Here is a 52,004-nt window from a genome sequence, read left to right on the forward strand (position 1 = left end):
ACCTCGGTGTTGGCGGCGCCGAAGATGTTGTGCCCGTCCAGGATGCGCTCGGCGGCCGCACGCACCTCGGCCCCGTCCCGGCAGATGAAGACGCTGTCCGAACCGGCCGAGCTGAGCGGCTTGACCACCGCCGGGAAGCCGCCCTCCCGCTCTGCCCAGTCGACGAGGGCGGCGGGGTCCGCGCTCTTGAACTGGCGGGCGCAGCGCACCCCCGCGCGGCGGAGGGTCTCGATCATCTCGTACTTGTCGCGCCGGGCCGGGGAGAGGCGGGTGCCGTTGCTCTTGACGCCGAGGGCCTCGCTGAGCGCGTCGGCGAGCCGTACCGCGGACTCCTGCCCCGGCACCACGCAGACCGGGTCGAGCGGGGCGAGGCGCGCGGCGAGGGAGTCCACGTCGCCGTCGACGATGTTCTCGGCGTACGCGGTGAGGTCGGGGGCCAGCATGCTCGGGATCAGCTCGGGGGTGCTCTGGACGTGGATCACCCGCGCACCGGCCGCGGCGAAGGCCGCGGGGTAGAAGTTCCCGGCGGAGTACCCGTCGACCACGACCGCGGTCGGTTTGTCACTGGTGCCACTCATACTCGTCCCTTTGAGAGTCCGCTTGTGTGCTGAGAGTCCGCCCCGGGTGTCCGCGGGCCGCCGGGGGCCGGTCAGTCGCGGGGGGTGTCCGCGATGAAGCGCGCGAGGCGGGCGATGCCCTCGCGGATGGCCTCGGGGGCCAGGTTGCTGAAGCCGAGCCTGATCTCGCGGTAGCCGCCGCCCTCGATGTGGAACATGCTCATCGGCGCCCAGCTGACCCCGTAGTCCCGCGCGGAGCGCTCCATCTTGGCGAGGTCCGCGGTGAAGGGGACCCGCAGGGTGAGGAAGAAGCCGCCGCGCGGTTCGTTCCAGCTGACCCCGTGCTCCTCGTGCCGCTCGGCGGGGAAGTGCCCGGCGAGCGCGTCGAGCACGGTGTCCAGGCGCTCCAGGTAGACGGCGGCCAGCTCGCGGGTGGCCGGGCGCAGGGTGTAGTCGTTCTCGACCAGGATGCCGCCGATGACCGCCTGCGAGAGCGAGGAGGAGCCGACGCTGTACATGGCCTTGGCCTTGGACAGCTCCTGGGCGAGCAGCCGGGTGGTGCCCTCCGCGTCGGTGACCGGCTGGTCGGCGACCAGATAGCCGAGGCGGGCGCCGGGGAAGGCGGACTTGGCGAAGGAGCCCAGGTAGATCACATTGCGCGTGGTGTCCAGGGACTTGAGGGTGGGCAGCGTCTCGCCGTCCCGCGCGAAGAGTCCGTACGGGTTGTCCTCCAGGAGGATCAGCTCCTCCTCGGCGGCGACCTGGAGCAGGCGGCGCCGGGCCTCCAGCGGGATCACCGTGCCGGAGGGGTTGGAGAAGTCGGGGACCAGGTAGAGGGCGACGGCGCGCTTGCCCTCGGCGCGCAGGGCCCGCGCGCTCTCGCGCACCGTCTCGGGGTCGAGCCCGTCGGGGCCGCTCTCCAGGATTCCGCGCACCGGGATGTCGAGCATGCGGGCGGCGCCGCGGATGCCGACGTAGGCGGGCGAGACGGTGAGCAGGACCTCGTCGGGCGAGGAGAACAGGCCGCGCAGGGCGACCAGCGCGGCCTCCTGGTAGCCGTGGGTGATCATGATGGAGCCGGGCGGGGCATCGATGTCCTCGTCCCGCTTCAGCATCAGGGCGACCTCGTCCTGGATGAAGCCGTTGACCGGGCCGTACTGGAAGAGCGTCCTGGTGATGCGCTCCTCGGGCAGGCCCTTCTCCCGCAGGTGCTTCACATAGCGCTCGAGGTGGAAGCTGAGGGCGGCCAGGTCGTGGTTGCCGTCGTAGGGGGCACCGGAGGAGAAGGAGAGCGCCTCGGGGAAGCGCATCGCGGTCTCGCTGAGCAGGCGCATCGAGTCCATCTCGGGGTCGACGATGGCCGGGTGCAGCCACTCCTGCCGCAGCGAGACGAGTCCGTCCTCGCCGGTGATCCGCGCCGTGCGGGCCTCGGTGCCCTGAACTGCCGGTGTATTCATGTCCCTTTGCTTCCTCTTGCTTCGAACGGCCGGGCGGTGGCTTCTCAGACGGCGGAGCGGGCCGGCCCCGCGGCCAGGGTCCCCTTGCCGGGGGCCCACTGCAGGACGCGGGTGCCGGCGACCACGCCGCCCTTGATGTAGGGCTCCTCGTCGAGGATCCGCTGCAGCTCCGCCCGGTCGGCGGCCTCGTACATGAGCAGTCCCGCGTTCTCCCCCTCGACCGGGCCGGCGAGCAGCAGGATGCCCTGGTCGGTGAGTTGGTGCAGGTAGGCGGCGTGCGCCGGGTGGAATTCCTGGCGTCCGGCGCGGTCGACGTTGTAGCTGAACTCGACGACGAACTTCGGCATGGCTTGGCCTTTCCTGGGGGGTGCCGCGGTCACATGTACAGGCCGCCGTTGATGTCGATGACGGCGCCGGTGGAGTAGCCGGCACTCTCCGAGGCCAGGTGGAGCACGCTGCCGACGGCCTCCTCGACGGTGCCCATGCGCTTCATCGGCAGCTTGGAGAGCACGGCCTCCTTGGAGGCCGGGTCGCGCTTCTCCCAGGCGCCGGCGACCCGTTCGGTGGCGATCGGGCCGTGCGCGACCACGTTGGCGACCACGCCGGTGGCGGCCAGCTCGTAGGCGATCTGCTTGGTCATGCCGATGACGGCGGCCTTGGCGCCGACGTAGGCGGCGTTGTTGAAGTGGCTGTACGTACGGCCGCCGGCGGAGGCGAAGTTGACGATGCGTCCGTAGCCGTCGCGGACCATGTACGGGGCGCAGACCTTGATCGCGATCCAGGTGCTGGTGACGTTCTCCAGATGGGTCTGCTCGAAGTGCTCGGTGGTCAGGTCCTCGTAGCCGATGACCCGGGTGTCGCCGCCGACGCCGTTGATCAGGATCGAGGGGGCGTGCTGCTCGGCGATCTCGGCCAACTGCCGCTCGGCGGCGGGGATGTCGGTGATGTCGCCGACCACGGTCTCGACCTTGGTCCGGCCGGACAGCTCGGCGGCGAGGGCGTTCACCGCCTCCTCGTTCCGGTCGAAGAGGACGAGCGAGTGGCCCTGGTCGGCGAGCGCGCGGGAGACCTCGCGCAGAATTCCACCGGCGGCACCGATGAGGAGGGCAGTTCGTACGGTCATTAGCTCTTCACCTGGCTTGTCTGATTGCGGCAAGCCCTGCCTGAGGCGCAGGGCCGAGTGAACTCCGGGCTCCGGATATCCGGATGCGGGGGCTGCTGAATACCGGCGGGGGAATGAGAGAAATACGGGCCCGAGGGCTCCGGCCATTCGGGCGGCGGCATCCCCACCCGGAAAACACGCAGCGGCGGTCCACCGCTCTTCCCCCCTGTGATTCCCAGCCCGGACGAGGCACGCGCTCTTGGTTTCGAATCTGACAATCACCCAACTACGCGCAGCTGTCAACGAGTTCACGCACTGATCACAATGTGACGCAAGTCACAGAGCAATGTGAAGGTGTGACGCACGTCACGACCGCCGGGGAAAGGGCGAACCCTTCGGATCACACCTTCACCAGGGAAGTCGCTGTCAAGACGGAATTCGCGACGTCGAGAATCGGACAGGGTTCAACTGCGGAAGAACTTTCCCTCGACGACCCCCGTATACATTGCAAACGTGTTGCAACCTGGTCCAATATTTCCTCCGCCACGCTAGGTTGTACGTCGAAGCAGTCGGTGACGACAGCACACGGGGGATCCATGGTTCAGTCAGCGCCGAGGTGCGTCACGCCTGTGGACAGGCACCCGGTGACCACCGCACCCGGTCCCGGGACCCACGACCTCGCCGCCTCCCGCCGGAGGCCCGCACCGCTGCGCCACTCCAGAGCGACCATCGGCTGAGCTGAACGGATCATGCAGACCAACTCCCCATGGCGGATACCCGACTTCCGCACGCTGTTCACCGCGACCACCCTCAGCCAGCTCGCCACCAACATCGGCTATGTCGCGGTACCGCTGATCGCGGTCACCGAACTCGACGCCAGCCCCGGTGAGGTGGGCGCGCTCGCCACCCTCAGCACCGTCGCCTTCCTGCTCATCGGGCTGCCCGCGGGCGCCTGGGTGGACCGGATGCGGCACCGCAGGGTGCTGATCGCGGCCGACCTGACCAGGGCGGCCCTGTTCGCCTCGCTGCCGATCGCCTGGTGGCTGGACTCGCTCACCCTCGGACAGCTCTACGCCGTGGTGCTCTTCAACGGCTGCGCCACCGTCTTCTTCGACGTCGGCTCGCAGAGCGTGCTGCCCCAACTGGTCGGCAAGGAAGGCCTGGTGCAGGCCAACGCCGCCGTCATGACGCTCATCGCGGCGGGCAACGTCGCGGGCCGCGGCGCGGGCGGCGGCTTCGTCCAGCTGCTCACCGCGCCGGTCGCGGTGGCCTTCACCGCGGGCAGCTACCTCGCCTCCGGGCTGCGGCTGACCGGCATCCGCCACACTCCCCCGCCGCCTCCCCCGCCGTCCGGCGCGGCCGTCACGCTACGCGCGCAGATCGCCGAGGGCGTACGGCACGTCTTCCGCAACGCGGAGCTGCGGGCGCTGGCGCTGACCGCCTCCTTCACCAACCTCGGCTCGCAGATCATCAACACCATGCTGCCGGTGCTCTTCGTCCGCGAACTCGACCTGCCCGCAGGCGCCTTGGGCCTGTTCTGGGCGGCGGGCGGCGCCGGGCTCCTCGCCGGAGCGCGCTGTGCGCGGCCCATCGCGGGACGGCTCGGCTACGGCCGCACGCTCGGTCTCGCCGGGCTCTGCATGGCCCCCGCCGGGCTGCTCATCCCGCTGGTCGACCGCGGAGGATGGCTGTATCTCGCCGGTGCGGGCTACCTGCTCGCGATGTTCAAGACCGGAATGGACAACGTTCTCGGAGTCAGCCTGCGCCAGCGCATGACGGCGGGTTCCCTGCTCGGGCGGATGAACGCCACCTTCCGCTTCATGCTGACCGGCGCCCTCGCGGTCGGCTCGGCCGTGGCCGGCGCCATCGGTGAACTCACCAGCGTGCACACCACCTTGTGGGTGGGCGGCGTGATCCTCTCGCTCGCCTTCCTGCCGGTCTTCCTGTCCCCCGTGCGAAGGCGCCGCGAGCTTCCCGAACAACAGGAGGAGGTCGTGCGCAAATCCGCACCCGCCGATTCCTGATTCCACAGAACAGGATTTACCGCGAAGCCGTTCCGCACCTGTGCGGAACGGCACATACGCGTGCCAGGAAAAGTCCGGTGAACTTTGCCGGATCACTGCACGGAGGTGTCGTCTGCTGCACTTCCGTTAAATGCAGGAAGTTGCAGCAAAATAACGGTTGACGGCTTACCGGTCCGCTGAAAAGATAATTCGCGTGCCTCCCTCAGGGCGGCCCTGCTGCTATGCGCACGGTGTTCCACCCGATCCTTGCGATCGAATTCGAGAACCCGCTCGTTCAAGACTCCACAGGAGCGCGATGGCCGCCATCGAAAGCGACCCGAGAACCGATGACTTCGCGGAAGATCTCTTAGACCCCCGTGAATCAATGCGTCCGCTACCCAGGTTCACGCAGTACCCGTTGACCCTGCTCACCGGTAAGCCGCTCGCCGGGCAGAAACCTCTTTCCTGGTGGTCACCGACTTTTCATCTGGTCTCTGCCGTGTTCTCCATGGCGGTCGGCATCGCACTCAGCTGCACCGGCCTTTCCCTTTCCGGGGCCTGGCTGCTGCTGTTCCTCCCGGGCTGGGCCGCCACCCTGCACGGGATGCGCAACCTGCGGATGATGATCTTCCACCAGTGCGCGCACAGCAACATGTACCGGCGCCGCCGGCCGGACGGGATCATCGGGCGCGCGATCTCCAGCACGCTGATCATCCAGAACTTCGCCCGCTACAGCCGCGAGCACGTCAGCGACCACCACGCCGCGCACCACATGACGATGCGCGACCCCACGGTGCAGGCCTTCCTGGTGAGCCTCGACGTGCACCCCGGCATGACGCGGCGCCAGATGTGGCGCCGGCTCCTCGGGAAGCTGTTCTCCCCGAGGTTCCACTTCGCCTTCGCGGTGGCCCGCAGCCGGTCCTTCTGGAACGCCTCGGCCCCCAGCGAGAAGGCGGGCGCCCTCGGCCTCTACGTGGGACTCGGCGCCGTCACGGTGGCGACCGGCACCTGGGAGTACCTGGTCCTCGCCTGGCTGGTGCCGCTGGTTCCGCTCTTCCAGGTGAGCAACACCCTGCGGCTGTGCGTGAAGCACACCTTCCCGGCGCCGGGCACCGAGGTGAAGCGCGGCAAGGAGTACTTCGGCTCGCTCACCAACGCGATCTTCCTCGGGGACGCCGCGCCTGACCGCTCGCTGCCCCCGGTCCGCCGCGCGGCCGGCTGGCTCCGGTGGGGCTCGCGGATGGCCTTCGTCCACGCGCCGACCCGCTACCTGGTGCTCACCGGCGACACGGTGGTGCACGACTTCCACCACCGCTACCCCGCCACCCGCCAGTGGGCCGACTACCTCTTCGCCCGCCAGCAGGACGCCGACCGGGGCAGCCCCGGCTGGCCCCCGTACAAGGAGGCCTGGGGCCTTGTGGCCGCCATCAACCTGGTCTTCGACTCCCTGTCGGTCGCCGATCCCGAGGAGTTCGACGTGAATCGGCTGGGCGAGGTCAGCAAGCGCGAACTCTTCGCCGCATTCGACGACTGAGCAACAAGACGACCGAGCGACAAAGGGCCGGGCCCGTTCCACCGGGCCCGGGCCGCCGGACCTGAAAAGCACACCGGGCACCGGACGTTCATCGCGGCCGGACAATTCACCGCGCACTCATCCGCACACTCTCCGTACCGGAAACGAGCCAGAGAGAAGCTGAAGGCAGTGGACCGACCTGACTGGCAAGAACACTGGAAAGCGCGTCGCACCCCGTTCGCCGAGGAATGCCGACAGGCCCGTGCCGAGCTGCTGGCCGACCTCAAGGACCCCCAGACGGCCCAGCGCCGGGTCCTGGAGGACGTCATCGCTCTCTGCGCCGACTCCCTGTACTGGAAGGAGAACGGCTACGACCGCATCGCCGCCGACCCCGGCACCTTCCGCGACATCCTGCCCCTGACCCGCTACGGCGACTTCGAGCGGCAGATCGACCGGGAGACCCGGACCAAGGGCGGCGTGCTCTCCTGCAGCCCGGTGCTGCGCTGGCTGAAGACGAGCGGCACCACCGGCGTCCCCAAGCGGGTCCCGTACACCCTGCACTGGCTGCTGACGTACCGGATCCCCGCGATGGCCGCCATGTGGGGCACCTATCTGGAGCACCACCCCGAGCTGCTCGACCACCCGCACGCCACGCTGGACACCCAGACCGTGCGCGAGGCGGTCACCGACCAGCTGTACGGGGTGCAGTACCAGGCGATCAGCAACCGCTACCCGCAGCTCAACAGCCGCGACTGGAACCCGCCCTGGGGCGAGGCACCCTGGTTCGGCACCCGCGCGCCCGCCTCGCACGAGGGCCGGATGTACCACCGGATCCGCCAACTCCTCGGTGAGGACCTGCACTTCATCTCGGCGATCAACCCGAGCACGCTGATCTCGCTGCGCGACCTGGTGGCCGCGCACGGGCCCGCCCTCGTCCGCGACCTGCGCGAGGGCACCCTGGAGGGCGAGCCCTTCGGCGCGCCCGACCCGGAAGGCGCCGAGCGCCTCGCCGCCGTGCTCGCCCGGGAGGAGTTCAGCCTCAAGGACATCTGGCCCTCGCTGAGCCTGTACAGCTGCTGGCTCTCCTCCTCCGCCGGGCTCTACCAGGCCAAGCTGGACGAGGTGCTGCCCGGCGTCGCCAAGATGCCGTTCATGAGCTGCGGCACCGAGGGGGTCACCACCATCCCGGTGGACGACTCGCTGGACAGCCAGCCGCTCGCGGTGGGGCAGGCCTTCTTCGAGTTCGTCCCGGCGGAGGTGCCGCTCGGCTCCCTCATCGAGGCCGGGGAGAAGGTGGACACCCTGCTCTTCGACGAGGTGGAGCCGGGCCGCGACTACCACCTGATCATGACCCAGGGCAACGGCCTGTTCCGGCTGTGGAGCGGCGACATCTACCGGGTGGACCGGATCGTCGACGGCACCCCCTGGATCCACTTCGTCCACCGCGACGGCGTCTTCCACTCCTTCACCGGGGAGAAGATCACCGAGGCGCAGGTCACCCAGGCCATCAGGGAGGGCACCGCCGCGCACGGCATCGACACCAGCCTGTACATGTGCGGGCCGAACTGGGCCGAGCCGCCGCACTACGTGGTGGTGAGCGAGGTCCCGCTCCCCGACCCGGAGCTGGACCACACCCTCTCCTCGGCCGTCGACCGGCAGCTGATGGAGATCAACCTGGAGTACGCCTCCAAGCGCACCAGCGGCCGGCTCGGGGCCCTGGAGTTCTACACCGTGCCCAAGGACGCGATCAACGCGTACAACGAGGCCCGCAGACACCCGGCCAATCCGACCCAGCACAAGTACAAGCCGTTCCAGAAGGACGTCGGATTCCTCGCCGACATCGTCGGCCGCTGAGGGGACACACAGACCGTGATCGAGACCAAGAGGCCGCCGCAGAACGTGCGCAAGGAGATCATCCCCCTGGTGTCCGGCGGCACCGAACTCGCCCTGCACCGCTGGCAGCCCGAGAAGCCGGCCAAGGGAGCCGTCTTCTACTTCCACGGGCTGCAGAGCCACGCCGGGTGGCTGTGGGAGGTCGGGCCCCGCTTCGCCGACAACGATGTTGCGCTCTACGTACTGGACCGGCGCGGCAGCGGGGTCAGCCAGGGCGAGCGCCACGAGATCCCGGACGTGGAGACCGTCGTCGCCGACTATGTGCACGCCCTCACCGAGGTGCGGCGCAGGATCGGCGAGACGGTCCCGCTCACCCTCTTCGGGCACTGCCTGGGCGGCTCCTTCCTGGCGGCCCTTCTGCACCACGAGTCCTTCCGGGTGCCCTACCAGGCGGTGGTCTACTGCTCCACCTGGCTGGGGCGGCTGCACGCCCTGCTCGGCGAGGAGGAGCGCGCCGCCCTCGCCGCGGAGGACAGCGCGGAGCTGTGGGACGCCGGGCTCAAGTCCGAGGACTTCACCGACGATCCGCTCTACCGGCGCTTCATCGACGAGGACGACCTGGCACTGCGCCGGATCACCCGCCGCTCCCGCGCCACCCTGCTGGGCCTGGAGGAGCTGTACCTCGCTCCGCGGCGGACGCTGCCCGAGGTGCCCTCGGCCTTCGTCTCCGGGCTGACCGACCCGATCGTCGACCTGGACGCCACCCACCGGGTCTTCGGGGAACTGACCGCCGACCGCGGGATGATCCTCAAGTTCCCGACCCCGAAGCACTACCTCTTCTACACGGACGTCCGTGACGACCTGGTCGACTGGACCAGCACGCACACCTTGCTGCAGGGCGTGGACCGCGATGGCTGAGGCCCTGCTGCACCGGGTGGCGCTGCCCATGCGGATCAGTTTCGACCACCCGGCGGCCAAGCGCTCCACCAGCGACAGCCTGGTCCTTCGGCTGCGTCTGGACGGCGCCCAGGGCCTCGGCGAGTGCGCGCCCCGGCGCTATGTCACCGGGGAGACCACCGGCAGCGTGACGGAGGCCCTGCGGCGGGTGCCGCTGGACAAGCTCTTCGCCGTGCTGCGCGGCAGCTCCCCGGCGGACCTGCTCGCCAGGCTGCGCGAGGAGGACTTCGGCGCGGTCTTCGGCATCGACGGCGGCAGCAATCTCCTCTGCCTCCTGGAGACCGCGGTACTCGACCTGCTCGGACATCAACTGGGCCTCTCCACCTACGAGTTGCTGCCGGACGAGGGCCAAGGCCCGGCGCCCGCACGGCTGCCGGTCTCGCAGGTCCTCGATCTCAGCCTGGACGTGGAGGAGTTCCTCGACACCCGGGGCCCCTTCCATTTCGTGAAGGTCAAGGCCAGCGACGACCTCGCGCGGGACCTGCGGACCGTACGCGCGATCCGCGGGCGGCTGGGCGAGGCGGTGCCGATCCTGGTCGACGCCAATATGAGCTGGACGGCCGAGGACGCGGTGGACTGGGGCAGGCGGCTGCACGAGGCCGGTGCCGCCTATGTGGAGGAGCCGCTGCCCCCGCGCTCCTGGGAGCAACTGCGGGCGCTGCGGCGGGAGTCGGGGCTCAAGGTCATGCTGGACGAGTCGCTGTGCACCGCCGAGGACGCCCGGCGGGCGGTCGCCGAGGAGGCCTGCGACGTCTTCAACATCCGGCTCGCGAAGAACGGCGGACTGCTGCGCTCGGCCCGGCTCGCCGCCCACGCCCGGCAGCAGGGCCTCGGCTTCCAGTTCGGGGTGCAGGTCGCCGAGGTCGGGCCGCTGATCAACGCGGGCCGCGCGCTGGCCTTCCGCAACCCGGACGCGCTGACCGTGGAGGGCGGCCAGTCGGACCGCTTCTTCCCGGAGATGATCGTCTCGCCCGCCCCGGTGGTCGACCGCACGGCCAACACCCTCTCCCCCGCCCCCGGTCCGGGGCTCGGACTGCGGCTCAACCCCTCGGCCCGGGAGTGGGCCGCCCTCCGCTACGACGAGGCCTCCGGCCACTGGCGCGCGCTCTCGTGACCGGATCCCTCCGGCCGGGGGGGGGGGGGGGCCCGCCCCCGGCCGGGGCCCCCCCCCCCCCCCCCCCCCCCCGAAAACCCCCCCCCGCCCAGGGGCGCGCGCTCTCGTGCCGGTTACCCACGGCGCGGGCGGGGAGCCGGACCGCACCGGTCCGGCTCCCCGCCCGCGCCGGAACCCGCAAGAACTCCCGTACGAACTCCCGCAAGGAGACGGCAAGATGACGGTGCTCTTCGAATGCGTCCACCAGGGCGAGCGGTACTTCGGCTTCGGCATTCCTGCCGAGGGCGAACCGCTGCGGCTGCACCGGCTGGACGGACTCGACCTGTCCGCCGCCCTGCTCGACGCCGCGGCCTCCGGTGCGGACCCCCGGGCGGCGCTGACCGCCGGGCGGCCCGCCGTGGAGGTGCCCTGGACGGAGTCCGCCGGGGTGGAGTTCCGGCCGCCGCTGCTGCCGGACTCGGTGGGGGACGCCCTGATCGGCGGCTTCATGCAGACGCACAACGTCAAGGTGGACGCCGCCACCCAGTCCCAGCCCAACTGGTTCTTCAAGAGCCTCGGCGAGGGCCTGCGCGTCTCCGGCAGCGAACTGGCCGTCCCCGCCTCCTCGCTGGCGATCTGCGAGGAGGCCGAGGTCGTCCTCGTCTACGCGGTCGACGCCTCGGGCGAGCCCCGCTACCTGGGCCACGGCTTCGGCAACGACCTCACCGACATCGGCCGCTTCAAGCGGCACGCCGGCCACCTCTCGTACGCCAAGCTCTGCGAGGCCGGGATCTCCCCCTTCCTCTTCCTCGGCGAGCCGCCGGAGTCGGTCACCGGCACGGTCACCATCGAGCGGGGTGGACAGGCCGCCTACCAGGGCGAGTTCACCACCGGGACCAAGGCCCTGCACTACGGCCTCGCCGACATCATGACGGAGCTGTTCTCCTACCGGGCGCTGCACCACCCCGGCCGGATCCACTACGTCTACCTGGGCGCCGACCGCAGCAGCTTCCACGGCGGCCACCAGATGGCCGACGGCGACCGGATCACCCTGGACTTCGCCAGCCACGGGGTGGTGCTGAGCAACACGGTGCGCTGGAGCTGACCCCGGCTCCACCACGGCGAAGGCCGCACCCCCTGCCCAGCGGGGGTGCGGCCTTCGCCGGTCGGCTGCCCGGGCCCGTCAGGGGAAGGGGTGCGGCACCATCCGGATCTCCGCCTCGGCCAGGTCCGTGGTCCGCAGCCCCGCCCGGCGGGCCGCGGTGCGCAGCCGGGGCAGGTACGGGGCGCGCTGCCGGGTCCAGCCGAAGTCGATCGGCAGCAGTCCCGGCACCACGGCGCAGACCGTGTGCAGGCCCATCCGCTGCTGCTCCGGGGTGGTCTGGTCGACCATCAGCACATCGTGCCCGGCGGCCGTCAGCTCGGCGCTGAGGTGCCCGAGGTCGTCCCGGAGGTCGCCGGTGCGGGGGCGGCCGCGCTCCTGCCAGTCGCCGTAGAGCTCCGCCACGGAGTGCCTGCGGGCGCGCAGATACGGGGCGACGTGCTCGGTCATCCGCGGCAGCCCGTACAGCTGGGCGTGGTCCTTGAGGTGCTTGACGAGGCGGAAGTCCTCGGCCATGGCGTCGAGTTCGGCCCGCCGTCCGGCCACCTGGCCGGGCAGGTGCGGGATGTAGGTGAGCACCTCCGAGAGGGCGGCCTCTAGGGCGCCGACCGGGTCGAGGGCGGCGCCCGCGCCGAAGGAGTACGTACCGGGGCCGCCGTCCCTGCGGACCGCGAGGCCGGTGACGACCGGGACGTCGAGGTCGATCCGGTTGTCGAAGGCGTGCACCTCGTAGCCCTGGAGGGCGGCCCGGTCGGTCATGGTGCGCACCGCGGGCGAGTCCACGGTGGCGAGGTCGATCTCCGGCAGGGTGAGCCCGCTGTACCAGGCGAGCAGGAAGGCGTCCCGCTCGATGAGTTCGAGCAGGGCACCGAGCATGGCCTCCTCGCGGCAGCTGCCGATGGCGCAGCCGTTGGAGCACTCGAAGACGAAGTTGTCGGCGGCGAGACCCGCGCTGTAGTGCACGAGCCGGGCGGGCACCAGGACCGGCCGGTCGTCGCGCAGCGAGTGCCCGTACACCCAGGGGATCGGGCGGGAGGGGTCGAAGGGCGAGACCAGCGGGTCGGTGCGGTAGGTCTCGGGGGCGTAGAAGCCGCAGGCGGCCGGGTCGAGGGCGCGGTCGCCGAGTTCCTCGTAGGAGGCGGTGAGCAGGGTGTTGCCGGTGCGGCGGTGGGTGCCCGCGTAGCGCTCCAGGCCTTCCAGGAAGGCCAGGTCGCGGCTGTGCGTGAAGCTGTTGGCCTGGCCGCTCCAGGTGACGTCGGTCAGTCCGGCGTAGCCGCGCATGAAGACGCTGCCCGCGACGGGGGCGGTGGTGGGCGAGGTGACGTTGATCCAGGTGCCGCCGCCGAGCAGCCCGGTGACCGGGTTGGCGAGGGCGTCGGAGGGCAGCGGGAAGTCGGCCGCGCGGCGCAGCCGGGCCGCGTCCGGGGCGGGTTTGGGCCGGGGGGCCGGGGTGAAGCGGGCCGCCTCGGCGCTGTCGGTGCCGCGCGGTCCGCAGTGCGGGCACAGCGGGTCGGCGAGCAGCGGGTAGCTGCGGACCTGGAGGGTGGCGAGGTCGAGCCGGGTGACCTGGGGCAGCGCCCGGTCGGCCGCGGTCGGGCCGGGGGCGAGCGGGGTCCGGCCGCCGCCGGAGACGGCCTCGTACAGGGCGAGGGCGGTGTCGAGGAGGTAGCCGGGCAGCCGGGGCCAGTCGGGGGCGACGGTGGTGGCCTTGGTGGCGGGGCGGGAGCCGGTCTCCAGGGCGTCGCGTTCGCTGCGGGAGCGCAGCCGCTGCCAGCGCATGGCCAGGCACTGCCCGCAGGCGGGCGCGGTGCCGTCGCCGCCCCAGGGCCCGATGAGCAGGGCGCCCGCGGTGAGGTGCACCCGGGCGCCGGGGCGGACGGCGGCGAAGGGGTCCGCCGCGCGGGGGCCGAGCGCGTCGTGCACGCCGACGGTGACCACGGTGGGCAGGCCCGCCGGCGCGCCCGGGAGCGAGGCGGCGAAGGCGTGCCACAGCTCCCGGCGGGCCGACTCCAGGGCGGTCGCGTCCGGGGCGCGGACGTCGCCGGGCGGGGCCGCGGGGGCGGCCGGGGCCCGGTCGGTGACGGTGGTGCCGGGGGCGGCGGTCGTGCTCGGGTGCCGGATGACCTCTGTCATGTGCGGTTGCTCCATCTGAAGACCTTGAGCCCGATCACACCGAAGACCACGGCGAAGGCGGCCATCGCGGCGCAGTCGACGCCGATGTCGGCGAGTCCGCCGTCGCCGGTCAGGGTGGCGGAGGCGGCGTCGTTGAAGTAGTAGAGCGGCAGGACCTTGGCGACCGTCTGGAGCCAGGACGGCATCATGTCGATCGGCAGGAAGGAGCCGGAGAGGAAGGCCATCGGCACCATCAGGCAGTTGGCCATGGCCGCGACCGACTCGGGAGAGTCGGCCCGGGAGCCGATGATCACGCCGATCGCGAGGAACGCGGTGATGCCGGCGAGCAGGACGGGCAGCGTCAGCGGCCACTGGGCGTCGAGGCTGAGGCCGAAGAGCGGCAGCAGCGACACCGCGACGAAGAAGACCGCCTGGACCAGACCGATGGCGAGCGCGAGCACATAGCGCGAGGCCAGGACCGAGGTGACCGGGGTCGGGGTGAGCCGGATGAGGCGCAGCAGGTCGTCGCGGCGCCACTGCATGAGCGTGAAGGCGATGGCGAAGACGGCCGCGTTGGCCACGCCCCAGGACATGACGCCGGGCGCGATGTAGGAGATGTACGGGCGGCCGGTCTCGCTGACGTCCTGGTCGCTGTAGATCAGGCCGAAGACGACGAGGAAGATCAGCGGGAAGGCGAAGGTGAAGAAGAGGGTCACCTTGTCGCGGACCGCGGCGCGGTATCCGGCGGCGGTCAGTGTCGTGTATGCGCTCATGCCTTCTGCTCCGTCGGGTGGTGGTGCGCGCTCGTACCGTCGGGCGCGGGGGCGCCGGTGAGTTCGAGGTAGACGTCTTCGAGGGTGGCCGTGCGGGTCATCACGCCGTCCAGGCCGGTGAGGGCGTCGAGTGCCTGGAGGACCTTTCCGGTGGCGGCGGTCTCCAGGACGAGGGATCCGCCCTGGACCGAGGCCCGGTCGACGCCGGGTATCTCGGCGGCCTTCTGAGGACTGAGGCGCCCGGCGGGCAGCATCAGCCGGGAGGGGGCACCGGTGGCGCTGACCAGTTCGTGCGGCGAGTCCAGGGCGCGGACCCGGCCCGCCATCAGGATCGCGACCCGGTCGCACAGGGCCTCGGCCTCGTCGAGGTGGTGGGTGGTGTAGACGATGGTGCGGCCCTCGCCCTTGAGCGTGCGCAGCACCTCCCACAGGTCGCGGCGGGCCTGCGGGTCGAGGGCGGCGGTCGGCTCGTCGAGGAAGATGAGTTCGGGGCCGTGGACCAGCGCGGAGGCGATGGCGAGGCGCTGGCGCTGGCCGCCGGAGAGGTTCTCGACGAGGGTGTCGCGCTGCGGTCCGAGGCCCACGGTCTCCAGGCTCCGGTCGGCGGCCGCGGCACCGGCCCGGTACAGGGCGGCGACGGTGACCAGGTGTTCACGGGCGGTCTGCCGGACGAAGAAGGCCGAGGACTGCGTCTGCACGCCCATCCGCGGCAGCAGTGCCGTGTTGCGGGGCCAGGGCGACTGGCCGAGCACGGTGACCTCGCCCGAGTCCGCCTCGCGCAGGCCCTCCATGATCTCGACGAGGGTGGTCTTGCCGGCACCGTTGGGGCCGAGGAGCCCGAAGAACTCCCCGTGCCGGACGTCCAGGGACACACCGTCGACGGCCCGGTGGGCCCCGTAGCTCTTGCGTACCTCGCGGACGTGGATCGCCGCGTCGCCCTCGGCCGGGGGTACGGGCTGGTGGTGGACGGCTGCTGTCATGGTGGGCGTGCCCCTCGGTGTGGTTCGGGTGGTGGCGGGTGTCGGGGTCGGGGGTCGGTCAGCGGGTGGCGGCGAAGGACCAGACGGCGAGGACCGCCGTGGCGAGCAGGCAGCCGACGAGGACCGCGGAACCGGCGCCGTAGACGGTGTACACCGTGCGGGCGCGGGGCGGATAGGCCTCGGCCCGGGTACGGTCGCGCAGCCACAGCCGCATGTACTCGCTGCTGCCCGGGGCGAGCCGGGTGACCCGCAGGGCGTGCCCGAGCATCGTGTATCCGTCCAGCGGCGGCAGCGGCACCAGGTTGACCAGCGCCTGCAGACTGCCGGCGAGCAGCACCACGGACAGCACCCTGCGGGTCGGGTCGCCCTCGTCGAGCAGCGTCCACCAGAGCCAGAACGGCAGCAGGAACAGCAGGTTGGCGAAGGCGCCCGCCGCCGCGACGGCGAGCTGGTCCCTGCGCCGCCGCAGATAGCGGTAGTTGTCGACGGTGCAGTACATGATGGCCACCGGCAGCCGCCAGCGCAGTCCGATCTCGCTGACGGTGCCCCCGACATGGCGGGCCGCGACCCCGTGGGCGAGTTCGTGCAGGGCGGTGCTCAGCCACATCAGGGCGGCGACGGCGGACAGCGCGACCGGCCGGTGCAGCAGCCACCAGGTGTCGTCGGCGAGCACCGGCACCTCGGTGGCGAGCAGGACCTCCATGCAGAGGCACAGCAGCAGGAGCGGCAGCAGGACAAAACGGCTGAGCAGGGGGCGCAGCCCGCGGTGCAGCCGGGCCGTGGTGGCGTCCGCGTCGGCGACCATGCGCAGGGTGCCCTTGAGGAGCGTGCCGCTGAACGGCTTCGCGGACCGCTGGGGCGCGGCCTCCGGTGGGGCGCCCGCGAGGAGGCGGCGGCTGCCGAGGAGGGCAAGCAGCTGCTGCCAGTTGGCCTCGCCGAGCCGTCGGCCGAAGGCCGTGCCGTACTCGGTGCCGATCTCCTCCAGGGTGCGGCGGCCGTCGAGGCGGGACAGGAGGAAGAACTCCTTCGGTCCGACCTCGAAGGCCGAGCCGCTCACCGGGTCCTTGACCAGGTGGACGGTGGCCGCCCCGTTGAGCAGGGGCGGCGAGAGCAGGATCCCGTCCCTGAGCGCGGGCTTGAGGGCGGTGAGTGCTCCCCGTTCGACGGGCGTCACGGTGCCACCGCCGTGGCCGAGGGCTCCTGCTCCCGCAGGACCCGGCCGAGGAGCTGGGACAGGTAGGCCTCGTCGCGGACGGTCACATGCAGCCGGTTGTTGGTCATGTGCATGTACGGGAAGAGCAGCAGCGGGAGCGCGGCGGCGGGGTCCTCGAAGACCTGGTCCTGCGGGGTGTTCGGGAAGCGGAAGACCAGCTTCTTCTGCCGCGCCAGCTCCGCGGCCCGGGTGCGCAGTTCGATGCAGTGCTCGGCCCAGCCGCGCAGGAAGGCGGGGAGCTTGCCGAGTTCGCCGGAGGCCATGGTCTCGCGCACGGCGGCGAAGCGCTTGGCGACGCCGGGCGCGGCGGCGGCGTACTGGCGGTCGTACTCCTCGGAGCCGATGAAGTTGGTGCCGGGGAAGGCCCGGTTCCAGAACTCGTAGTAGCGGTCGAAGAAGTCGGCCAGGCTCTCGCGGTCGGGCAGGAAGGCGGCGGCCATCACCATCATGAGCTGGGCGGAGGAGCCGAGCAGGACGGTGCGCAGGTGCAGGTTCATGGAGCGCAGCCCCTCCATGACGAGGTCGCTGGAGTGCGCGAAGTGCCACTCGGCGAGCTCGATCCCGGCGGGGCCGCCGTACTTGCCGTACTCCGGCTCGTACGCCTCCCAGGTGTAGGAGTTGTTGGGGCGCAGGTTCATCCGGCCGTCGGGGCCCATGAAGGCGCTGCGGTCGCCCTCGGGGAACTCGATCTCGAAGAGGGCGTTGTAGAACTCGTTCAGGAAGCCGGAGTCGACCTGGTAGAGGGCGGGCCGGGTCCGCAGGAAGGCGCTCACGGCCTCCTCGGCGCGGCGGCGCACCTCCTCGGTGAGCGCGGGCCGCGCGGGGCGCAGCCGCAGCCGTACGTGCGGGCCCTCCAGCCAGTAGTTGATGAAGAAGTGCCCGTCGATCAGGCCCTCCTCGGTGAGGGCGGTGATCAGCGGCCGGACGCAGGTCACCAGGAGGGGCTGCGGGTTGGCGGCGTAGAAGATGTGCATCGCCTGCCAGGGGCCCGGTTCGACGCCCTCGGCGGCAAGGGGGGTGGGCTCAGGCATGGGGGTCGCCCTTCGGGTGTCGGCGGGTGGTGAAGGTTTCCACGGCGAGTTCGGCGACGTGGGTGCCCGCGGCGGAGCGCACGTGCAGTCCGCCGCGGCCGGGCAGCATCTCGCGGAAGACGACCCGGTGCTCCGGCTCGCGCAGCAGCGTCTCGAAGGCGCTGAGCGACAAGGGGCTGGCGAAGTCCACGTACTGCGGTTTGACTCCGAGCGGTCCCGGTCCCGCCGAGACGGTGGCGAAGACCTCGTCGGGCAGTCCGTGGGCGTGCCGCCAGCGCTGCCAGTCGAGGAAGTGGTCCGCCTCGCCGGTGCCGGCGGCCGGGGCGGGGAGCCGCCCGGCCGTGGTGGTCCAGCTCCGGCGGCTGAGCACGATGTCCTCGTGCACGACCCGGGGCCGGGTGGTGACGCCGTCCCGCTCGGCGCCCTCGGGGACCCCGGCCCACACGTCGAGCGGGGACATCGAGGACGGGGAGAGCAGCAGCAGGGTGCGCGAGATGGCGGGCAGCGCGAGCGGGACGAGGTAGCCGAGGTAGACGGGGACCACCTCGGTGCCGAGCCGCTTGGAGCGCAGCAGGACGCGGTCCTCGCCGGGGTCGTGCACGGCGTAGAGGTCGTCCAGGTGGAGCTGGCGGTCCTCGGGGACGCTGGCGGTCTCGCCGGGGCAGACGATCTGGTAGTCCGTCAGGCGGCCGTGCAGATTGAGGTTGGTGGTGACGGGGCCGCCCGTGACCTCGGCCAGGACGGCTCCGGGCGGGGTGACGCGGCCCGCGGTCGCCCGCAGTTCGTCGGAGAAGGCGGTGCCCTCGCCGTCGAAGGCCTGGGTGAAGCGGCTGAAGGGGAAGGAGAGGCCGCCGTAGGAGCGGTTGAGCACCGTCAGCTCGGCGCCGGTCTCCGGGTCCCGGACGAGTTGGAGGTGGTGGCACCGGGGGGCGAAGCCCGAGGTGAGGGGGGTGATCTCGGCGGCGACCCCGGCGAGGTCGGCGGAGTCCAGGCGGAGTTCGCCCCGCCGCGGATCGTGGCCGGACCAGGCGGCGCGCATCCGGTCGATGAAGGCCCGGCGGGCGCTGTCGACGGCCTTGATGCCGGGCAGGCCGAGCCAGTTCTCCTCCGGTACGTACTCGCCGTCGGGGCCGATCGCGCTGCGCCCGGAGGTGAAGGACAGGTACTGGTCGAAGAAGTCCTCGTGGAAGTCGTGCACCAGGCCGAGCAGGTCCTCGCAGCGGCCGCCGGAACCGTAGCGCGCGGTGAAGAAGCCCTCGAAGGTGATGCGCTGGGGCAGGGTCACGTCGAAGGCGGGCAGGACGCCCTCGACCCGCCGCAGGCTGCCGCCGTCCCCGTGCGCCCAGGCGGGCGGCGGGCAGGGCAGGTCGGCGCCCGCGGTGACATCCTCGTAGAGCAGGGTCTGCGGGAGCGGGGTGTCCTCGGCGGCGCCGAGTTCCCGCTGGACGCGGCCGAGGGCGGCGCGCAGTGTCCGCAGCAGGGCCGCCCGCTCGGTGTGGTCGGCCTTCGGGTAGCGGGCCATCGCCTCGGCGGGCTCGTCGAGCAGCCCGGCGAGGCGCAGGGACCAGTCGGTGCCGAGGCCGGTGAGCGCCTCCTGGAAGGTGCGCAGCGGTTCGCCGCTGTGCACATCGGTGTCGAGCAGCGGCACCCGCACCATGCCGAGCTGGAGCAGGGCCGCGACATAGGCCTCGCAGCCCTCGGCGTCGGCGCCGTGCTCCTCGGCGAGCCAGTCGGCGAGTTCGTGGTGGCGTACCTCGGTGCGCTCGCCGAAGAGGCCGAGCAGCCGGTCGAGGGTGCCGCTGCGGCGCAGGAAGAAGAGCCGGTCCTTGACGGCGTCGAAGGTCATCGCGGCCGAGTCGTCCCCCGCGGTGACCCAGCGCCGCACGTAGCGGACCCGGTCGTCGTCGCGGCCCCAGCCGGAGGCGAGCCGCAGCGGCAGGTCGCGCCGGTACTCGGGCCGGGCGAGCAGGAGTTCGGCGAGCCGGGCCAGGACCACGACGTTGAGGCGGACGTGGCTGGTCCACTCCTCCTCGATGCGCATCTCGGCCGTGCCCGCGCCGTCCGGCGCCGCCGGTTCCTCGGCGAAGAGGCCGGTGGCGACCCCGGTGAGCGTGCTGAAGGGGCTGGTCTTCAGGGCGGTGCGGTACAGGTACTGGAGCACCGAGCGCTCCATCTTGCGCATCCGCCCGTTGGGCGCCCGCTCCCCGGCCCGCAGATAGCCGTCGAGCTGCCCCTCCAGTACGGGCGAGGCGAGCAGCAGGCCGCGCCGCAGCCGGGGGTCGGTGAGCAGCTCGCGCAGGACGGCCCGGGCGGCGGCGAGTTCGGTGCCGAGCAGGGGGGCGCCCTCGGCGTGCAGGCGGTCCAGCTTCCGGCGTCCCTCGATCCAGGCGCGGACGGGCGCGGTGGCGGCGGGGTGCACGACAGAGAGGAGGTGGACGGCGCGGGCCGGGTCGGCGGGCAGCCGGTTGTTGTGGATCCGGCGGCGCAGCGCGAGCAGTTCACGGCGCTGGGCGGCGCCCTCCTCCGAGTCGGTGTCGGTCGCGCCGACCGCTTGGTGCAGCAGGTCGCTCAGCGGCTCGGCACCGGCGGCGAGGGCTTCCTCGGCGGCGAGGACATCCTCGGCCCAGCGGTGGGCGTCCGCGCAGCGCAGGCCGTCGGCGGCGGCCGCCGGGAGTCCGGCGACGCGCAGCATGAAGCGGCGGCCCAGGTGCCAGTCGGCGTCGCCGGGCGCGCTCTCGGCGGGCCGGGGCGTCGCGGAGGTCGGGGAACTCATCTTTCGTTCCTCTCAGGCGATTTCGTGGCGGAATTCGGCGGGCCGGGGCCGTTCGTTGCCGAGCAGCATGATCAGCAGCGGGGCCTCGTCCCCGTCCTGGAGCCCGAGTTCCTCGACGTAGGAGATGTTGTCGAAGCCGAGGGCGACGCCCGCACCGAGGCCGAGCGCGGAGGCCGCGGTGTAGAAGGTCTGCGAGACGGCACCGACGGTGCCGGCGACCAGCCGGTATCCCCGGTCGCCGACCGCGTCGAGGACGGCGGTGGTGCGGACCGTGGGCACCAGGACGGCGCCCGCCTGTTCCAGGTTGTAGTTGGAGAGGAAGTAGTTGCGCTGGAGGAAGGCGCCCGAGGAGCCGGGGGTCACCAGCCTGAGCGCGTGGGCCTCGGGATCGTAGGCGTAGGCGCCGGGCTTCAGGCCCTCGACGTGGTTGACGAAGGCGTAGAGCCGGGTCAGGGCGGTGCCGCCGGGTTCCTCGGCGTCGCTGCCGAGCGAGGTGGCGGCGCAGGCGGCGAGGGTGGAGGCGAGCTGGACCGCCGTCAGGGGGCGGCGGGCGTCGAAGCGGCCGAAGCTGCTGCGCCGTCTGCGCAGCACCTCGGAGACCGAGGCCTTCGGCAACTCGGGCGCGGGCAGCGCGAGTTGTCCCTCGCCCCGGACGGGCAGGGCCCCGGCGGCCGACGCCAGGGTGCCCGGGGCCGGGCGCTCGGTGGCGTGCTCGGCGGTGGCCCGGTGGACCTTCTGCAGGGTGTCGAAGGAGAGCAGGGTGCGGGAGGCCGTGACGTCCCGGTGCCGCACGACCGGGGCCGGGCTCGGCGCGGGGCCGGGCGGCCGGGAGCCCTCCCAGGACAGCGGCACGACCGCGAAGATGCCCTCCTCGGCCTCGTCCGCCGGGTTCTCGGGGCGGTCCACCCCGAGCAGCCGGGACAGGCGCTCCTCGTCGAACCAGAGCGCGGGCGCGATGCGCAGGCCCAGCGGCCGTGCCCACATCCGCCAGGTCTGCACCACGGTGCCGAGGTCCATGCTGACCACGTGGAAGGAGAAGTTGTTGTACTTGAAGGCGTTCTGCCAGTACTTGATGCCGAGGATGAGGAACTGGTCGGTGTCGGCGCCCTCGGCGCCCTCCCCGAGGGCGGCCCTGACCTCGCCGGTCACCTCGCCGGTGAGGAGCCTGTTCACCGCGTGCTGGGACGGGGAGTAGTGGTACAGGCCGGGCGTCAGCGGCCCGCTGGGGCCCGCGGCCCAGTAGACGCTGACCGGGTAGAGGCCGCCGCCGGAGGCCGTGCCCCGGGAGAAGTTGGCGTGGGTCGCGTGCGGCAGCCCGGCGAGGTCCGTGTTGGCCTGCACGCCGAGCCGGCGGTCGACGAGCCCGTAGGAGTCCTGGAGCATGCCCGCGAGCAGCGGCAGGGTGAAGGCGGCGCCGTCCGCGGCTTGCCCGGGCCCGGGCAGGCAGCCGGCGGCGATGTCCGCCTGCGCCGCCTCGGCCGGGCTCTGGGGCAGCGGGAAGGTCTCGGTCCCGGGATAGAACTTGTTCTTGCGGGGGCGGTCCGCCCAGTTCGGCACGAAGTCGACGGGCTCCATCGGGACCCGGCTGCGCCACATGATGTCCTTGGCGTACTCATGGGCAACACCCATGGGGTCCTCCTCTCTGCGGCTCTCTGGGGCTCTGCGGGGCACGACCGGCGGGCGGTCAGGGGAAGGGGTGCGGTGCGGGGTTGAGGTCCTCGGGCAGCAGCTCCCGGTCCCGCAGGCCCGCCTCGTGCAGGGCGGTACGCATCCGGGGCATGGTGCGGGCCCGCTGCCGGGACCAGCCGAAGTCGATCGGGAGCAGCCCCGGTACGAGCACCGAGACGGTGTGCAGGCCGAGCCGCCGCTGTTCGGGCAGGCTCTGGTCGACGACCACCACGTCGAAGCCCCGCTCGGCCACCGCGCCGACGCAGCGGGCCAGGTCCTCGCCCAGGTCCGGTGCGGCCTCGCGGCCCTGCGCGTCCGGCCAGGCGAGGTCGGCGAGCGGGCGCGGGTCCGGTGCGGCGCCGGGGGCGCGGAGCAGGAAGTCGGCGTACCGGCCCATCTCCGGGACGCCGTAGACGAGCGGGTGGTCGTGCAGGGCGGTGACCTGGTCGAAGTCGGCGGCCATGGCGCGCAGCCGGTCCTCGTCGCGCACCGTGCGGTCCTGGAGGTTCACCGCGTCGGTGGCGATCTCGCAGAGCGCGGAGTCGAGGGCGGACTCGGGGTCGAGCCCGGCTCCGGCGCCGAAGCACATCCGGCCCGGGCCGCCGTCGAAGCGTTCGGCGACGGCGGTCACCACCGGCACCGGGAAGGAGATCCGGGTGTCGAAGAAGCGGGCCCGGTAGCCGTACATGGCGAGCCGGTCGACCATGGCGCGGGTGGCGGGCCTGGTGCTGCTCGCCGGGTCGATCTCCGGCAGCGGCTGCTGCCCGTACCAGGTGAGCAGGAAGGCGTCCCGCTCCACGACCTCCATCAGGCCGAAGTAGGCGGCCTCGGCCCAACTGCCGCCGGAGGCGCAGCCGTTGGAGCTCTCCTGCACGAACCGGTTCTCCAGGCCCGGCGCGTGATAGTACGTCAGGATCTCGGGCACCAGGCGGGGTTCATTGTCGCGCAGCGACCAGCCCCACACCCAGGGGATCTCCCGGTCCGGGTCGAAGGGGCGCACCCGCGGGTTGTCCCGGTAGAACTCCGGGGCGTACAGGCCGACTTGGCGCGGGTCCACGGCCTGCGCGCGGTGCTCGTTCAGGCTGCCGCGGACGGTGAGGGCGCGCCCACGCGCGCGCATCCCCGCGTAGCGTTCCAGCCCTTCGAGGACGCCGACGCGGGCGCTGCGGGTGAAGGAGTTGGTGTGCCCGCCCCAGAAGGTCTCCCGCAGGTACTCGCCGGAGCGCATCGAGAAGCAGCCGATGGTGGCCGAGGTGGAGGTGGAGGAGACGTCCTGCACCAGGGAGGGCCCGAGCGCCCCGCAGACCGGGTTGGCGAAGGCCGCCACCGGCAGTCGGTACGACTCCAGGGCACGGGTGCGGAAGGTGCCGGTCCGGTGCTTGGGCGAGGGCTCGCCCGGGGGCCGGGCCGCCTCGGCGGTGTCCTGCTCCCGGACGCCGCAGCGCGGGCACTCGGGGTCGGGCACCAACGGATAGCGGCGCACCGCGAGCGAGGCCAGGTCGAGCAGCCGGATCTCCGCGAACGGGCCCTCGGGCGGCGGGACTTGGGCGACCGCGCAGGCGAGGGCCGCGAGGGTGTCGGCGACCAGCGCCGTGGCGAAGGGCCAGGACCCCGCGGTACGGGTGCCGCCGCCCAGTTCCAGGGCGTCGCGCAGGGCGACCGAGCGCACCGCCTGCCACCGGCGTTCCAGGCAGCGGGCGCAGCCGGGCGCGCCCTCGGCGGTGACCGGGCCGAGCACCGCGTGGCGCCCGTAGAGCCAGACCGGCAGCGGCGCCGATCCGGTGACCGGGCCGCCGAGGAGGAGCGCGTCCCCGGTGCGGGCGGCGCCTTCGCGGTCCGCACCGGAGGCGTCCGGGCGGGCGGCTCCGGAGCCGCCCGTGGCAGCGTTCCCGGAGTCCCCCTCCGCGTCCTCCTGGAAGGCGTCGGTGAAGCCGAGCGCGGCGAGGCGGACCGCCGGGCCGCCGAAGTCCCGTAGCGCGCGGTCGAGTCGGGCGGTGAAGTCGCCCAGCTCGCCCAGCCGGGCCGGGCCCGGCGGGGCGCTCCTGAGGGTGGGCGCGCTCACCGGGCGGCTTCCGCGCCGAGCAGCACCCGTACGGTGTGGATGCCCGCCGCGCGCAGGTCGGCGGAGCCGGTGGCGGCGGCGTAGGCGTCCCGGCCCGCGGCGCGCAGCCGGTCCAGGACCTCGGTCCAGGCGAGGGGGGTGCCCCGGTCCGCCTCGGGGGCGGTGCCCGAGACGGTGAGGGTGCGGGCGTCGAAGTCGCGCAGCAGCGGGTCGCCGGTGTCGACCGGACCGCCCGCCTCGTCGGCCGCGTACTGGACGGCGCCGAGCAGCTCGCGCAGGGCGGCGACGGCCGCGGTGCGCCGGTCGCTTTCGCTGCCGAGGGCCCAGTGCTCGCCGTGCCGGGCGAGCAGCACGCTCACTCCGCTGCGGTCCTCCTCGCCGAGGTCGAGCAGTTCGGCCTCGATGCCGAGCCGGGCGGCGGAGCGGACCAGGAAGAGCAGTTCGGCGTCCCGGCCGTCCGGTTCGTCGACGGCGTCCGGCGCGGGCAGCGGGACCCGGGAGGCGGCGGCGCCCCGGACGGCGCGCAGCAGGGCGTCGTGGCCGAGCGCGGAGAGCAGCCCGCGCACGGCGGCCTCGGCCGGGTCCTGGCCCGCGCCGGTGCCCGCGGAGCTGCGCTCGAAGCGGCGGTCCTCGTTGTCGGGGCCGAAGGGGCGCACCGCGCCCGCGGGGACCAGCGCGGGCTCCTTGGTGACCAGCGAGACCGCGGGCAGGTGGCGCACCGGGCCGCCGGTGGTGAGTCCGCTGGCCAGCACCAGGGAGCCGGGTTCGACCCGGGTGCCCGCCTCGGCGGCGTCGACCACGTCCCGGGCCGGGACCACGTGTTCGGCGTAGACGCGGGCCGCGGCGTCCAGGGCGCGCAGCCGGGCCCCGGCGACGTGGTGGATGTCGAAGGCGGCGACGGTGCGGCTCGGCCCGTGTCCCAGGCCGAGTTCGACGGCGCCGGTCTTCAGCGGGATCTGGGTGAGCGGTTCGTCGGCGAAGCGCTTGAAGACCCCGGCCCTCGAACGCACGAGCACGGTACGGGAGTTCAGCTCCTCGACGAGTTCCTCGGCCTCCCGGGCGGTCTCCAGGGTGGGCAGCGCGGGGCCGCTCGCGGCGTCCGCGGTGGTGAGGTCGGCGGCGGGCACCGGCTCCGGTTCGGCGCAGTACGGGCAGCGCGGGTGCGGCAGCAGCGGCTCGGCGGTGACGTCCAGGGACTCGGTGTCCTGGACGACGAGCCGGCCCTCGGTCTCCGGCGGCAGGGCGCCCGAGGTGAGCCGGAAGACCTCGTAGCCGAGGAGGTTGCCGGTCATCGCGGCGAGCGGGCGGCCGGGCACGGCACCGTGCGGCGCGCTGCCGGGGACGGCCAGGGCGCTCCACAGGTCGGCGGCAGCGCCCCGGTCGCCGTTGGAGCCGAGCCGGAGGGCCGCGCAGGACCAGCAGCCCGTCGAGCCGTGGCTCATCAGCGGGCCGACCACGGTGTCCTTGCCGAAGGACCAGGCGGCGAGGAGCCGCCGCCCCTCGGGCACCCCGGCCCGCAGCAGGGCGGCGATCCGGGCGGGCGCGGTCTCCCCGGTGACCAGGACGACGTCCCAGCCGTCGAGTCCGGCCCAGGAGGCGGGGTGCGCGGCGCCCTCACCGGGCAGCGCCACGAGCTGTACGGGGCAGCCGTCGGCCTGCGCCTCGGCGGCGTCGGCCTCGGCCGCGGCGAGGTCGAGACCGGCTTCGGTGCCGATGGCGGCGCAGCCGTTGCGGACCAGGCTGCGCACCGCCCACTCGGCGACCAGGTCCTGCCCGAGCACGGCGACCCGGGTGTCCCGGAAGCGGGCGAAGCGGGCCTCGGCGTCGTCGGCGTAGTGGTCGGCGTAGGCGATCTGCGGGCCGTAGCGGCGGGCCACGTCCGCGGACAGCGGGGTCCGAGCCGCGTCCGGGTCCGGGGCGGGGACGTCCCGGGCGAAGTCCCGGTCGTAGAGCGTCCGGACGAGTTCGCCGACCATGGCACGCTGTGCCTCGCCCAGTCCTTCGCAGAGCTGGGCGACGGAGTTCTCGCCGGTCAGATGCGGGACGATGAGGGTGGCGAAGCGGTAGGCGGACTTCGCGTTGAGCCGGAAGCCGCCGTCGGCGTTGTGGAAGAGCACGCCCTCCGGTGTCTCGGTGAAGAGCACGTCCCGGCGGATGCGCGGCCGGGTCGCGGCGACGGCTTCGTAGCTGGCTGAGGCCATGAGTGGACACCCCTGTTTGCGGAATCGGAGCGGTTCGGGCGAGCGGTGCGGTAGGGCGGGGCCGGGCGGCGGACGGTACGGGGACCGGGGCGCGGCCGGCGGCTCCTCCCGCTTCAGTGCGGTACGGCGGCGGGCTCCGCTGACTTCGTACGGTGATGCCAACGCGCGTAGAGCTGAAGGAAAGAATGCATGCGGTAAGGACCGGGCGGGCCGTCTTCGAGGAGTCCGGCCTCGGCGAGCTGCTCCAGTACGGTCTCGGCGTCGCCGAAGCGCTCCGGTACGTCCGCCGGGTGCACGATGCCGCCGTCCGCCTCCGCGCCCAGGTGCAGGAAGGCGGCACCGGCCTCGGGGTCCAGGGCGTCCAGCGCCTGCCCGAGCACGGCGGGCACCGAGAGCCGCGGGTCCTCGGCGAGGGTGAGGCGGGCGGGCGGGTTCCCGGCGAGCCAGTCCAGGCAGGCCTCGACGGTCAGTCCGGGGCGGGTGAGCAGGCGCGCCGCCGCGATGCGCAGGGCCAGCGGGAAGTGCCCGCACAGCTCGGCGAGTTCGGCGGTGGCGCGGGGCTCGGCGGCGGTGCGCTCCTCGCCGAGGAGTGCGGCGAGCAGGCTCCGGGAGTCCGCGGCGGGCAGCACGTCCAGCCGGTGCACGGCGCCGCCGTGGGTGGCGACCACCGCGGCGAGTCCGCGGCGGCTGGTGAGCAGCACCGCCGCGCCCTCGGGGGCGGGCAGCAGCGGGCGCACCTGCCAGCCGCTGGCCACGTCGTCCAGGACGAGCAGGCGGCGGCCCGCGTCCGGTTCGGCGGGCCGCAGGCGGGCGGCGGCCTCCTCGCTGGTGAGCACGGAGCCGTCCGGCCGGGACATGGTCACCACGGTGACGCCGCCGGGGAAGGAGTCCCGTACCTCGTGAGCGGTCTGCAGGGCGAGGGCGGTCTTGCCGATGCCGGGTGCCCCGGAGACGACGACCAGGGCGCCTTCGCCACCGTCGGCGAGCAGCCGCCGCGCCAGCTCCGCGCGCTCGCGCACGCGTCCGGTGAAGCCGGGCACGGCCCGGGGCGCGGGCGCGGCCGGGACCTCGGCGGTGACCGTCCGGGGCGCCTGCACGGCGAGGGCGGTGGCGGTCACCGCGACGCGGGCGGGCCCGGTCGGCGCGGGCTCCTCGGGGGCGCCGACGAGGGCGGTCAACGGGGCTCCGGCGGCGGTGAGTTGGGGGCGACCCTGGGCAGGCAGGGCGGCGCGGGGTGCGGGGCTGAGCGGGCCGAGGTCCTCGGCGCGCAGGATGGCGAGCTCCAGGCGCTGGAGCCCGGGGCCGGGGTCGATGCCCAGCTCGTCGTGGAGCCGCTCCTTGACGGCGCGGTACTCGGCGAGCGCCTCCGCCTGCCGGCCGGTGCGGTAGAGGGCCTCGATCAGCTGCTCGGCGAAACGTTCGCGTCCGGGGTGGTCGCGGACGGTGTCCCAGAGGTCCACCAGGACCTGCCGGCACTGGCCCGCGGCGAGTTCGAGGTCGCAGACCCGCTCCAGGACGCCCAGGCGCTCCTCGACCAGGCCGGGCAGCGCGTCGCGGTGCAGCATCCGGGAGGCGACATTGGCCAGCAGCGGCCCGTGCCAGAGCGCGAGGGCCTCCTTGAGCCGGTACAGCTCGCCCTCGGCGTCCTCCCCGGCGGGTGTGTCGGCCAGGGCGCGGAAGCGGACCAGGTCGAGGGTCCGGTCGCTGGCGTGCATGCGGTAGCCGCCGGGCACCGACTCGATGGTGGCGCCGTCGATGCCGTACTTGGCGAAGATGCGCCGCAGCCGCAGCACACAGGTCTGCAGCGCGGCCCGTGCGGTCGCGGGCTGCTCCTCGTCCCACAGGGCGCGCAGCAGATAGCCGGTGGACACCACCGAGTTGGGGTGCAGGAGCAGGGCCGCGAGCAGGCTGGTGGGCTTGGAGGGCTTCAGTACGGCGGTCTCGTCACCGTTGGCGATGCTGAGCGGGCCTAGCAGCTGGAACCGCATGGGCGGCACTCCGTGTCATGTCTCCACGCGGAACAGCGACAGCCACCGAGGGGCACAAGGCCGTGAACCGGCACCCGGCCGCCGGGCAGGTCCCCGGCGGAACTCCCGGAAAAGGATTCACCGGAGTGATTCCTTCCGCCCTGATACCGCCCAGTTCGGCACCGCATCGACGAGTTCCCCCCTTGAACCTCGGCGTTGTTAATGACCTGTGCTCACACATCACGGTGAACACAGGACCACCATGAAACCAACTCCGGGAAGTGCGCAGTGAGCACGGAGTATGGACAACTGTTCGGTGGCCAAAAGCCGTTGGGCATACTATTCAGTGGATTCCGATAAGTCGACCCATCGGTTCCCAGTCAAATCGGACCACTTGATCCCGGGGACCCGCGGCGCGGCAGCCGCTCCCGGCCCACACACCCGGCCTCGGGCCGGCCAGCCTCCGCGCGGAGCCGCCCCGTCACGCCTGTCTGCGCACTACAGACGCGGTCCGGGCACCCGGGGACCCGGGGCGACGGCACCCCGGGGGAAAGATGAGCAGTATTCATTTCAGGTCCCCACCTGGTCCGCTTCAGGACAGGCGATGGACGCGAAACGGACAACTCAACTGGAAAGTATTTTCCCCCGGGCGGCCGGAATTACCCCCCGCGGGGGCCAGGGGCAGCACGATCATGCGCGGGAAATGACAATGGCGCGGGACGGCCGCCGGCCCGGCGAGCCCCTTCCGCGAAGCCCCGAAAGGGGCGCACACCCGCACCCCGGCAGCCGAGCCAAAGACGGTGAAAATCGGGGCAATAACGCACGGCCTTTACGTATCCGTCACTGGTACGCGCGGTTCACAGTCGGCATCGCCCGTGTCACCGATAGCGACCGCGAGAACCATTCGGAGCCGCCGGGAGAAAAGGCGGCAACTCCTTTACCCAGAAGGCCTCTTGGATAAACGGGACTCCTCGGCAGGCCCTGCCCGGTCGGCCCCGCGAGGGCGTTTCCCCCGCCCGGCCGCCCACCCGCGCGAGAGATCCGCCGGTTCAGGGGCGGCGCGCCCGGAAGCATCCCGCCCATCAACTGGCCTGGCCGCGCAGCGGATTGCTGTCCCTGCGCGCCGGTGCGGACACCTGGATGCTGCCGCCGGGCATGGCGCCGTGGATCCCCGCCGGGTCGTGCACGCCACCGGCGCCTTCGGCAGCGCCGACCTGCGCAGCCTCTATGGGGACCGCGCGCACTGCCCGCTGACCTGGTCGCGGCCCACCGTGGTCGCGGTCCCGGCGCCGCTACGCGAACTCCTCGACCACCCGGCCCGGCCCGAACTCGGCGCGGACGCCCGGCTGCACGCCCAGACGGTCGTCTTCGACCTGCCGCGCCCGCTGTCCGTGAAGACGCTCCCGATCACCGAACCCGAGGACCCCCGCGCCCGGCTGGTGGCCGCCGCCTCGCCGCCGATCCCGCGCTGATCCCCGCGGGCCCGGGCGCCCGCGCCCGCCGGACTACGATCACGTCATGACTGTGCTGAGCTACGACCGCCGCCTCGCCGAACTCGGCGTGCAGACCGGCCTGTTGCGCTCCCACGCGCAGGGGGCGGACCTGCGGGTGCCGGTTCCCACCTGCCCCGGCTGGCACCTCGGCCAGCTCCTCGGCCATGTCGGCGGGGCGCACCACTGGGCCGGGTCCGTCGTCCGCAGCCGGACCACCGAGCCGGTCTCGGAGGACCTGGTCAACGACGTCTCCGCGTACACCGAGGCCGACCCCGGCAAGCTGGACGCCTGGCTCGCCGAGGGCGCGGCCGGGCTGGCCGAGGCGCTGCGCGACGCCGGGCCCGGAACACCCGTGTGGAGCCCCGGGCCGGAGGGCACCACCGACTTCTGGGCCCGCCGGATGCTGTACGAGACGGTGGTGCACCGGGCCGACGCCTGCGGGGCGCTCGGCGTGGAGTTCACCCTGGACGAGGAGCTGGCCGCCGACGCGGTGGAGGAGTGGATGGGCTTCGGCACCGTGCCGGAGGTCCTCGAACCCCAGCCCGGCCTGCCGCCCCTGCTGGGGCCCGGCCGCCGGCTGTACTTCCACGGAACCGGTACCCGTACCCCGGTCCGGTGGCTGGTCGACCTCACCGGGCAGGCCGTCCGCTGCCACCCCGTAGCGGAGGACTCCGCGCGGGAGGCCGCCGTCACCGTGACCGCCCCGGTGGCCGATCTGGCGCTGCTTCTGTACCGGCGGCGCACCGCCGCGGACGAGGGGGTCGAGGTCCGCGGCGACGCGGGGCTGCTCGACCTCTGGCTGGAGTGCGCGGGCTTCTGGCTGCGGGCCTGAGACGACGGCGTTCCCCGGGCGGCGCGGTCCCGCGCCGCCCGGGGAGCACGCCCCCGAGGCGAACCGCTCAGCCGTGTGAACGCCGCCGCAGCGCGGGCTCGTCGAGCACCGGGGGCCGGTAACCGGCGTCCCGGGCCGAGAGGTTGGTGCCCGGCGGCACGATGGCGTCGATCGCGTCGAGGATCTCCGGGCCGAGGGTGAGGGCGTCGGCGCCGAGCTGGCTTTCGAGCTGCTCGAAGGTGCGCGGACCGATGATGGCCGAGGTGACCGCCGGGTGTTCGAGGACGAAGGCCAGGGCGAGCTGCACCAGGGTGAGCCCGGCCTTCTCGGCGAGCTGGGCGAGGGCTTCCGCCGCCTCCAGCTTGGCCCGGTTCTCCGCCGCGCTCACGTCGAAGCGCTCCGGCTGGCGGTCGGCGCGGGTGACCCGGGGCTGTGCGGCGTCCTTGCGGAAGCGTCCGGAGAGCCAGCCGCCGGCCAGCGGGCTCCAGGTCAGTACGCCGAGTCCGTAGCGCTGGGCGAGGGGCAGCACCTCGCGTTCGATGCCGCGGGCGAGCAGCGAGTACGGGGGCTGCTCGGTCACCACGCGTTCCCGGCCCCGGCGTTCGGCGATCCACTGGCCCTCGACGATCGCGGAGGGTTCGAAGGTGGAGCTGCCGATGTAGCGGATCTTGCCCTGGTGGACCAGGTCGGACAGGGCGCCCAGGGTCTCGTCGAAGTCGGTGCCGGGCTCGGGCCGGTGCACCTGGTAGAGGTCGATCCAGTCGGTGCCGAGGCGGCGCAGGCTGTTCTCCACCTCCCGGATGATCCAACGCCGGGAGTTCCCGCGCTCGTTGACGTCCTCGCCGAGCGCGCCGTGGAACTTGGTGGCCAGCACGACGTGGTCCCGGCGGCCTCCGGCGAGCGCCTTGCCGACGATGGTCTCGGACTCCCCGGCCGAGTAGACGTCGGCGGTGTCGACGAAGTTGATGCCCGCGTCCAGGGCGCGCCGGATGACGCGCACGCTGTCCTGGTGGTCCCGGTTGCCCCGGGCGCCGAACATCATCGTCCCCAGGCACAGGGGGCTGACCTGGACGCCGGTGCGTCCGAGGGGGCGGTAGGCGGTCATCGTGAACTCCTGGTGGTGAGAGGGGACTTGGCGGGGGGAGGCGCGGGGTGGCTGTCCCCCGGCCGCGGGTGCGGGTCCGGGAGCCGCGGGGGCCCGGCCGAGCCGGTCCCCGGCCGCCGCCGCGCGGGTGGCGGCGGCCGGGTTCCGCCTGCCGGGCGTACCGAGGTTCAGGTGGCCGCCGCCAGGCCGATGCCGAGGTGGCCCTCGCTGCGGTCGACGTCCTCGAAGAGCCGGTTGGCCGGGCGCGGCAGCCCGTAGTGCTCGCGCAGGGTGCTGCCCTCGTACTCGGTGCGGAAGAGTCCGCGCTCCTGGAGGATCGGCACCACCCGGTCGACGAAGACCTCCAGCCCCGAGGGCAGCACGGCGGGCATGATGTTGAAGCCGTCCGCCGCGCCGCTGTCGTACCAGTGCTCGATGGTGTCGGCGACCTGCTCGGCGGTGCCCGCGAAGGTGCGGTGGCCGCGCCCGCCGCCGAGCCGGCCGATGAGTTCGCGCACGGTCAGGCGCTCCCGGCGGGCGAGTTCGACGACCAGGGTGTAGCGGCTCTTGGCGCCCTCGATCTCGTCCTCGGTGGGGATGTCCTCGGGCAGTTCCTCGTCGAGGTGGAGGTCCTCGGGGGCGATCCGCAGCCGCTCGGCGAGCTGCCGCTTGGCGTACTCGGGGACGATCAACCGGTCGAGTTCCGCGTCGAGTTCGCGGGCCTCGGCCTCGGTCTCGCCGATGACGGGGACGATCCCGGGCAGGATCTTGATGCCCTCGGGATTCCGGCCGAGGGCTTCGGCGCGCTGCTTGACGTCCTTGTAGAAGGCGATGCCCTCCTCGAGGGTCTGCTGCGCGGTGAAGACGGCCTCCGCGTAGCGGGCCGCGAACTCCTTGCCGTCCTCGCTGGATCCGGCCTGGACGAGCAGCGGGTAGCCCTGCGGGGAGCGCCGCACGTTCAGCGGTCCGTCGACCCGGAAGTACGTGCCCTGGTGCCGGATGGCGCGCACCCGCTCGGCGCTGGCGAAGACCCCGCTCTCCTTGTCGGCGAGGACCGCGTCGTCGGCCCAGGTGTCCCAGAGCTTGGTGGCGACCTCGACGAACTCGGCGGCGCGCAGATAGCGGGCGTGGTGCTGCGGGGTGTCGTCGAGGCCGAAGTTGCGGGCGGCGTCGGCACCGGCGGTGGTCACGATGTTCCAGCCCGCCCGGCCGCCCGAGACATGGTCGAGGGAGGCGAAGCGGCGGGCCAGGTTGTAGGGCTCGTTGTAGCTGGTGGAGGCGGTCGCGATGAGGCCGATGCGGCTGGTGGCCCCGGCGAGCGCGGTGAGCAGCACGGTCGGTTCCAGCTTGCTGACCGGGCGGCGCCCGGGGTCGCCCTGCAGCACGGGGCTGTCGGCGAGGAACAGCGAGTCCAGCTTGCCGCGTTCGGCGATCCGGGCGAGGTTCGTGTAGTGGTCGAGGTCGGTGCCGCCGGAGGCCGGGCTCTGCGGCAGCCGCCAGGCCGCCTCGTGGTGGCCGACCGACATCAAGAAGGCGTTCAGGTGCAGCGGCTTGCGCTCAGGCATCGTTCTTCTCCGAAGGTACGGGCTCGGGGTGCACGCCGAGCGCGGTGAGCAGGCGGTCGCGGTACTCCTGGAAGCGGGGTGCGCGGCGGCTGCGCGGGGTGGGCAGGTCGACGGCGAGGTCGACGGCGATCCGGCCCTCCTCCAGGACCAGGACCCGGTCGGCGAGTTCCACCGCCTCGTCGACGTCGTGGGTGACCAGGAGCACGGCGGGCCGGTGGCGTTCGTACAACTCCCGCAGCAGCCCGTGCATCTTGATCCGGGTGAGGGCGTCCAGGGCGCCGAACGGCTCGTCGGCCAGCAGGAGTTCGGGCTCGCGGACCAGGGCGCGGGCGAGCGCGGCGCGCTGCTGCTCGCCGCCGGACAGCTCGTGCGGCCAGGAGCGTTCACGGCCCGCGAGGCCGACCTCGGCGAGGGCCTCCCGGCCACGGTCCTCGGCCCGGCGCCCGCCGAGACCGAGGACGACATTGTCGAGCACCCGCAGCCAGGGCAGCAGCCGCGAGTCCTGGAAGGAGAGCGACACCCGCTCGGGTACGGCGAGTTCACCCGAACCCCGCACCCCGTGGTCGAGCCCGGACAGAGCCCGCAGCAGGGTGGACTTGCCGGAGCCGCTGCGCCCGAGGAGGGCGGTGAACTCCCCCGCCCCGACGGTCAGATCGATCTCCCGGAGCACCTCTCGCTCACCGAAGCGGCGGACCAGGCGGCTGGTGCGGATGGCGGGCGGCGCCGCGGTCAGCGGGCCAGGGTGTGTCGCCACGACAGGGCCCTCCTCTCGATGATGCGGACGAGGGCGTCGGAGGCGTAGCCGAAGATGCCGTAGGCGACCAGGCCGACGATGATCACATCGGACTGGGCGTACTGCTGGGCCTGAAACATCATGTAGCCGATGCCGCTGGTGGCGTTGACCTGCTCGACCACGATCAGGCCGAGGAAGGCCGAGGTCACCCCGAGCCGCAGTCCGACGAAGAAGCCGGGCAGCGCGCCGGGCGCGACGACCTTGCGCAGGAAGGTCCAGCGGCCCAGCCGCAGGCTCTCGGCGAGCTGGACATGGCGGCCGTCGATGCCGGTGAGGGCCGCGTAGGTGTTGATGTAGACGTTGACCGCGACGCCGAGGGCGATGACGGTGACCTTCATCTGCTCGCCGATGCCGAGCCAGAGGATCAGCAGCGGCAGCAGGGCCAGCGAGGGGATCGCCCGCTTGATCTGGAGCGGCCCGTCGACCAGGTACTCACCGCTGCGGCTGAGCCCCGCCACCACGGCGAGCAGCACCCCGGCGAGGACGCCGAAGAGCAGCCCGAGGGCGGCCCGTTGCAGGGAGACCAGGGCGTTGTCCTGGAGCCGCCCGGTGGACACCAGGTCGGAGGCGGTGGCCAGGACGGTGCCCGGGCCGGACAGGATGCGCGGGTCGAGGTAGCCGAGCGCGGAGGACAGCCACCAGACGGCGACCAGGAGCACCGGGCCGATCAGGCGCCCGAAGGGGACGGCCCGCCCGGGGCCGAGGCGGCGGGGGCGGTGCCCCTGGCGGGCGGACTCGGCAGGGGCGGCGCCGGACCCGGTCGGCGCGGGCCGGTCGGCCCTCTCGCGGGGCGGCGCTCCCGGCGTGCCGGGCGGCGCGGTGGCCGTACGGGCGCGGGACAGTGTCTCGCTCATCGGGTCTCCTGGTACGCGGCGGGGACGGCCTTGGCGGCGAGGCCCTCGAAACGGCGGTCGAAGAGGTCGGTGACCTCGGTCCTGGGCACGAAGCCGCCCTCGGTGAGCAGGTCGGCGGTCTCCTGCTCCCAGGCGATCGCCCGGTCCCAGCTGACCGGGAACCGGGGCTTGCGCAGCGACTTGACGATGCGTTCGCCGTCGGCGCGGGTCACGCCCTGGTCCTTGACGTAGTAGGTGTCGATCCACTCGTCGGTGTTCTCCCAGGCCCAGACCTGGCCGCGGGCCCACAGCGGTACGAAGTTGCGCACCGCCGCCGCCTTCGCCTCGTCCTCCAGTACGGAGGTGGGTGCCCACAGCACGGACAGCAGGTCGACGACGTCGGTACGGACCGGGCGGGCGCCGTCCTTCGCGTACTGGCTCAGGTACTTGGTCAGGGTCGGCTCGCTGAGCGGCGCCACATCGACCTGCTTCGACTGCAGGGCGGTGAGGAACTGGGTGCTCGGCAGCGGCACCAACTCGACGTCCTGGTAGCCGATACCGGCCTTCTTCAGGGCGCGCAGCACCACGACGCCCTGGGCCTGCCCCTGCGAGAAGGCGATCTTCCTGCCCCGGAATCCGCTCACCTCGCGGATGCCGGAGCCGGGCGCGGTGGCGAAGACGTAGAGGGGGTGGTCGCGTTCCTGTACGGCCACGATCTTCGCCCCGACGCCTATTGCCTCGGCCTGGATCGGCGGAATTCCGGCGTTACCGGCGAGGTCGATGGAATGGGCGCGGAAACCCTGGATGATGTCCGGCCCCGCGGAGAGGTTCGGCCACTCGGGGACCTTGAACTTGAGTTCCTTCGTCAGTCCCGCGGGGCCGAGTTGAAGACGCGCGGTGCGTACCGCGACGGTGAGTCTGGTGCCGGGCGGCGGATCTCCCGTCGGGAGTTTACCGAGGGGCTTCTCACTGGCCGCGTTCTGGGTCGCCGGGGCGCAGGCGGAGAGGGAGACAAGCGCACCGCCCGCGAGAGTGAGAAAGGAACGACGGGCGAGGGGCGCGGAGTTCAGCGGAGGCATGGGAATTCCTGAGGAAGGGGGAAAGGGGAAGGGGGAAAGGGGAAATGGGGAAGGAGAGGGGAACGGAAAGGAGTGCGGGTCGGAGGGGCGGTGCGCTCAGAGCGGCAGATAGCCGCCGTTGTGGAAAAGGAGCGGAGTGCGGCTCTCGTCGAGGTCCACCTCCTCGACCCGGCCGATGACGAGGCGGTGGTCGCCCGCGGGCACCAGCTGCTCCACGGCGAGCCGCAGCCATCCGGCGGACCCGTCGAGCACCGGGGCGCCCCCGTCGAGCCGCCGCCAGGCGGTCGGCGCGGCGAAGCGGTCGATGCCGCTGGTGGCGAACCGCCGTGCCACGTCCTGCTGTTCGGCCGCCAGGAAGTTGACGACCGCGGTCTCGGCCCGCTCGATGTGCGGCCAGGACGAGGAGCCGGTGGCGATACCGAAGGAGGCGAGCGGCGGGGTCAGCGAGAGCGAGGTGAGCGAGGTCGCGGTGAAGCCGACCGGCCCGCTGCCCGCGTCGGCGGTGATCACGACGACCCCGGCCGGATAGCGGCCGAAGGCCTGCCGGAAGCGGTCGGGAGCGACACCGGTGTGCACGGGAGAGGCGGCGGTGAGGGTCATGTTCTCCTCCTGGGAGGGCGGGGCGCGGTGTGCGGCGGGGGCGGGGGCGGGGCGCATGCGGGCATGCGGGGGTACGGAGACGGGGCGCGGAGGCGTACGGAGTCGAGGGGTACGGGGCCCAGGGCGGTGGGGGGCAACACCTGGGGAAAGGGATGTCACCGCCGAGCGGATTCAGGGCTTGGCGGGGAAGCCGCAGGGATTTGGCGGGGAAGGCACAGGAATGCGGTGAGCCTGGGGCCGCGCGTCGCGAGGAGCTGACCGCCGAAGGACCGGAACCGTCGTCCGCACGTCCGCCGCGCGGTCGTCAAGAGCCGCCCGGAGAACGGGAATGCACGGCGCCTCGGATACTCGTACACCTGCGGACGCGCCCTCATACGCGGGCAACCGCGAAGGTGATACGGAAGACTCCCGGAGGCTCAAGAACCCTGCCGGGAAAGGGTTATCGCGTACCCGGACAGGAGTGGCGACAGAATTCCGGCGGGTCGAGCGGGAGAACGCCGGGACAGCGCGGCGCCCGGTGGGGCGTGCTCTTTTCCACTCGCTGTCGGCTGCTCATGAATCCATCTTCTCGTTCTTCTCCGAGGCGGGTCAACAATGCAACTCACTGAATTAAGTCGGCCCGCCGCGGCCGCTGTTCAGGAAGCCGCGGAGAGGGCCGGCCAGGGTCCGAGCGGGTCGGCGTAGAGGGCGCCGAGTGCCACCGCGGCGCCCGCCGTGGCGAGGACGGTGCCGGTGAAGCTGCCGGGCACCACGGCGCGGGCGGGGTCCTCGCACACCCAGGAGCGGGCCGCGACCTCCTCCCTGAGTTCGGCGAGCAGGGCGGGTTCCCGGCTCGACCCGGCCTCGACCACGACCAGGACCTCCGGGTCGAACATGTCGAGGAGCAGGGCGGCGGCCCGGCCCACGAGCCGTGCCCGGCGGCGGAAGAGGGCCACCGCGCGCGGCTCCCCGGCGAGGGCGAGCCCGAGGAGTTCCCGGAACGTGCCGAGGTTCAGGCCGAGTTGCGCTGCCTGCCGCACCATCACGAGTTCGGAGACCTGCGACTGGAGGCAGTCGGGGCGACCGCAGGAGCACGGGGGGCCTCCGGTGTCCTCGCCCGGTCCCGGCCCGGCGAGGAGTCCGGGCTCCCCCGCCTCCTCCGTGCCGAGCGGAAGGTGGGCCACGCTGCCCGCCCCGGAGTGCGGGCCGAGGTGGACCGCGCCCTGGGTCACGAAGGCGGCGTCCACCACGGCGCCGACGAAGAGCAGCACCGTACTGGTCCGGGTGGACACCTCGCCGAAGAGCTGCTCGGCCCTGGCCAGCGCCCGGGAGTGGCTGTCGACATGGACCGGGAGACCGGTGGCGGCGGCGAGATGGCCGCGTACTCCTACGTCCCGCCAGCCGAGTTGGGGGTGCTCCACCACCGTGCCGGAGGCCGGGTCGACGCGGTGGCCGGTGGCTACGCCGAGGGCGAGCACCTCGCGTCCGGCGCAGTGGGCGCGCCGCAGGGCGGGGAGCCGGGCGGCGAGGTCGTCCAGTATCCGGGACGGTTCGGTGTCACGGTGCGGGCGCCGGTCCTCCGCCACGATGCGGCCGGTGAGGTCCATCAGGGAGACCGTGGAGTGGGCGACCGCGATGTGCGCGCCCGCCACCAGATAGCGCCGGGTGTCGATCTCCAGCGGGACATGCGGGCGGCCGAGTCCCTTGGGCCCGGTGGTCTGCGGGCGTTCACGCAGCAGTCCGCGGGCGAGGAGCCGGTTGCAGTGGCCGCTCACGGCGGCCGGGGACAGGCCGGTCAGCCGGGCGACCGTGCTGCGGGCGACGGGCTGGTGGTCGAGGACCGCGCCGAGCACGGCGGCGATGCCCGAGGACCGCCGGACCGGTGCGGCGGGGATCTCGGAGCGGCGGACCGGGCGCGGTCGGCTCACGGACGGTGTTTCCACGGGACTTCCCTGCCTGGGCGGCGAGTTGGCCGGAGCCGCGCCACCCGCCCCACGGCTGGTGACTGCTCCGGTGACGGCCCCCGGACACCGGGAGCCACGCGGCCGGGGCCGCGACCTGCGGGAGGGACAGGGAGAGGGGCGCCCGTACGCGCCCGGTTCACCGGGGCCGCGTCAGGAGCCGCCGCGCGCTGCCGGTCCACGCTGAACGACGGGGGTCAGCCGCGCTGACACGCCGCCGAGCAGACGCGCTTGAGGTCGACATGACCTCGGGACGTCAGAAGCGCGGAACGGTGCATGGCGCGCAACCTAACCGCCGGCCGGAATGCAGGTCAACGCGGTGCCCGCATGGTGGACCGGTAAATGGACGCACGGCCCGCCCTGCCGACAACCGGGCGCAGAGAAGCGGGAAGGGGGCAGGGCGGCAGGGAGCGGACAAGAGCCGGGGCGCGGGCTCCCCGGCTCTTGCCCGCTCCCCGGCTCTCACGCGGCGACGGTCCCGAGCGCCCGCTCCCGGAACCCGCGGCCGACCGTCTCAGTCCTTGATCTCCGCCTCGGACCGCAGTCCACGAACGCCGTCTTCGGACTCGGTCTTCGGACCCGCTCCTCGAACCCGACCCTCGGACTCGGTCCTCAAAACCGGTCCTCGAACCCGCTCCCCCGCCTCAGCCCTTGAGCTTCTTCGCCTTGCGGATCGCCTCGGTGAGCGACTTCAGTACGGGCGTGTAGCCGAGGTAGCTGTAGCGCTCCTCCATGGCCCAGGGCACCGTCTGGCCGGCCTTGACCGCGGGCAGTTGGAGCCAGGTCTTGTGGCGCTTGAGCTCCTCCGGGGACTGGGCGTTCGACCTGTTGTCGATCATGATCAGGTCCGCGTGGTACTTGTCGGCGTTCTCCCAGCTGAGGAACTCCCAGAAGCCCCATTCGTCGCTCTTCTTGCCCTCGACGAACTCGATCCCCAGCTCCTTGAAGAAGTGCAGATCGCAGTAGGAGTCGGGGACGGCCACGTACATCTGCTGGTCGTCGCCGGTCATCGCGAGGACCTTGATCCCGCCGTTGTCGCGGGCGGCGGCGCGCAGTTCCTCGACAGCCTTGTCGAAGTCCTTCTTGGCCTTCACCACCTCGGGCGCCTTGAGGTCGGCGCCCAGGCTCTCGGCGAGTTCGGCGGTGCGCCGCAGCGGCTGGAGCAGCGAGGTGTGGGCGACGCTGATGCCCACGGTCTTCGCCAGCGACTCGATCTTCTTGCGGCTCTCCTCGGGGACGAACCACAGATCGGGCGGCGGGAACATGTTGCTGATCAGCAGGTCGGGCCCGAGGGCCGCGTACTTCTCGATGCTGAACTGCCCGAACTCGGTGCCGAGGCTGGTCAGTTTCGAGAGCGGCAGCCTGCCCGCCTGCGGGTTGGGCTTGCCGTCCACCGGCTTGCTGGGACCGAAGATGCCCTTGACCTCGACGCCGTAGTCGTACAGTGCGGCGGCCGTGCTCACGAAGGCGACCAGGGTCCGGGGCCGTGAGTCGAGGCTGACCTTCCGGCCGCGGTCGTCCTTGAAGGTCCAGGGGCCCTTGCCGCCGGACTTCGCACCGCCCTCGGTGGAGTCCTCGTCCGCGTCGCCGCCGCAGGCGGTCAGCGGTGCGGCCAGCGCGAGGGCCGCCGCGGAGGCGAGTATCCCGCGGCGGGACACTCCGGGTTTGTTCACCATGTTCTCGCTCTCTTCTCCCCGCACCAGGCCGGGGTCGTTCATGCTGCCAGTTCGGCGGTGAGGTGGTCGAGGGCGGCCCCACGTCGGCCGCCCACGGGTCAGCCGGGGCCCCCGAGGAGCCGGACGAGGCCGTCCGCGAGCGCGCCGCGCCAGCAGGCGTAGTCATGGCCGCCGTTGTACTCGTTCAGCGAGACCTGGTGGCCGCGGGCGCGCAGCACCTCGTACAGGGCCCTGCTGTAGAGGACCATGGCGCCCTCGTGCAGGCCGACGTCGAGATGGACGGTGACGGGGCGCGGGGCGGCCTCGTGGAACTGCGTGACCAGCCAGGGCACCGTGCCCTGCACGGTCTTGGGGACGCCGGGCGCGAGTCCGGGCCGCCACCACAGCGAGCTGGACTGCGCGAGGACCCGGCCGAAGCGCTCGGGCCGGATGTGGGCGGCGTAGAGCGCGGTCATCGCGCCGAGGCTCTGCCCGCAGACGGCGGTCCGCGCCGGGTCGGTCGTCAGGGGCCAGCGGCCGGCGGCCCAGGGCAGCAGTTCGTCGGCGAGGAAGGAGACGAAGGGCTCCCGGGCGCCCAGGTCCTGCCAGCGGGTGGCGTTGTCCACCGCGTCCGGGGAGAGCACCGCGAGCGGCGGCAGCGCCCCGTCGGCGATGAGCGCGTCCAGGGTGTGCCGGAAGCCGAGCCGGCCGAACCACATGTCCCCGTCCGCGAGCAGCAGCACCGGCAGTTCGGGCTGCTCGCGCCGTCCGGACTCGGGAGCGGGCCCTTCCGGCGGCAGATAGACCCAGACGTCGCGGTCGCCGCCGAGGGCCGCGCTGGTGAAGCGGTGCCGGGCCAGCTCGCCCGCGGGCAGTCCGGTCCTGCGCTGGGCCCAGGGCTGCTCCGGGGCGTCCGGGAGCGCGTAGACCGAACTGTCCGAGGCTCCCCAACGGCTGGGCATCGGACGGCGGTTGAGGGGGTCGGAGGCGGCGTGCGGCATCAGCGCGTGCAGCCGCTGCTGGAGCCGGACCGGGTCCTCGGGCAGCGGTCCGGTGGAGATGTCGGCGGCCATCTTGTACGAGCCGCGGTGGTCGGCGCGCAGCCGGTACGAGAGGTGCCAGACATCGGTGTCGGAGAGCCGGTGGAGGAGGGAGCGGGTGAGGTTCGAGCGGTCGACGAGGCGGTTGGCGACCAGCAGTACCTGCCGGGTCGCGTGGTGGCCGCGCCACAGGAAGGTCACCACCCGGTGGCCGCTTCCGGCCTCGCCCGGGACCTCCTCGACCAGCGGGGTGCCGCCGCGGGCGACCCCCGCCCAGAACTCCTCCAGGACGGCCTCGCGTTCGGACCCCGCGGTGCCCGCGAGCCGCGCCGCGAGGCGCTCGACACAGGGCCCGGTGGCGGGCAGCGGCCGGATGTCCTCGGCCTGCTCCGACAGCTCCGGCTGCTCCGACTGCTGCGGCGTCATCAGCGTGGCCTCGTTCATCGCGGCGCACCCTGGACACGGGCGCGGGCCGGGCGGACGGGCGCGGGGGCGGGGCGAGTTGTCGTGGTGGCGGGGTGGCCGATCGCGGGGACGGCGGCGGGGCGGGCGGTCGCCGCCGGGCGGCCGGGACCCGCGGGGGTCGCTCCCGTCCGCGTCGTCCGTGCCCGCGTCGCCTGCGCTCGCGGCGCCTGAGCCCGGGCCGCCCGCGCTCGCGCCTGCGCACCCGCGCGTGGCCTGCTCGGGCGCAGCGGCCCGAAAGAGGGCGGTCCGGCGGACAGAACGCGCATGAATCCCCGCTTTCCTGGATGACTTGCCGTCATGACTCGTCCGGCGGCGGCGCGCGCCGACCGCCTGAGGCGGGCCGCCGGGTCGGGGTGGACCACCTCGGAATGAACGGAACTTAGCTTAGCCTAAGCTAAGTTCATGCATCCGGGATCTCCCTTCCCCCTCCGGAGGACCGCACAGCGCGGCCGCGGCACCCCGCGGCCCCTGGGCCCGGGCCTGCCCGGCTCCCCCTTCGCCAGACCTCTCCCCGGCTCGGCGCCGGGCGGACGGCCCGCGCGCCTCCGTCCGCGCTGCGGCACCGGCCACAAACGCGGCGACCGTTCGGGGGGCGCCCGGGGCGCCGCGCCCCGGAAGGCGGCCCGTTGCCCGAGGATCCCTGGGGAACCCGGTTACCGGCTCCGGCACTCCTCCACCCGGGGGCCGGGCCGCACGAAGGACCGGTACCGCGAGAACCGGAGGTGGTGGCGGTGAACGGATGGATGGTGACCGGGGCGGGCGGCATGCTCGGCAGCGAACTGTGCGCCCTGCTGCGCGCGCGGCGGCAGCCGGTGCTGGCGTTCAGCCACGGCGACCTCGACCTGGCGGACGGCTACGCCGTACGGATGGCGATGGAGCGCGCCCGGCCCCGGGTGGTCGTCAACTGCGCGGCCTATACGGACGTGGACGGCGCCGAGTCCAGCGAGGCGGCGGCGCTGCGGGTGAACGGGGACGCGGTCCGCAGGCTGGCCCAGGCCTGCGCCGCGACCGGCGCCCGGCTGCTCCACCTGTCGACGGACTACGTCTTCGACGGGCAGGCCGAAGCCCCCTGGCCCGAGGACGCGCGGCCCGTACCCCGCACCGCGTACGGCCGCAGCAAGCTCGCCGGGGAGCAGGCGGTACTCGCCGAACTCCCGCACAGCGGCACGGTGGTGCGCACCGCCTGGCTGTACGGCGCCCACGGCCCGAACTTCGTCGCCACCATGAAGGAGAAGGCCGCCGCGGGCGAGACGGTCCGCGTCGTCGACGACCAGCACGGCCAGCCGACCTGGGCCCGCGATGTCTCCGAGCGCCTCTACGCGCTGGGCGAGATCCAGGTGAGCCGGGCGGCGGGGATCTTCCACGCCACCTCGGCCGGGCGCACCACCTGGTACGAGTTCGCCCGCGAGATCTACCGGCTGGCCGGGGCGGACCCCGCCCTGGTCCGGCCGCTCAGCAGCGAGGACCTGGACCGGGTCGCCCCGCGCCCGGCCAACAGCGTGCTCGGGCACGGCCGTTGGGCCGCCGCCGGTCTCGCTCCGCTGCGGCCCTGGCCCGAGGCGCTCGCCGAGGCCTTCTCCGGCATCGGCACCCCGCTGGCCGCACGGTGAGGAGCCCGCGCGAGCGGTGAGGGCCGCGCCCGCAGCCCGCCCGCAGACACCCACGAACACCCGCGGACACCGCCGCGCCCGTCCCCTGCGTGACCAGGGGGACGGGCGCGGTGTGCCGCCCGGGCGCCGCGCCCGGGTGCCCCGGCCGTGACTCCGGGACGGTTCCCCGCCGGACGGGGCGGCCTGGGCCGAGGCCCGGTCCGGGAAGCCCCGCCCGCCCCGCGAGGCCTGGCACGGACGCGCACCGCACCGGCGTCGCGGGACCCGCCCGCCGGGCGAACGGCGGGACTTCGGACCTGCCTAGGACACGCCCGAGGGACCGGTCATCGGCGGTTCTCCCTCGGTCGTGCTGTGCGCGGTGGCGCTCTGCTCCCCGCTGCCGCCGGTGATCCACGCGGCGAGGCCCGCCGGGGTCGGGGCGCGGAACAGGGCGCCGAGGGGGGTGTCGGTGCCGAGGGCCTCGCGGGCCCGGGACATCAGCCGGGCGGCGAGCAGGGAGGTGCCGCCGAGGAGGAAGAAGTCGGCCTCGGGGTCGACTCGGGGGACGCCGAGCGTTTCGGCGAAGAGCCGGGTGAGGGTCTCCTCGGCGGGGGTGCGCGGGGCGCGCCCGCCCTGCCCGGCTGCGGTGGCGGGCGCGGGCAGGGCCGTACGGTCCGCCTTGCCGGAGGGGCCGAGCGGGAGGGCGTCGAGGACGACGAAGGCCGAGGGGACGAGGGCCGCGGGCAGGGCGGAGGCGGTGTGCGCGCGCAGGGCCCCCGGGTCGGGGGCGGCGCCTTCGCGGGCGGTGACATAGGCGGTGAGGCGCCGTTCGCCGGGCCGGTCCTCGCGCAGCACCACGCAGGCGGCGGCGACCGAGCGGTGCGCCCGCAGGCAGTCCTCGATCTCCCCGGGTTCCAGGCGCACTCCGTGCAGCGTGACCTGGTCGTCGGTGCGGCCGAGGAAGTCGAGGTCGCCCTTCGGCCGCCAGCGGGCCAGATCGCCGGTGCGGTACATCCGGGAGCCGGGCGGACCGTACGGGTCGGCGAGGAAGCGGGTGGCGGTCAGGGCGGGCCTGGCGAGGTAGCCGTCGGCCAACTGCGCCCCGGCGAGGAAGAGTTCACCGGCGACACCGGGCGGGCAGGGCCCCAGCCCGGCGTCGAGCACGTACAGCCGGGTGTTCCAGACCGGCCGCCCGAGCGGCACCGGGCCCTCGGCCCCGGGCGGGCAGGAGTGCCGGGTGACGTCGGCGGCCTCGGTGGGACCGTAGAGGTGGTGCAGCCGCGCCCCGGGCAGCAGGCGGTGGACGTCACGGACGCATCGCCGGGTCAGCGCCTCCCCGCTGCTGAAGACGTGCCGCAGTCCCCGGCAGTCGCGGGCGGCCGGTTCGGCGAGGAACTCCCGGAGCTGCGAGGGCACGAAGTGGCAGACGGTGACGTCGAGTTCGCGGATGGCGCGGGCCAGGGCCGCGGGGTCCCGGTGCTCCTCGGGGCCGGTGAGCACGAGCGTGGCGCCGGTGCGCAGCGGCCAGAGCAACTCCCCTACGCAGACGTCGAATCCGAGCGGCGATTTCTGAAGTACCCGGTCCCCGGGGCCGATCGGGAAGGCGTCCTGCATCCACCGCAACCGGTTGTCGGCCGCGCGGTGCGCGACGACGACGCCCTCGGGGCGGCCGGTGGAGCCCGAGGTGTGCAGTACGTAGGCGGGGTGACGGGGCGTCAGGGCGCGGGCCGGCGGCACCCGCGGCTGCTCCCGTACGTCGATGCGGTCGAGCAGCAGCCGCGGGGTCCCCGTCTCCGGCAGTGCGGCGGACGAGTCCGAGTCGGTGAGCAGGCAGTGCGGCGCGCAGTCCTTGAGCAGGTGGGCGAGCCGGTCCGGCGGGTGTCCGGGGTCGAGCGGCAGACAGGCGCCGCCCGCCTTGAGCACCGCGAGGAGGGCCACGACCAGCCGCGGGGAGCGCGGCAGGGCGAGGGCGGCGAGGCGGCCGGGGCCGAGGCCCTCGGCGACCAGGTGCCGGGCCAACTGGTTGGCGGCGGTGTCGAGTTCGGCGTAGCTGAGGGTGGCACCGGCCCCGGTGAGCGCCGGGGCGTGTGGGGTGCGCAGGACCTGGGCCTCCACGGCGCCGATCAGCGTGGTGGCGGGCAGCTTGCGGGCGGTGTCGTTGAACTCCTCGGTCACCAGGTGCAGTTCGGGCCCGGTCGTGATCCGGCAGGCGGCCAGCGGGGCCCCCGGGTCGCTGCGCACGAGCCGTTCCAGGAGGGCGAGCAGGCGCGTCTGGTGGGCCGCGAGCTCGTCCGGTCCGTACCGCGCGGGGTTGGCGTCGTGGTCCACCCGCAGTCCGCTGCCGTCGGCGTGGACGTGGACGGTGAGGTCCTCGACCGGGCCCGCGGAGAGGTTGTGCGGGGTGGAGGGGGCTCCGGCGAAGGAGAGTCCGTAGGCGAAGGGCATGATGTCGACCAGCGGACCGAGCAGGGCCCGGCCGCCGCCGAGCAGGCCCAGTTCCCGGCGCAGGTCCTCGGAGCGGTAGCGCTGGTGCGGGCGCGCGGCCCGGATGCCGAGGACGACCTGCCGGGTCAGCTCCGCGAAGGTGCCCTCGGGGCGCACGCTCAGGCGCAGCGGCACCACGTTGGCGGCCATGCCGGGGACCCGCAGCGCGGAGGTCCCCGTCCGTCCCGTCAGCGGCACCCCGATCACCACGTCGGCGGCACCCGAGGCGCGGGCGGTGTACAGGGCCTGGGCCGCTATGAGCACGTCCGGCCAGGTGGCGCGCAGCGCGGCGGCGAGTTCGCGGATCCCGGCCGCGGTCCCGGCCGGGAGCCGGGCGGTGCGGCGCAGGAGGGTGCGGGAGGCGGGCGCGCCCCGGCCGGCCGGGGTGGCGGCGCCCCGGCAGCCGTCCAGGACCCGGTGCCAGTGGGCGCGGTCGCGGGCGCACTGCTCGCCCGAGCGGTAGCGGAGGTCCTCGGCGACCAGGTCGGCGAAGCGGCCGAAGGGGCTCGGTCCCGGGTCCCCGCCCGCGGCGAGCGCGGTGTAGACCTCGGCGGTGCGGCGGGCCAGGAGCGCGTGGCCGAAGCCGTCCATCACCAGGTGGTGGACGCGCCGGTACCAGAGCCAGCGGGCGTCGCCGACGCGCAGCAGGGCGTGCTGGAAGAGGGGTCCGGTGCTCAGCTCGAAGGGGCGGGCGAGGTCCCGCTCCATCCAGGCCAGGGCCGCCGCCCCGGGGTCCGGGTGGTGGCGCAGATCGTCCGCGTACAGCGGGAAGCCGCGGCCCGGCGCCTCGATGCCGACGGGGTACTGCCGGGGCCCCTCGGGGGTGTCGGCGATCCGCATGCGCAGGGCGTCGGCCTCGCCGGTGGTGCGGTGCAGCGCCTCGGTGAACAGCCGCGGGTCCACCGGGCCGTGGATCTCCAGGTACTCGGCGGTGTTCTGCGCCGGGCTGAGCGGATCGAGGGCCTGGGCGTACCACATGCCGCGCTGGGCGGCGGTGAGCGGCAGCCCGCGCACCGCGGGGGTCGCCGGGGCGAAGGTGGTCACCCCTCGGCTCCGAGCAGGGGCAACCAGGCCTCGATGGCGGGGCGTTCGGCGAGGTCCACGAAGGCCACCTCGGTGCCGTGTTCGCGGCGCCAGCGCTCCACGAGGCTCATCAGGCGCACCGAGTCGAGGCCGTGGTCGACCAGGTTCTCGTCGACCGGGATCTCCTCGGCGTCCTCGTCGAGCACGTCCGCCAGGTCTTCGCGTATCTGCCGCAGGGTCAGGGCCACGGTTCAGTCCTTCGTGAGGATTCGGTCGGTGGTGGTGACGACGGCGCAGCGGCCGGCCGCCCAGCGCAGCGCCTCGTGGTGCTCGCGCTCGCTGAAGTCGGCGACGGCGTCGGCGACCACGAAGGCCTCGATGTCGCGCATCCAGGCGTCGGCGGCCGTCATCAGGACGCCGATGTGCGCGTACACCCCGCAGACGATCAGCTGGTCGCGCCCGGCGGCGCGCAGCTGCTCGGCGAAGGGCGAGCGGACGAAGGCGCTGTACTTCCACTTGGGGAGCACGGTGTCCCCCTCCCGCGGGGCCACCTCCTCGGCTATCGCGGCGAGTTGGGGGTCGTCGGGGAGTCCGGGGCCCCAGAAGTCCTGCTGGAGGCCGCGTTCGGCGGGGCTCTGGCCGCCGGGCTGCGCGGAGTAGAAGACGGGCGCGCCGCGGCGCCGCGCCTCCTCGGTGAGCCGGGCGGTGTTGGCGAGCAGTTCGGTGCGCGGGGAGGCTCCTGGGGTGAAGGCGCCCAGGAAGTAGTTCTGCAGATCGTGGACGAGGACCGCGGCCCGGGAGAAGTCCGGGGTCCAGTCGACGCGGTTGGCGGGGAGCGCGTCCTCGCCGGGCATGGGGTAGGGGGAGATGGCGGGCAGCGCCATGTGCGGGCCTTTCAGCGGGGAGTGGGGAGCGCCGCGGTCTGCCGCTGGTGCTTCTTGCTGATCTTGCCGACGCCGGTCTGCGGGAACTCCGCCACGAAGACCACCCGGTCGGGGACCTTGTAGGCGGCGAGGCCCCGCTCCCGTACGAAGCGCCTGAGCGCCGCGGGCCGTGCCTCGGCGCCCTGGCGCAGGATGACGTAGGCGCAGGTGCGTTCGCCGAGGTAGGCGTCGGGCACGGCCACCACCGAGACGTCGAAGACGGCCGGGTGGGCGAGCAGGACGTTCTCCACCTCCTCGGCCGCGATCTTCTCGCCGCCGCGGTTGATCTGGTCCTTGGCGCGCCCCTCGACCACCAGGTGCCCGGTGCGGGTCATCCGCACCAGGTCGCCGGTGCGGTAGAAGCCGTCCCCGGTGAAGGAGCGGGCGTTGTGCTCGGGGGCCCGCCAGTAGCCGCGGATCGTGTACGGGCCCCGGGTCAGCAGATGGCCGGTCTCGCCCGCGGGGAGTTCGTTGTCGTGGTCGTCGACGACGCGGATCTCGTCGTCGGCGGAGAGGGGCAGCCCCTGGGTGGTCACGATGGTCTCGATGTCGTCGTCGAGCCGGGTGTAGTTGACCAGCCCCTCGGCCATGCCGAAGACCTGCTGGAGCCGGCAGCCGAGGGCGGGGGTGACCCGCCGGGCCGCCTCCTCGCTGAACTTGGCGCCGCCGACCAGGAGGACGTCGAGGCTGCTGAGGTCGTACCGGTCGGAGGCGGCGGCCTCGGTCCACACCAGGGCGAGCGGGGGCACCAGGCCGGTGATCGTCACGCCCTCCCGGGCGATCAGCGGGAAGGCGGTCTCCGGGTCGGGGCGCGGGCAGAGCACCACCCGGCCGCCCGCGCAGAGCGCGCCGAGCGAACCGGGCGAGCTGAGCGGGAAGTTGTGGGCGGCGGGCAGCACCACCAGGTAGACGCTGTCCTGGTCGACCTCGCAGATCTCGTTGGAGCGGCGCAGCGAGTAGAGGTAGTCGTCGTGGGTGCGCGGGATGAGCTTGGGCACGCCGGTGCTGCCGCCGGACAGCTGGAGGAAGGCGAGGTCCGAGGCCTTTGGGCCGTCCAGCGCGACGGGCGCCGCCGGTACCGCCCGCAGCGGGGTGTGCTCGCCCGGCTCGCCGCCGGAGACGAACACCTGGCGCAGGGTGGGGGCTTCGGGGCGCACCCGGGTGGCCAGGGCCCCGTAGTCGAAGCCCTCGTGCACCCCGGGGTGGATGTAGGCGACGGCCTCGCTGAAGGAGCAGAAGTAGGCGATCTCGGCCTCGCGGTGCGCGGGCAGCGCGAAGACGGGCAGCGCGCCGAGCCGGAAGAGCGCGAAGACCACCTCGAAGAACTCGGCGGTGTTGGGGAGTTGGACCACCACGCGGTCGCCCTTGGCGATGCCGCGTGCGGCGAAGCCCGCGGCGAGCCGGTCGGCGCGGCGGTCGAGCTCCCGGTAGGTCCAGCGGCGTCCGGCACCCGCCGGGTCGACGACGGCGATCCGGTCCGGGTGCGCCGCCGCCCGCTCGCGGAGCATCGCGCCGAAGGTCTCACCGCGCCAGTGGCCCGCGGCGCGGTAGCGGGCGGCGAACTCCGGGGGCCAGGTGGGGGCGTCGGCGCCCGCGGTCGCCGCGGTGCTCGGCGGCGCGTCGGCGCTCCGGGGTGCGTCGGTGCTCACAGGGAGGCTCCCAGGGCGTGCAGGAAGGTGCCGAACTTGGCCTCGGTCTCCTCGGTCTCGGCCTGCGGGGAGGAGTCGGCGACGACCCCCGCGCCCGCGAAGAGCCTGAGCCCCTCGGCGCCCGCCTCGGCGCAGCGGATGGTGACGACCCACTCGCCGTCGCCCCGGGCGTCGCCCCAGCCGACGATGCCGGTGTACAGGCCCCGGTCGAAGGGTTCGAGCTCGCGGATGACCTCGCGGGCCAGCCGGGTGGGGGCGCCGCAGACCGCCGGGGTGGGGTGCAGGGCGCAGGCCAGGTCGAGGGCGCTGAGCGAGTCGTCGGCGAGGGTGGCGGTCAGCGTGCTCGACAGGTGCCACATGGCGGCGGTACGGACCAGGGTGGGCCGCTCGGGGACGTCGAGACCGGTGCAGAAGGGGGCGAGGGCGGCGCGGATGGCGTCCACCACGAGGGCGTGCTCGCGCAGGTCCTTGGCGGAGTCGAGGAGGGCGGCGGCCCGGCGGACGTCCTCGGCGAGGTCCGCGCTGCGCGGCGCCGAACCGGCCAGCGGGTTGGTCACCAGCCGCTTCCCCCGCCGGGACAGGAGGAGTTCGGGGCTCGCCCCGAGCAGGGTGCGGCCGGGGCCCGAGGGCACCGCGAAGGTGTAGCCGCCCGGGTCGCGGCGGGCGAGGCGCTGGAGCATGCCGGGGACGTCGGGCCGCCCGGCCCCGCGCACATCGAGCGCCCTGGCGAGGACGACCTTGTCCAACTCCCCCGCGGTCATGCGCCGTACCGCGTCCGCCACGGCGGCGGCGTAGGCGGGCGGCTCGGGCACCGGGCGCAGCTCCCAGCCGGCCGGCGGGGCGGCCGGGGCGGGCAGCCCGAGCAGCGGGTCGGTGCCGAGCGCTCCGGCCCGGCGCACCGAGGCGGGCACGGCCAGGGTCACCGGCCCCGACTGGTCGAAGGGGATCGCGCCGAGGACCAGGGCCTCGGGGTCGCCGGTGGCCTCCAGGGTCTCCCGGACCCGGGCGGCGAGCGGGCGCGCGTCGTGCGGCACCCGGGCGCGGACGCCGTGGCCGAGCAGGGTCCTGGTCGGCGAGGCGAGGAAGTGGTCCGTCTCTGGCTGGTAGGCGTCGAGCAGCGCGGTGGCGGCGCCGACCGTGGAGGATCTGGGCTCGTCTGTACCGAGGAGGTCTTGGACCGCGGTCACTGGTTCTTCTCCCGGAGTCTGCGGCACGCAATGGGTACCGGTGTGGGGGTATGCGAAAGCGCTGGAGGCAATTCAGACTTTGAGCGTGGCTCCGCCGTCCACGTAGAGGTCGTGCAGGGTGATGTGCCGGGCCCGGTCGGAGGCCAGGAATGCCACGGCTTCGGCGATGTCCTCCGGGCCCGCGATACGGCCGAGCGGAATTCCGGTGCGGTATGCCGCCGGGTCACCGGCTATGACGCGTTCGGGGGCGTCGGGGGTGGCCCACAACTGGCGTTGCATGGCGGTGTCCGTGGAACCGGGCGAGACCACATTGCAGCGGACCCCGCTCGGGGCGAGTTCGAGTCCGAGACAGCGGGTGAAATGGGTGGCGGCCGCCTTGGAGGCGGCGTAGGCGGCCATATTGGTGCGCGGTACCCCCGCGGCGTTGGAACCGACCGTGATGATGCTGCCCCGCCCCTGCCCGGTCATCACGCGGGCGGCGGCGCGGCAGGTGTGGAAGACCCCGGAGCTGTTGACGGCGAAGGTCGACGCCCAGTCCTCGTCGCTGAGTTCGGCGACCGGGGCCGGGCGCAGCACTCCCGCGACGTTGACCAGGATGTCGAGGCGGCCGTGGGCGGTGACCACCTCCTCGACGAGGAGGTCGACGGCGGCGGGGTCGGTCACGTCCAGGGGGCGGGTGGACAGGGTGCCGGTGCGCTCGGCGGTGCCGGGGTCCTCGAAGTCGGCCGAGCGGTCGGTCGCCAGCACCGTCGCCCCGCGCTCCGCGAGCAGCCGGGCCACCGCCGCGCCGATGCCGCGCCCCGCTCCGGTCACCAGTGCGGTCCTGCCCTGCAATTCGGAATCCAGCACGCCTCAACACCCCCATTAACTTAGGTAAGGCTAACCTAACATAACCGAAACATGCACCCTCCCGGCAACCTCAACTCCGGGGATCCACACGGATAGTTGGGGACAGTCCCGGCAGATCACCCCTCTTCTCTTCACCGCGCGCGCATCTCGCACGCGGGCGAGCGTGATGCGCGAGAGCGGGACGGAGGGCGAGAAGGGCACTACACGCCGCACACATCGGCGCGGCCTCACACCGGGCCTCGCACGGGGCGGCCACCGCGCGGCCCGCGACCGGCACCACCGTCGGCAACGCGGACCGGTACCGCCACCGGACATCTCGGATTGAGCGCTGGATTTCCCCACTCCGCGTCACCCGCGACCGACGGATTGTCAGGGAAAAGGGCGCGCGATGTGAGCCGCGCAATAGGAGCCACGTCACGTACGAAACTCTCTAGTGGGCGCGCTCCTGAAAAGCGCCGGGCATTCACGGTGGTCCCGGGACTTTCGGCCACCCCGATTCCCACTAGGCGGCTTCGTATGACGGA

General features: G+C 73.3%; 38 protein-coding genes (1 of these 38 only partly in view). 9 read left to right on the forward strand and 29 right to left on the reverse strand.

Annotated features, from left to right (window positions below; genetic code table 11):
* The 4 genes from HFV08_RS24145 to HFV08_RS24160 all read right to left on the reverse strand — a co-directional run.
* A protein-coding gene (locus HFV08_RS24145) for an ATP-grasp domain-containing protein (RefSeq protein WP_168542391.1) crosses the window boundary here: on the reverse strand, positions 1-578 show its 5' end (the start). The gene continues 685 nt to the left of window position 1, outside the view; 578 of the gene's 1,263 nt are visible here — the first part of the coding sequence; its start codon is at positions 576-578; its stop codon lies off the left edge, out of view.
* A 71-nt stretch (positions 579-649) separates the two neighbouring features.
* Positions 650-2,014 (reverse strand): aminotransferase-like domain-containing protein, encoded by a 1,365-nt coding sequence (locus tag HFV08_RS24150; RefSeq protein ID WP_168542392.1) that lies wholly within the window; start codon positions 2,012-2,014, stop codon positions 650-652.
* A gap of 44 nt (positions 2,015-2,058) precedes the next feature.
* Positions 2,059-2,361, reverse strand: a complete 303-nt coding sequence (locus HFV08_RS24155) for a YciI family protein (RefSeq protein ID WP_168542393.1) — start codon at positions 2,359-2,361, stop codon at positions 2,059-2,061.
* Positions 2,362-2,390: 29 nt separating this feature from the next.
* The gene (locus HFV08_RS24160; protein WP_040246688.1) at positions 2,391-3,137 is read right to left on the reverse strand and encodes an SDR family NAD(P)-dependent oxidoreductase; all 747 of its coding nucleotides are present in this window, start codon (positions 3,135-3,137) and stop codon (positions 2,391-2,393) included.
* 728 nt (positions 3,138-3,865) lie between these two features.
* Between HFV08_RS24160 and HFV08_RS24165 the strand changes: the two genes are divergently transcribed.
* From HFV08_RS24165 to HFV08_RS24190, 6 genes are all read left to right on the forward strand, one after another.
* The gene (locus HFV08_RS24165) at positions 3,866-5,140 is read left to right on the forward strand and encodes an MFS transporter (protein WP_168542394.1); all 1,275 of its coding nucleotides are present in this window, start codon (positions 3,866-3,868) and stop codon (positions 5,138-5,140) included.
* 487 nt (positions 5,141-5,627) lie between these two features.
* Positions 5,628-6,653, forward strand: coding sequence for a fatty acid desaturase (locus tag HFV08_RS24170; protein ID WP_246341978.1), 1,026 nt, complete (start codon positions 5,628-5,630; stop codon positions 6,651-6,653).
* 168 nt (positions 6,654-6,821) lie between these two features.
* Positions 6,822-8,486: a GH3 family acyl-acid amido synthetase gene (locus HFV08_RS24175; RefSeq protein WP_168542396.1), complete on the forward strand. Its 1,665-nt coding sequence runs from the start codon at positions 6,822-6,824 to the stop codon at positions 8,484-8,486.
* Between the two features lie 15 nt (positions 8,487-8,501).
* Positions 8,502-9,383 (forward strand): alpha/beta hydrolase, encoded by an 882-nt coding sequence (locus tag HFV08_RS24180; protein ID WP_168542398.1) that lies wholly within the window; start codon positions 8,502-8,504, stop codon positions 9,381-9,383.
* Positions 9,376-10,536: a mandelate racemase/muconate lactonizing enzyme family protein gene (locus HFV08_RS24185; protein WP_168542400.1), complete on the forward strand. Its 1,161-nt coding sequence runs from the start codon at positions 9,376-9,378 to the stop codon at positions 10,534-10,536. Before HFV08_RS24180 ends, HFV08_RS24185 begins: the two co-directional genes overlap by 8 nt.
* Before the next feature lie 217 nt (positions 10,537-10,753).
* Positions 10,754-11,620, forward strand: a complete 867-nt coding sequence (locus HFV08_RS24190) for an FAH family protein (RefSeq protein ID WP_168542402.1) — start codon at positions 10,754-10,756, stop codon at positions 11,618-11,620.
* A 78-nt stretch (positions 11,621-11,698) separates the two neighbouring features.
* Here the strand turns inward: HFV08_RS24190 and HFV08_RS24195 are convergent, their stop codons facing one another.
* From HFV08_RS24195 to HFV08_RS24240, 10 genes are all read right to left on the reverse strand, one after another.
* Entirely contained in the window at positions 11,699-13,750 is a 2,052-nt protein-coding gene (locus tag HFV08_RS24195; RefSeq protein WP_168542408.1) for a TOMM precursor leader peptide-binding protein, read from the reverse strand.
* Entirely contained in the window at positions 13,747-14,502 is a 756-nt protein-coding gene (locus tag HFV08_RS24200; RefSeq protein ID WP_168542410.1) for an ABC transporter permease, read from the reverse strand. Before HFV08_RS24200 ends, HFV08_RS24195 begins: the two co-directional genes overlap by 4 nt.
* A complete protein-coding gene (locus HFV08_RS24205; RefSeq protein WP_168542412.1) occupies positions 14,499-15,482 on the reverse strand; it encodes an ABC transporter ATP-binding protein in 984 nt (327 codons plus the stop codon). The genes HFV08_RS24200 and HFV08_RS24205 overlap by 4 nt, the downstream gene beginning before the upstream one ends.
* A gap of 58 nt (positions 15,483-15,540) precedes the next feature.
* A complete protein-coding gene (locus HFV08_RS24210; RefSeq protein ID WP_168542414.1) occupies positions 15,541-16,656 on the reverse strand; it encodes a peptidase M50 in 1,116 nt (371 codons plus the stop codon).
* Entirely contained in the window at positions 16,653-17,726 is a 1,074-nt protein-coding gene (locus tag HFV08_RS24215) for a lantibiotic dehydratase C-terminal domain-containing protein (protein ID WP_168542416.1), read from the reverse strand. The genes HFV08_RS24210 and HFV08_RS24215 overlap by 4 nt, the downstream gene beginning before the upstream one ends.
* Complete coding sequence (locus tag HFV08_RS24220) at positions 17,719-20,499, reverse strand: lantibiotic dehydratase (protein ID WP_168542418.1); 2,781 nt, start codon at positions 20,497-20,499, stop codon at positions 17,719-17,721. The genes HFV08_RS24215 and HFV08_RS24220 overlap by 8 nt, the downstream gene beginning before the upstream one ends.
* A 12-nt stretch (positions 20,500-20,511) precedes the next feature.
* Positions 20,512-22,128, reverse strand: coding sequence for a SagB family peptide dehydrogenase (locus HFV08_RS24225; RefSeq protein ID WP_168542420.1), 1,617 nt, complete (start codon positions 22,126-22,128; stop codon positions 20,512-20,514).
* A 55-nt stretch (positions 22,129-22,183) separates the two neighbouring features.
* Positions 22,184-24,229 carry a TOMM precursor leader peptide-binding protein gene (locus HFV08_RS24230; RefSeq protein ID WP_312885805.1) on the reverse strand — a complete coding sequence of 682 codons (2,046 nt, stop codon included), beginning with the start codon at positions 24,227-24,229 and terminating at the stop codon, positions 22,184-22,186.
* A complete protein-coding gene (locus HFV08_RS24235) occupies positions 24,226-26,430 on the reverse strand; it encodes a TOMM precursor leader peptide-binding protein (protein ID WP_168542422.1) in 2,205 nt (734 codons plus the stop codon). Before HFV08_RS24235 ends, HFV08_RS24230 begins: the two co-directional genes overlap by 4 nt.
* A gap of 113 nt (positions 26,431-26,543) precedes the next feature.
* A complete protein-coding gene (locus HFV08_RS24240; protein WP_168542424.1) occupies positions 26,544-28,418 on the reverse strand; it encodes an AfsR/SARP family transcriptional regulator in 1,875 nt (624 codons plus the stop codon).
* A gap of 1,160 nt (positions 28,419-29,578) precedes the next feature.
* On the opposite strand from HFV08_RS24240, the gene HFV08_RS24245 reads away from it, so the two are divergent.
* Positions 29,579-29,869: a cupin domain-containing protein gene (locus HFV08_RS24245; RefSeq protein ID WP_168542426.1), complete on the forward strand. Its 291-nt coding sequence runs from the start codon at positions 29,579-29,581 to the stop codon at positions 29,867-29,869.
* A 46-nt stretch (positions 29,870-29,915) separates the two neighbouring features.
* Positions 29,916-30,722 (forward strand): maleylpyruvate isomerase family mycothiol-dependent enzyme, encoded by an 807-nt coding sequence (locus HFV08_RS24250; RefSeq protein WP_168542428.1) that lies wholly within the window; start codon positions 29,916-29,918, stop codon positions 30,720-30,722.
* 67 nt (positions 30,723-30,789) lie between these two features.
* Here the strand turns inward: HFV08_RS24250 and HFV08_RS24255 are convergent, their stop codons facing one another.
* The 9 genes from HFV08_RS24255 to fes form a co-directional block, all read right to left on the reverse strand.
* Entirely contained in the window at positions 30,790-31,827 is a 1,038-nt protein-coding gene (locus HFV08_RS24255; RefSeq protein ID WP_168542430.1) for an aldo/keto reductase, read from the reverse strand.
* Positions 31,828-31,994: 167 nt separating this feature from the next.
* Positions 31,995-33,371 (reverse strand): LLM class flavin-dependent oxidoreductase, encoded by a 1,377-nt coding sequence (locus HFV08_RS24260; RefSeq protein ID WP_168542432.1) that lies wholly within the window; start codon positions 33,369-33,371, stop codon positions 31,995-31,997.
* Positions 33,364-34,125, reverse strand: coding sequence for an ABC transporter ATP-binding protein (locus HFV08_RS24265; protein WP_168542434.1), 762 nt, complete (start codon positions 34,123-34,125; stop codon positions 33,364-33,366). The genes HFV08_RS24260 and HFV08_RS24265 overlap by 8 nt, the downstream gene beginning before the upstream one ends.
* Positions 34,101-35,018 carry an ABC transporter permease gene (locus tag HFV08_RS24270; protein ID WP_168542436.1) on the reverse strand — a complete coding sequence of 306 codons (918 nt, stop codon included), beginning with the start codon at positions 35,016-35,018 and terminating at the stop codon, positions 34,101-34,103. The genes HFV08_RS24265 and HFV08_RS24270 overlap by 25 nt, the downstream gene beginning before the upstream one ends.
* Positions 35,015-36,076: an ABC transporter substrate-binding protein gene (locus tag HFV08_RS24275; protein WP_168542438.1), complete on the reverse strand. Its 1,062-nt coding sequence runs from the start codon at positions 36,074-36,076 to the stop codon at positions 35,015-35,017. The genes HFV08_RS24270 and HFV08_RS24275 overlap by 4 nt, the downstream gene beginning before the upstream one ends.
* Positions 36,077-36,172: 96 nt before the next feature.
* Positions 36,173-36,676, reverse strand: a complete 504-nt coding sequence (locus tag HFV08_RS24280) for a flavin reductase family protein (protein WP_168542464.1) — start codon at positions 36,674-36,676, stop codon at positions 36,173-36,175.
* A gap of 635 nt (positions 36,677-37,311) precedes the next feature.
* Positions 37,312-38,583, reverse strand: a complete 1,272-nt coding sequence (locus tag HFV08_RS24285; protein WP_312885806.1) for an ROK family transcriptional regulator — start codon at positions 38,581-38,583, stop codon at positions 37,312-37,314.
* Positions 38,584-39,260: 677 nt separating this feature from the next.
* Complete coding sequence (locus tag HFV08_RS24290; RefSeq protein ID WP_281373542.1) at positions 39,261-40,334, reverse strand: ABC transporter substrate-binding protein; 1,074 nt, start codon at positions 40,332-40,334, stop codon at positions 39,261-39,263.
* Positions 40,335-40,390: 56 nt separating this feature from the next.
* Complete coding sequence (gene fes, locus HFV08_RS24295) at positions 40,391-41,755, reverse strand: enterochelin esterase (RefSeq protein ID WP_246341979.1); 1,365 nt, start codon at positions 41,753-41,755, stop codon at positions 40,391-40,393.
* A 752-nt stretch (positions 41,756-42,507) separates the two neighbouring features.
* Here fes and rfbD point away from each other — a divergent pair.
* Positions 42,508-43,386, forward strand: coding sequence for a dTDP-4-dehydrorhamnose reductase (gene rfbD / locus HFV08_RS24300; RefSeq protein WP_168542442.1), 879 nt, complete (start codon positions 42,508-42,510; stop codon positions 43,384-43,386).
* 300 nt (positions 43,387-43,686) lie between these two features.
* Here rfbD and HFV08_RS24305 read toward each other — a convergent pair whose 3' ends face one another.
* From HFV08_RS24305 to dhbA, 6 genes are all read right to left on the reverse strand, one after another.
* Positions 43,687-46,893: a non-ribosomal peptide synthetase gene (locus HFV08_RS24305; RefSeq protein ID WP_312885807.1), complete on the reverse strand. Its 3,207-nt coding sequence runs from the start codon at positions 46,891-46,893 to the stop codon at positions 43,687-43,689.
* Complete coding sequence (locus tag HFV08_RS31875) at positions 46,890-47,120, reverse strand: phosphopantetheine-binding protein (protein ID WP_168542444.1); 231 nt, start codon at positions 47,118-47,120, stop codon at positions 46,890-46,892. The genes HFV08_RS24305 and HFV08_RS31875 overlap by 4 nt, the downstream gene beginning before the upstream one ends.
* A 3-nt stretch (positions 47,121-47,123) precedes the next feature.
* Positions 47,124-47,756, reverse strand: a complete 633-nt coding sequence (locus tag HFV08_RS24315; RefSeq protein ID WP_168542446.1) for an isochorismatase family protein — start codon at positions 47,754-47,756, stop codon at positions 47,124-47,126.
* Positions 47,757-47,767: 11 nt separating this feature from the next.
* The gene (locus HFV08_RS24320) at positions 47,768-49,444 is read right to left on the reverse strand and encodes a (2,3-dihydroxybenzoyl)adenylate synthase (protein ID WP_168542448.1); all 1,677 of its coding nucleotides are present in this window, start codon (positions 49,442-49,444) and stop codon (positions 47,768-47,770) included.
* The gene (locus HFV08_RS24325; RefSeq protein WP_168542450.1) at positions 49,441-50,631 is read right to left on the reverse strand and encodes an isochorismate synthase; all 1,191 of its coding nucleotides are present in this window, start codon (positions 50,629-50,631) and stop codon (positions 49,441-49,443) included. The genes HFV08_RS24320 and HFV08_RS24325 overlap by 4 nt, the downstream gene beginning before the upstream one ends.
* A gap of 72 nt (positions 50,632-50,703) precedes the next feature.
* On the reverse strand, positions 50,704-51,480 hold the full coding sequence (dhbA, locus tag HFV08_RS24330; RefSeq protein WP_168542452.1) for a 2,3-dihydro-2,3-dihydroxybenzoate dehydrogenase: 777 nt from the start codon (positions 51,478-51,480) through the stop codon (positions 50,704-50,706).
* Positions 51,481-52,004: the final 524 nt, after the last annotated feature.

The organism is Streptomyces physcomitrii (assembly GCF_012273655.1).
GTDB classification, from domain to species: domain Bacteria; phylum Actinomycetota; class Actinomycetes; order Streptomycetales; family Streptomycetaceae; genus Streptomyces; species Streptomyces physcomitrii.

Coding starts and splice junctions, on each gene's coding strand:
- HFV08_RS24150 (WP_168542392.1), bottom strand. CDS start 2,014: ATGAATACACCGGCAGTTCAGGGCACCGAGGCCCGCACGGCGCGGATC.
- HFV08_RS24155 (WP_168542393.1), bottom strand. CDS start 2,361: ATGCCGAAGTTCGTCGTCGAGTTCAGCTACAACGTCGACCGCGCCGGA.
- HFV08_RS24160 (WP_040246688.1), bottom strand. CDS start 3,137: ATGACCGTACGAACTGCCCTCCTCATCGGTGCCGCCGGTGGAATTCTG.
- HFV08_RS24165 (WP_168542394.1), top strand. CDS start 3,866: ATGCAGACCAACTCCCCATGGCGGATACCCGACTTCCGCACGCTGTTC.
- HFV08_RS24170 (WP_246341978.1), top strand. CDS start 5,628: ATGGCGGTCGGCATCGCACTCAGCTGCACCGGCCTTTCCCTTTCCGGG.
- HFV08_RS24185 (WP_168542400.1), top strand. CDS start 9,376: ATGGCTGAGGCCCTGCTGCACCGGGTGGCGCTGCCCATGCGGATCAGT.
- HFV08_RS24190 (WP_168542402.1), top strand. CDS start 10,754: ATGACGGTGCTCTTCGAATGCGTCCACCAGGGCGAGCGGTACTTCGGC.
- HFV08_RS24195 (WP_168542408.1), bottom strand. CDS start 13,750: ATGACAGAGGTCATCCGGCACCCGAGCACGACCGCCGCCCCCGGCACC.
- HFV08_RS24200 (WP_168542410.1), bottom strand. CDS start 14,502: ATGAGCGCATACACGACACTGACCGCCGCCGGATACCGCGCCGCGGTC.
- HFV08_RS24205 (WP_168542412.1), bottom strand. CDS start 15,482: ATGACAGCAGCCGTCCACCACCAGCCCGTACCCCCGGCCGAGGGCGAC.
- HFV08_RS24215 (WP_168542416.1), bottom strand. CDS start 17,726: ATGCCTGAGCCCACCCCCCTTGCCGCCGAGGGCGTCGAACCGGGCCCC.
- HFV08_RS24220 (WP_168542418.1), bottom strand. CDS start 20,499: ATGAGTTCCCCGACCTCCGCGACGCCCCGGCCCGCCGAGAGCGCGCCC.
- HFV08_RS24225 (WP_168542420.1), bottom strand. CDS start 22,128: ATGGGTGTTGCCCATGAGTACGCCAAGGACATCATGTGGCGCAGCCGG.
- HFV08_RS24235 (WP_168542422.1), bottom strand. CDS start 26,430: ATGGCCTCAGCCAGCTACGAAGCCGTCGCCGCGACCCGGCCGCGCATC.
- HFV08_RS24240 (WP_168542424.1), bottom strand. CDS start 28,418: ATGCGGTTCCAGCTGCTAGGCCCGCTCAGCATCGCCAACGGTGACGAG.
- HFV08_RS24250 (WP_168542428.1), top strand. CDS start 29,916: ATGACTGTGCTGAGCTACGACCGCCGCCTCGCCGAACTCGGCGTGCAG.
- HFV08_RS24255 (WP_168542430.1), bottom strand. CDS start 31,827: ATGACCGCCTACCGCCCCCTCGGACGCACCGGCGTCCAGGTCAGCCCC.
- HFV08_RS24260 (WP_168542432.1), bottom strand. CDS start 33,371: ATGCCTGAGCGCAAGCCGCTGCACCTGAACGCCTTCTTGATGTCGGTC.
- HFV08_RS24270 (WP_168542436.1), bottom strand. CDS start 35,018: ATGAGCGAGACACTGTCCCGCGCCCGTACGGCCACCGCGCCGCCCGGC.
- HFV08_RS24275 (WP_168542438.1), bottom strand. CDS start 36,076: ATGCCTCCGCTGAACTCCGCGCCCCTCGCCCGTCGTTCCTTTCTCACT.
- HFV08_RS24280 (WP_168542464.1), bottom strand. CDS start 36,676: ATGACCCTCACCGCCGCCTCTCCCGTGCACACCGGTGTCGCTCCCGAC.
- HFV08_RS24290 (WP_281373542.1), bottom strand. CDS start 40,334: ATGAACGACCCCGGCCTGGTGCGGGGAGAAGAGAGCGAGAACATGGTG.
- fes (WP_246341979.1), bottom strand. CDS start 41,755: ATGAACGAGGCCACGCTGATGACGCCGCAGCAGTCGGAGCAGCCGGAG.
- HFV08_RS24315 (WP_168542446.1), bottom strand. CDS start 47,756: ATGGCGCTGCCCGCCATCTCCCCCTACCCCATGCCCGGCGAGGACGCG.